Below are 57,671 nucleotides of genomic sequence, written 5' to 3' on the forward strand. Positions count from 1 at the left end.
GATCCGCGTCGCTGTCCTTGGTGTCGTCCCCTACGTTAGCCAGGGTGGCCGTGTAGCCCGCCGGGGCACTGAAGCCCACCACGTAGCTCAGGCTGCTGCCCGGCGTCAGGCCCGTGAAGCTGTAGAAGCCACTGGCGTTGGTCGTCGTGGTCAGCGAGGCTGCCCCGTTGACATACAGGGTGGCCACTACTCCGGCTAAGCCGGGTTCGCCACTGTCCTGAATGCCATTCTTGTTCAAGTCAATGAAGACGAAGTCACCCAAAGAAGCGCCTGGCACGTAGAAGCCGGCGTCCAGATTGGGATTGTTCTCTCCCGGAGCCAGGGTCACCGAGCGGGTCACGCCCGTGATCGGATCGGCATCGCTGTCTTTGGTGTCATCCCCGCCCTGCTGAGCCAGCGTGGCCGTGTAGCCCACCGGTGTGGTGAAGCTCAGCGAGTAAGGTACGCCCGGCGTCAAGCCCGTGAAGGAGTAGATGCCCGACCCATTGGTGGTCGTGGTAGCCACCACCGTGCCATTGCTGACCAGTGTCACCACCACACCCGGGATGCCCGGCTCACCTGCGTCCTGAACACCATTCTTGTTGGTGTCCACGAAAACAAAGTCACCCAACGAAGCGCTTGGCACATAGAAGCCAGCATCAACGGTTGGGTTATTGCGGGCTGTACTAGATTCAGGTTGACTCGTGTCAATTGTGTAAACGCCGGTAAATCCGTTTACCCCGGCATCACTATCTTTATCATCCGTAACGCCGGCGGCATTAGCTGTAGTCGATAGATAACCGGAAGGCGAAACAAATTTTACGACATAACTTCCATCAGTAAGGCTATCAAACGAGTATTTACCGCCACCAGATGTAACGGTTGAATCCAGCTTAGTTGTGCCAAGCTGATCGTACAGATAAACCTTTACCCCATCAATACCTGGTTCGCCCGGTGTTTGGGCACCATCTTTATTGATATCTGCAAATACGTAATCACCCAGGCTACCATAAGGGCCCTGGATTATTTGAATATCACAACAGTTCGTTGCCGGACACCCATTCCGGTAGGTGACAAATCGATATACACCAGGACTCTTTATGGTTAGCGAGAAATCACTGTTGACTTCGGCTAACGAGGTCGAGACTGCCGACGTACTGATTGGCATGTTATCCCGATACCAGACAATCTGGTCGTAGCCAGATGGGATCGACACTGTATACTCGTCGCCGGGGTACCAAAGGATAGGAACCGAAAAACAGACGGCGTCATAATCATCCTCTGTTAAATTCTGGTTGTTTGGAATTGAGTTACTATCGGTTTGGTCAGCCGAAATCACTTCAGCCGTATTGAACCAAACACCCCGTTGTAGAACGGTTGCTTTTAAAATCAATACCGCTGAGTCTCCCGGAGCAATTGGCGATGTTATGTTCCAGGTACCGGTAATTGCCGATGCAGACGTAACAGATGCAAAGGTCCCGTTTCCCCGCACGGTAGTAGCCGATCCGGGAACATAAGCAACTCCACCAAAGGGAAGCTCGTCCTTTATGGTTACGTTCGTAGCCGTCGTTGAACCAGGTGCATTGGCGACAACAACCGTATAGGTAACAATGTCGCCGATAACAGGAGCCTGGCTGTTGATCGTTTTGTGAAGGCTCAGGTTTATTGTTGGCGTTTGAGCCTTAGCAGGTAGAACTACCAGCCAAAGCAAAAACAAAGCTAACGCCGTACTGGCGTTCCTCAACAAAGGCGTGGCTGCACCCTGAACATAGCCTATAAACGGGGCTAGCAGTCTTTCAGACGTGCTTTCTCCCCAAGGCTTTGCTCTCCTAGGTACAGACCCCCCACCTGTGTCTACCAGCACCTGGCGAGACTTTCCGTGAAGTGATTCTTTTAGTACAATTCGCTCATTCATTGGATCTTGTGCAAAATAATTGGAGGCTCTTTGTGAATAGGAGGTTCGAAAACCAGGTGGACTCGAACCCTGTATATCAGGTGGCTCTCCATCAAATCTGGCGAATTCGCCAAAAGTGCCTTCTGCACTCACGGAAGATCTTATAGCTGTAGCTGGCAACGAATAGATCGGTTGCGAAACCATAGTTTTTTGAATTGTCATGAACCGTCCAGTAAGCAATTCAAAAAGGTAGGTTATTAACCGTCCGGCAAGATTGAATGCTTGCTTCTGTTGACCGATCGACTGTCGATTGCCTTCAATAGGCCTATCGTCGGTCATAGGTAAAATACTAGTGGTTCGTCGTGTAGACATGTCTTCCATCTGCAACTTAAATTAGGACGGTTTCCAGTTTGCAAATCGAAGCCTGTAGATTAATCAATAATTCAGACCAGTATACCTATAAGGGGTCACCGTTCTCCGTTATGAAGTCCAAAGGCTCTTTTGCTCCTCTAGAATTCAACTAAAACTATGCCAAACAACACATTCGGCTATCCACTTCCAGTTAATAAGCCATAACCATCTCTCAATTAGGACATTATCTCAACATATTGAGTACATACTATAGGTCTGAAAGCCTTATAAGCATCGACAATAGCCTCTTTCTTCATAATATGCAGGGTAGGGGCTAGTTAGCGAAAACTATGCCAACTGTATGTCGTTCTGCTATATTTTAGTTACTTGTTTAATTATTGTATCTACAAAATGATGTCTATCAATGATCCAATGTTCTTTCCCGTCATTGGAATAGATATAGATGGTACGGTCCAGCAAACCAGTCTCGAATATACTTAACTACTGAAAAAGATTATTTTTTTATCAATAAATAAAACATAATAGTATATCAGCTTTTTAATTATTCATCTGATTACCCACAAAAAAGGCCGCTCTTATAAAGCGGCCTTTTTTGTGGGTAATCAGATGAATAATTAAAAATCATAACCGAGAGTCAAATAAGGAATAGGTTTGCTAACCATTCTATCCTCAAGACCCCAACCGTAGTCAAACTTGATAAAATACCCAAAAATCATCGTTCGTATACCGGCCCCATAACCAATCAGGAAAGGGTTCTTAAAGTTGGTAACGGTAGCTCTAAACGGTATGTTTCCTCCACCTACGATCTCCGTGTTCAGGCTGTTCTGCTGGCTGAAGGGTCCACTGCCCGTCCAGGCAGTACCAATATCGGTGAAGGCAACCAATTGCAGATTTCGCAGGAAATTGGACGTTATATTTCCACGATAGAGGTAGCGAATGAGTGGCAAACGAAGTTCAGCATTAAACAGCATATAACTATTACCCGTTAGCTTTCCCTGGTTGAAGCCCCGTAAAGGTGCGGCAAAATCAAGGAAGAAAACATTCCGATAATCATATGGAATCTCATTCTGAGTCATGTTGGGAACCAGCAACGGATTAGACGGTATAGGTTCTTTCTGACCGCCGATCCAGTTTTCCATCCCTCCCAGCGTGCTCTTCTTCGGTGCAGCACCGCCCGATTGACTGAATGAAAAGCGAGTAGCCAGAATCAGGTCCCGGTGTATTCGCTGATAATGCCGTAAATCGAGTGACAACCGACGAAAACTTTCTGACGAAGACCGTAACCCTGCATATTCTTCATATCGGAGTTTAGCTTTCGTACCAACGGTCATATTCATTCCATTCACTTTCGTATTGTCGAACACAAACTCGCCCCTCAAACCGGCATAGTCAGATACGCGATCGGGTTCAGCAAACGAAGATAGATCGATCAGTCTGGTTATCGCATAAAAAGGTGATACCGTAAAGCGGCTGTTGACCGAAACAGGATACGAAGCAGATACAGCTACCCGATTATACCGGTACTTCTGGAGGATACCCGCCCCGTCGACAAACAGGGTCTGCCGGTCTACGCGGGCTCCGAAATCAATCAAGTGTGTCAGATTCGAATATTCAGCAAACAACTCACTGTTTCTTAGGGTATTTGTCAGACTCAAAAAGCCCCCGGCCCGTAACACATGATTTTCAAGTAAATCCGTCAAGGTAACCTCTTGTGAATAGCCAAAACCCTTGATTGGGTCAACACGCCAGTTGGAAGGCGCTTCATTGATCCCAAATGTGGCTTTATAATCAAATGGTCCACGAATGGTGATGTTCTCCCGTCGCCGATTCCGCGGCAATGTCGTCGTCAAACCCGGCGAAACACCCACAACCGACCGACGCTGGCGGTATTCAGCAGCCTTTACGACCTCAGGGTCAAACTGATAATTATCCGTGTCGACTTCGCCCGGCTCCAGAACCAGCCCTTTAGCCGGGGCAGGCTGGACACTGGCAGTGCGGGTTGCCGTATCGGTTGTGGTACGACTTTTCAACCCAGCAGTGTCCAGCTTTACCGGACTGATTCGCGTTGATGTGGGAGGATTTAACCGATTGAGAGCGGTGGTTCGCTGAGTGGGTGGCGCCTGAACAGATTGCGTCAGGTTCAACTGCGACCGGAAACCAATGTATTCATCGCCATTTTTTAGGCTGCTATACACGAACCCGCCGTTGGCTGGTGTCAGGTCATACAACCTGATACTTTCAGGGAAAGCCGTCAGTTGACTAACCGATTTGGTTTCTGTTTCGAGCCGGTAAAGATTGCGAATACCATTAACGTCGTTCAAAAAGTAAAGGGTTGTCTCATTCGCGGGGATAGGCTGCGTTGCCTGCGACAGTGAATCGGTCAGACGAACTAGCGACAGATCCCGGGCGCTGCCCTCATGCGAAAACAAGCTCAGTCTATCTTTGATGGTTCGGTAGGTACCTTTATCGACACCAAGGGTATCGTCTTTTCGGTTTGAGCTAAATACGACCTGCCGGGCTGTGCGACCAACAAAGGCAGGGTATAGATCGTCATAAAGATCATTGGTCAGCTGCTGATAGGAACCCCGGTTTATGCTGTACAAAAACAGATCATTCTGTCCTTTCCGGTCAGCGCTCATAATCAGACTACCCCCATCTTCGGAGGCATCCATCCAGACCACCTGCGATAGTCCATTTACCTGACGCTTAAATTCCCGTTTGGGCCTTTTTTCAAAACCGCTGTACTGATACAGATTTGTTTTTCCCAGCTCATCCGTCACGATTAGCAGATTATTGTCGCGCTGCCAGGCCAGTAAAGGCGTACTGGTTCGCGTGATCTGTCCATCTAGCCGGTAACCACCGGATATGACAGTTGTCTTTTTCCGGTTCGCTGTATTTACGACCTCAACACTGAATTTTCCATCGTGCAGCACCGAATAGGCGATAAACTGTTTATCGGGGCTCAGCTTCAGATTGATCAACAAGTTCTTATCATCTGCCGAACCAACTTTCACCTGAAAATCATCAGTACCAGCTCGATACGATTGGGCTACCGAATTAGCCATACCGGCGTAATACTCACGCCACTCCCGCAGGAAACGGCTATATGGCACACCCAATGTGCTGGCAATACTGCTTTGCTCATTCCGGATAATACGGGTCAGGTTCAGAATATTCGAGACATTATCCCGACCGTAGCGCTGCACAATATAATTCCAAATGGAATGCCCAACTCGTTCGGCATCTACACCTGATAATAACGATGGTTTTTTGATGGGACGGTTCAACGAAACATCGCGCATGTAATCGTCCAGTTCCAGACTGTTTCCCTGGGCGATATACGAGGCAATACCGGGCATGAACCAGTCTGGCAGTGTTAATAACAGCGAACTTTGAAGCGCATCTTTAAGGCTACCGCCATACAACATGTCGTACACGAAAAGCATGGCTATATCGCGGACGATTTGCTGCCGAAAGCTGATCTGATCGCCCGTAAAGGCCAGTTCAACACGGGATTTTGACAGATTCTGTTCCCGACTGCTCAATCCCTGGGCTGTTAGCCCTATGTTGTTCTGAGCCAGTTCTTCAGGTGAGTTGAACAGGAAAATCTTGGCACGATTATAGGGTGTATACCCCAGCAGTTCAGTAACACGGTCAAATTCGGATTCGGCATACTGCGCTGTCAGGTTAGCAATTTGACTGCCATCCTGATAATAGTAAATTTCGAAGTTCGCCGTTCGGATGATTTTCCATTCGAAGTTGCGGTACTGAATCCGGTTTTTACCGAATCGCTCCAGCGACGGATAGTTCTGTGCCGTGGCTATGCTCAATCCACCCAGCCACAGGCCCAACATCAATATGTATTGATTTCGCATACGGGTATAAAAGACACTGATTAAGACATCCCTGTATCAATATCTACGACAAAACCATAGCCTTGGTTGCGCCTTATTGACTTACGTAAACACCTCAATCGGAAAACTAATCAACTGCCATGATATAACGAAATGCAACGGCTAATATTCGCTTCCGGCTCTAAATCTTCACCATCTAAAAGGTAACGGGCAAACTGCTCGGCCAGGTAAGGTGCCAGCGAGACGCCTTTCGTACCCAACCCACCAAAGATGCCCACAGCGGGTTTTGAGGGATGCAAACCGATTATCGGTCGTCGGTCTTTTGTCGACGGCCGGATACCCGCCTGCTGGTCAACAATCTGGTAAGGAACCTTCAGTATATCCGCTACTTTATTTTCTAGAAACGCGCGACCATCCTCTGTTGTTTTCCAGTCCAGATCGTGCCAGCTATACGTAGCGCCAATGCGAACCAGTCCTTTTCGTACAGGAAGAACAAAAACGCCTTGATTAACTATATTTTTAATAGAGTAATTGTCGACAAGGGCCGTCAGAATCTGTCCTTTCACGGGATTGTAAGGAAGCCAGTCAAATAACGAATTCTCGCGCGACTGAACGCCATCACAAAATATAACTTTATCAATATCAACCCCTTTCCAGACAACGGCTCTCTCTTTGATTGTCAGATCACTATCACTTATCCTTCCTTCGAAGTATTGATTTTTTCTCATAAAATATCCTTTTATGATTCTGACAAACTCCGTTAAATCAACCCACCCTGCCTGCGTTACTTCCAACCCACCTAAAGGGTTATTAATAAACGAACTATAAGCCTGATCATCAACCGATTGGGCTACATATGGACTTGTTTCCGGATCCGCAATCAACGCCAAATAGGCTGCCTTTTCACTTTCTGAGCGAAACGGACGATAAATGTTTTTGGGATGGAAAAATGAAACGCCCAGTTGCTGCTCAACATCACTATAAAACCGATGGAGAAAAGGGAACAATTCATCGGCTTTCCAGGTACGAACCAGCTTACGGCCCGTCAGCGGATTCACCAGACCAGCGGCTACCCCAGAAGCCGACGGCAGTGCAGGGTCATCGACCAGCAACACCGTACAGCCGCGCTGGTCGAGTGTCCAGGCCAGTACCGAACCCGCCACCCCCTGGCCTACTATCAGGTAATCTACAGTCATAGGAATTAGTCAGGTAAGTCGGCAAGTCAGTAAGTCAATAAGCGGCTTCGCCTAAGTCGGTAAGTCGGTAAGTTGGTAAGTTGGTAAGTCGGTAAGTTGGTAAGTCAGTAAGTGGCTGACCGGCGAGAGCAACAATTACGCGTCAGCCACTTACCGACTTATCGACTTACTAACTTAGGCGAAGCCGCTTATTGACTTACTGACTTACTCATCTCTTATTACGGTGAAGTTCGGCCAGACGGCGGTCGGCGCGCTCGATCACCCAGTCGACCTGCTCTTCGATGGTCATGTGCGATGTATCCAGCAGCTCTGCGTCGGGTGCCTGCACAAGCGGACTCTCAGAGCGGGTGGTGTCGATAAGGTCGCGCTTTTCAAGGTTTTTAATAATATCATCCAGATTCACCAGTTCCCCCTTGGCCAGCAACTCCTGCTGTCGACGCTGGGCACGGGTTTGGGTATCGGCCGTCATAAACACTTTCACTTCAGCATCCGGAAATACTTTCGTTCCAATATCACGGCCATCCATCACCACGCCCCGTCGACGCCCCATCTTCTGCTGTTGGGCGACCATGGCCCAACGCACTTCAGGAATGGCGCTTACTTCGCTGACGATGTTGGAAATGTACATTTTCCGAATCTCATTCTCTACATTCAATCCATTCAGACAGGTTTCGTTCTTCCCCGTCCGGTTGTTATGGTTGAAGGTGATGTGGATCTTTTCCAGGGCGGCCGTCACCTCTTTTGTATTTGATAAAGAAATGCGCTCCTCGGTAAAAAAAAGACTAACGGCGCGGTACATTGCCCCCGTATCAATGTAGCCATAACCCATCCGGGCAGCTACCTCTTTAGCGGTTGTACTCTTTCCACAACTGGAATACCCGTCAATGGCAATTACTATCTTCGGCATGTATATCGGCCCGCCGAAGCGGTACTGTTTTGGACAAACGAATCACAAAGATGACGGTTTGACACGTAAGTTTCTACAGGATCGATCGTCGCACGGCACTTTAGCTCACCAGCCTATCCCTAACGACTCGTCATTCAAGCCTTTAGCTCTTTATGCTCCGAACGAAGCATGGAAAAAATGTGCTCATCCAGGTACTGGTTGTTCTTAACGGCGGCCTTCCGGTGAATGGCTTCGTGTGTATATCCGGCCGATTCGAGTACCCGCATAGAGCCAATGTTCCCTTCCAGTACGCAGGCAAAAATGCGATTAACCTGGAAATACTGAAAAATATAGGTCGTCATGATGGGCAGGGCTTCGGTCATAATGCCCCGGCCCCAGTAACTCTCACTGAGCCAGTAGCCCACTTCGGCATTATACCGGTAGATATCATCTTTAACCGTGAAACCAATGTTTCCTACCGCCTGCCCGTCGACGTCAACCGCAAAATTGTTGGGCTGCTGATAAGATTTGTTCGACCGTACCCACGAGTGGGCATCCCTGGGCGTATAGGGATAGGGAAAAAAATCGCGGACGTTGTTCCAGATACGCCGGTTACTGGCATGGTAAACCAACGAATCCTCATCGCCCTCACGCCAGGGGCGCAATTGGCCAACAGAAAGCGGAAACGTAATCAACGTGGTAGTCAAGGTCAATGGAAGCAGATAGGTAATTACGTCACTAACAACGTATGATTCCAAATGTTAACCCAAATTTATCCCGCTCCGCTCCTATTTCATACCCTTCTTACGGGCATTCGTCGGAAAAAGCAGGCATTCAACAGAAAGACATTGTAGTTTTGATCTGCTCAATCAGACAGACCATAATGAAACTCATCGACTTTGGCACTACCTGTATATGCATACGACATGAAGTATTGCCAAGCCCGAACCGTACGCTAAAAAATTAGGGGAGCCAACGCCCTGATCAGTATAATTCTACCCAGCCGACTTACCAACTTACTGCCTAAAAAGACTTATCAAAACTCCCCTATGACCCGCGAGCAACTTATCGGTACGATCGGCAAAAACGGCAAACGAATCCAGTTGCGAGGAACCGATCTGGCTAAGTTCGACTTTAGCGGTCTTGACCTGACAGACGCCGACTTAAGTTTTTCGAATCTCGGGAAGGCGAATTTCAGGGGAGCTATCTTGAGAAAAGCGAATTTGAGCTTTGCCAATCTAAACGGGGCCGACTTTACCGACGCCGACCTTTACGAAGCTAACTTCAACTTCAGTTCACTGGAGAACGTGAATTTAAGTGGGGCCAATGTAGAAGGAGCTTCGTTCAATTTCTCCGGCCGCAGTAAATACCAGTCCGACGATACCAGCTTTCGGCCCGAGCCCATTACCCTGACAACCATTCTGCAAAAACCCGGCTGGGGTACCCTTATCGGTGCCTTTCTGGGCGCCTTGCTGGTGTATGGCTGCAACGCCATCATTTACTTCTCAAACCTGATTCTGACCGCTAAGGATCCACTCATGGCGGGTCTGTATCAGTTTCTCATTGTGCAGAATATAACGGATGGTGTTACTTGTTTTTTATTGACCTGGGCACTCTCCGGCTGGCTTACCCGCCAATTTCAACGTACATGGCAGCGACACGTTATTGTCAGCGTTGCAGTTATGTGTAGCTTCTTCCTGATCAACGCAGTCTTATACCAAACCGTAGGCCAGCCTTATCTGACCACGTTGGCTAACCGGCCCGGTGGCCTTGAGCAAACAGCCCCCTGGTATGTCTACATGGCCGGCGACCTGCTGATTGCCAACATATTTCTGTACGTTTTGCAACAGGGGCGGCAGCTAACCCGCAAGCTCTCTGAGCAGGAATTTCAGCTTCTCAACATGGAGAAGCTGAAAACCCGCGCCGAGCTAGATGCCCTGCAAGCTAAAATCAATCCGCATTTCCTGTATAATGCCCTCAACAGCATCGCCAGTCTTGTTCATGAAGACCCCGATAAAGCCGAAGAAATGACGCTCCTGCTTTCCAAACTGTTTCGCTACTCAACCGGACGCGATGGGGAGTTATTTGCCTCTCTGGCCGACGAGCTGGAGATGGTCCGTACGTATTTGCAAGTCGAACAGGTACGCTTTGGAAACCGGCTCACCTTCAGTGTAGAAATCAGCAATCCAGCATTGAATGAGTTGCAGCTGCCGCAGTTTTTGCTCCAGCCGATTGTTGAAAATGCGATCAAACACGGTATTGCCAAACGTGCAGAGCTGGGCCGAATTGACGTTCGCATTTATGAAAAAGCGGAGGAGGTACACCTCTGCGTGCACGACAATGGCCCGGCTTTTCTGGATGATATGAGCGGAGGGTATGGGCTGCGGAGTATTCAGGATAAGCTCAAACTACTATACGGCGACGATGCCCGCGTTGAACTTCAAAACTGGCCATTGAAACAGGTGCTGATTTCTATTTCGACGGCAAAAATCAAGTCTCCTCATACCGTTACGCTACCCAATCCTCATTGATTTCCCCGTTATGACTTTTCCTCTAAAAACCATATTGATTGACGACGAATCGCTGGCAGTGAGTCGTCTGCGTCGACTATTGGATAAACACCGAGACAGCATTGAGATCATCGGCGATGCCGGTAACGGAGCCGAGGGGCTAACGCTGATTGAAAGCCTTCAACCCGATTTGATTTTTCTGGACATCGAAATGCCGTTGCTGAATGGCTTCGAGATGTTATCGCGGCTAACAACCATGCCGATGGTCGTATTTGCCACCGCCTTCGACCAGTATGCGATTCGGGCTTTCGAAGAAAATTCCATTGATTACCTGCTGAAACCCATTGAAGCAGAGCGGCTAAACCGAACAGTTCACAAAATCAGAACCCTTTCGGAACGAACGGAGGGCGACCAGCGAGCCACGAATCCTATGTCGGAGCGGGTTATGCGGCTGTTAGCACAGATGCAGCCCCGGAAGGAAGTCTATTCCATTTCGGTGAAGACCGGTGAAAAAATCAAACTCATTCCCCTCTCCGACATTGCCTATTTTGAGGCCGAAGACAAATACGTCTTTCTATCCACCACCGACGGACAGAAATACCTGACGACCTACACACTAACAACCCTCGACGAAAAGTTACCCGATACGTTTGTCCGTATCAGCCGCTCGGTAATGGTGAACCGGCAAAAGATCGCGGAAGTCCATCGCCACTTCGACGGCAAATTCCTGCTGGCCATGAGCGATAAAAAAGGTACCAAACTCACCTCCGGCAGCACTTATACCGATACCGTCCGGCAATTGCTGGAACTGTAAGTGCCGCATCGTTTTGCCGTGCTCAATCAGGAACGGGCGTTACGTATAACGCATGGTGCCGCAATTCCTGAAAGGGGTTATTTTTGCCGACAAACAATACGCTTATGAGTAAGAAAAATAGAACCGGTATTCTGTACTCTACAGACCCGGATTTTCAATACCAGTCCGACGAGCAACCCGAAGCGGAAACCCTGCCCCCTGCTCAGCAGAATCTTAAGATCTGGCTCGTCAAGATGGGTGGTAATAAACTGGTAACGACTGTTCGCGAGTTCATCGGCTCCGAGGCCGACTTAGCCGATCTGGGCAAACAACTGAAAGCCGCCTGTGGCGCAGGCGGCTCAACAAAAGACAACGAAATCCTGATCCAGGGCGACCACCGCGATAAGGTGCTGGCGTGGCTGATTGGGAAGGGGTATAAAGCCAAAAAAGCAGGTGGCTGAATAGAGATGCAGGACACCCTGCTCATTAAATAGTAAGGACAAAAATTCACTTGAATGCCTTTAACCCCATGATACAGGGGTAAAGGTATGCCTACAAAAACCATGTATAGTCTGGAGACAGGCATCATTTTTTACCACACGCTGCATCAGGACTTTTAAAATCAGAAACAACAAAAACTATTTAAACAACAAAAACTATGGCACTTATTAATCCGCACATCAACTTCAACGGAAATGCCGAAGAAGCATTCACGTTTTACAAATCAGTATTTGGGGGAGAGTTCGCCCAAATTATGCGCATGAAAGATCTAGCGAGCCCTGACTTTCCGATGGCAGAAAATGATGCCAATAAGATCATGCACATTGCTTTGCCAATTGGAAAAAATATCCTGATGGGCAATGATATCCCTGAACATATGGGACGAGTGGATGAAAATGAGAACCGTTCTAAAATATCGATCAGTGCCGAAAGTCGCGAAGAAGCTGACAAATTATTTAGCGGGCTGTCAGCAGGCGGAACTGTCGAAATGCCGATTGACAACAGTCCCTGGGGTTCTTATTTTGGCATGTTCAGAGACAAATTCGGTATTGAATGGATGGTGGATTTTGACCCGAAATACAACGGAAAAGTATAAGCAAAGTACATCAAAACCTTAACCAGAGGGCAGAATTTGCTTTACGTTTATAAGCAAATTCTGCCTCAATCTACACCACCCATAAGATAGGATAGAAAATGAACCCTACGGTCGACTTTTATTTTGACAAAGCCTCAAAATGGCAGAAAGAATATGAAAAATTAAGAACGATTGTCCTCGATTGCGGACTGACTGAAGAATTGAAATGGGGGGTTCCCTGTTACACGCTTCATAAACATAACGTCGTTTTAATCCATGGCTTCAAAGACTACTGTGCGCTTCTGTTCCACAAAGGGGCTTTATTACAGGATGCCGATGGTATCTTGATTCAGCAAACGGAAAATGTACAGGCAACCCGGCAGATTCGTTTTACCAGTGTTCAGGAAATAATAAAGCTGGAACCCATCCTGAAAGCATATATCTATGAAGCTATCGAAGTAGAAAGAGCCGGGTTAAAAGTCGAATTAAAGAAAACAGCTTCGTTTCAAACTGTCGTAGAATTTCAAACGAAGCTAGACGAAGTTCCGACTCTAAAAGCCGCTTTTGAGTCTTTGACACCAGGACGCCAGCGCGCTTATCTGCTTTACTTTGCTGCACCCAAACAAGCCAAAACCCGTGAATCGAGGATTGAAAAATGCATGCCGAATATCCTCAATGGAAAGGGGTTGAACGACTGATAAGTCAAGACAGGCATTTTTCCGGCAAAGCGCATAAAAAAGTGTATGACATAGGGCCGAATGGCATTCTACATAATACACTCCATTTCACATACACATACCTTTCTATACCACGCCCCCCATCCACTTTTTCAGTGGTTTGGAGAACAGCATCAGCAACAGGCCAAAGGCTAAACTTGGGTAGGCCACACTTTGAAACAGTGCGGGCATGTTTTGTACGTTTTTCTCGTCGAAGCCCCCCGCAAACAGACCCGCGATCAGGTTACCGAGCGAGGTGCCGACAAACCAGATACCCATCAACTGGCTGGCATACCGCTTTGGTGATAGCTTCGAAAATGCACTCAATCCTACAGGGCTCAGGCAAAGCTCGCCAAGCGTATGAAACAGATAGGTAAAGGTCAGAAAAATAGGGGAGGTAAGCTCACCTGTCAAGGCAATGCGTGAAGCAAAAACCATGACCAGATAACCCAGCCCAAGCAATATCAGGCCAATGGCAAATTTTGCAGGCGTTGGCAAACTGATATTCCGGTTGGCTAGTAAGATCCATAAACTTGCCAGAATAGGCGAAAAAATCAGGATGAAAGCCGGGTTGAAATTCTGGAACCAGCTCGATGGCAAATGCCAGCCGAAGAAGTTAAGGTCGGTGTAACGGTCGGCGAATATTTGTAAGGACGATCCCTGCTGCTCGAATCCCGCCCAGAACAACGCTGCCGCCAGAAAGAAAACGAACAGCACAACCACTCGCTTTTTTTCAACGAGATCAAGTCCACCCGCCACCAGAATATAAATGAAGTAGCTGACGGCCACCAGGGAGATAATAGCGCCCATACCTTTTGCCAGACCCTGAGCCGTTGTCAGGTCAATGACATGGGTGAATTGGAGCGTTGCCAGAATTAATACCAGAAAGGCAAGAAAGCCCAGGATAGACTTGTTTCCGTTCGACGATTTCACCTCCGACGGATCGGCTTTTTTCGGCTCATTACCATACAGACTAAGGTATTTTTGGCCTAACAATCGAAACGTAACCATGCCCAGGCCCATACCAACGGCTGCGGCTCCAAATCCGTAATGCCAGCCCACTTTCTGCCCCAGGTAACCCACAATCGTGATGCCGAGAAACGAGCCCAGGTTGATACCCATGTAGAAGATTGAGAAAGCGGCATCCTTACGGGCTCCCCCCTCCGGATACAACTCGCCAACAATAGTGCTGATATTAGGCTTGAGTAAGCCGGTACCGAGAGCAACAATACACAGACCGGTATAGAACAGGCCGGTACCGGAGGGAATGGCCAGAATAATATGGCCAAGCATAATAATTAATCCGCCGTACCAGATGGATTTGCGCTGGCCCAGAATATTATCGGCGATCCAGCCGCCGGGTAGCGAAAGGAGGTAGACCGATGCGGTGTAAATGCCATAAATGGCGGCTCCTTCCGATTCGTTGAGGCCCATACCACCCCGAACGTTGTCGATCAGAAACAGCAGCAGGATAGCCCGCATGCCATAATAACTAAACCGCTCCCACATCTCGGTGAAAAATAGGACATAAAGACCGGTTGGGTGGCCTTTACGAGTTGTGGGGGTATCCAGAGTAACTTCCATAAAATTAGGTTAAGTAGTCAGTTTGCCGAAGAATATGATGACTCGCAATGGTAAAATTGCGGTTATTAAGTAAAAAAATAGTTGTAAATATATCTTCGATAGTCGAAACCGCCAAAGATAGGCCCCGAGGCCCTTTACCCTAAACGCTTCCGTCATACCGATCTGTATAGCCGCTATTTTATTCGATTTATGTCTGGTTTAGCGTAACTTGCTCGTGTTTATTGTTGGTTTCCCGCTGCCCGATTACTGATTCTACTTGCCCATGCTGCTTCCCTTCGACTTTCAGAAAGACCCCTATCTTGTTCTTGATTTTTCGGCAACCAACCCAGACCTCACCAATGACCTTGACCTGACGAACACGGCCGCTTTTTCTGACTACGTATTCGGCAAGATGCGAGCGGCTGGCGTTCAGATTGGGGTAGGCGGCTACAACGAACACCGGGTCATTTACCGCCGGAGTGATCACTTTTCCGCTACCGAAGAGCCCCGCGAAGTTCACCTGGGTATCGACTTCTGGGCCGAAGCCGGAACCCCCGTTTTTGCGCCAATGGACGGCATAGTTCACAGTTTTCAGGACAATAATAACTTCGGCGACTACGGCCCGACCATTATTCTGGAGCATGCTGGTAACGAGACTGGAAAGCAACGCTCTGATGGAGATCAGCTGTATTCTCTCTACGGCCACCTCACCCGCTCATCGCTACTTGGGCTTTATGAAGGAAAGGCGTTTAAAGCGGGTGAAAAACTGGGCGAGATTGGCCCCTACCCCGAAAACGGCGACTGGCCCCCGCACCTGCATTTTCAGCTTATGACCGATATGCTCGGCCTCAAAGGCGACTTCCCCGGCGTTTGCTCGCTCACCGACCGGGCAAAATTCCTGTCTCTCTGCCCAAACCCAAACCAACTGCTGAACATAGCGGGCTTACCTTGATCTGGATTTGATTGATGTGTTTGTCTAAACCGGAGGGGTTGCCCGGCCGGTGGTACACAAACATAACAGCCGCACGCAACTTTCAAAATAAACTTTCAATTTATTTTGAAACTACAAAAACATCTATTTACCTTTGAGGCATGACATTCGAGGAAGCCAAAGACAAGTTTATTCATACCTGGGGGACGTTGGCCACTCAGTGGGGAATTAATCGCTCGATGGCTCAACTGCATGCGGTACTGCTGATTTCGCCCGAAGCTATGTCGACGGAGGATGTGATGGAGCAACTTCAAATCTCGCGGGGTAATGCCAGCATGAATCTTCGTGACCTGATGGATTGGGGACTCATTTACAAACAACTCAAACCCGGTGAGCGTCGGGAGTTTTTCATCGCTGAAAAAGACATTTGGAAGGTAGCCCGCCAGGTAGCAAAAGAACGCCGTCGGCGGGAAATTACCCCCGTTGTGGAGGTATTGGCCGAACTGAAAGCCATTTCGACCGACACACCCGAAGCACAGGAATTTCAACGTGTGATGACTGGATTGAGCAGTGTTGTTGGCTTTGCCGATAATACACTCAACGCCGTTATTAAAGCCGAAGAAAACTGGCTCATGGGTCAGTTCCTGAAAGTTTTTCGTTAATATTTTTTAGCTCAAAGTTTCATTTATTTCTGAAAATTCAAAATATACGACCATGAAAAAGCTCATTGTTTATGATGAAAGCTGCCCGATGTGTAAGCTGTATACAAAAGGCATGGTAACGGGCAATGACAGCGGTTGCCTAACCCGAATGGGCAGCGGTCAACTGACACACGAACTGATCGGACGGCTAGACCCTCAGCGGGCGCGGCACGAAATACCGCTCGTCGATCTCGATGGAGGTGAAACCCTGTACGGAGTCGATACCTGGCTGTATGCCGTTGGTCAGCGGCATAAACAGTTGGAAGAAGTCTTGTCTACGAATTGGTTCAAGTCCGTTCTCCAAACGCTATACGCCTTTATTTCCTACAACCGTCGCATCATCATTACATCAGCACCTAGGCGCTGGAATCTGATGGACCTCCAGCCCGATTTTCATGCTGGCTTCCGACTGGCGTTCATCGCGGTACTTTCAGGCTTGATCAGCGGTCTTTTCCTGGCCGTCAACTTCCCAATCTGGCTGCCTGCGGTCCTGGCGTTGGTGCTGGGGCAGTTAACCATTACCGGTCTGTATCTGCTTCGCCAGCACCCTGATGACTTCAGCCAGACGATGCTGGATTACACCGGCCATTTCGGCATGAGCCTGCTGCTGGGTAGCGTAGTTAGTGCCATTGGGGTAAGCGTGGGCTGGACACCCCTAATCTATACGGGCTACGCGCTTATGATCGGTCAACACTACATCCGCACCTATCGGCTCGGCCTGAATCCGTGGTTAAGTGTCTGCTTTACGGCTTTGGTCTTTTTGTTGATTCTGCCTCACTAAAGGTACCTGCACACTTACTCAACAACAGAAACCTAAACCCGCTAATTGCCATGGAAAATACCTTCGATCCCCACCAGTGGCACAACAACCTGACCTTTCGTTGGATAGCTCTGCCTGTACTGGCCCATCTGCTTAGCTGGATGATGGGTATAATCGGTATTGCCCTCTTCCCTATTCTGGTAACGGTAGCCCAATATTTAATCTTCACCATTCACCCAGCCGTTTCCCGGCCTGGTGCCTGGTTTTTTACCTTGCCCATCACCTTTTACGTATGGACAAGGTGGGGGCCTGTTGTGACATACTTACAGCCCGGCGGCATACTGTATGGAGTAATTGGCTATTATGCGGGGCAGTTGATTAATACCCTGTTTATTCCGTTGATCAGTAAAGAAGGAAGACCGGAATTACTGTTAAACTGGCTCGGATGCAACATAGTGACCCTACTGGTATGGATAGTATTGCTGGGGGTCATGACTGGATCAACTGAAAGCAGTTCCCATGCGACAAATGCGCTTTACCAATATGTTCTGTTGCCAGCCATTGCGCTGGCGGCCAATTTCACGAGCAGTCTTTTTCTGTTGAAAGAATAAGCATAACCGCTTGAACAGGCATTACTTCGTTAAAAACGCCACCACCGCTTTAGCAAATTCAGGAGTACGCATGGCCCCACCATGATCGCCGGGAACCATGACCAGCCGGGAGCCGGGTATCGCATCGACAAGTGTTTGAGGGTCGCCGTTGTCGGTATCCTTATCGCCGTTGACAACCAGTACGGGTACTTTAATTTTCCCCAGTTCAGTGCGGCTCGTTACGGGCTGGAACTCCTGCATACGCGCCAGTGCGACCGTATCTGCACCCGATTTTTTGGCATAATCAACCGCAGCCTGCAACTCTGGATGGCTTCCGGGCTTGATCAGGGCTTCGTGAAAGTTTTTGCGTCGGTACCAGTTCGGATCTGAAAAATCGACGCTGATACCACCCATGACCGCTTTGTGCACCTGCTTATCCATTGTCAATAATTTAGCGGTCAAAATGGCCCCGCGCGAGTAGCCTACCACGTCGTAGTTCGTCAGATTGAGGTGTTTCATCAGAGCAATCACATCCTTCAATTCGGCATTGTCGCGATAAGCCTCGGCCGTATGCGGTTTGTCGGACAGGCCGTTCCCCCGCAAATCGAGCATAACGACTTTGAAACCGGCATCGGCCAGTGCCTGTCGTACTTCGGCCCGTTTCCAGCTTTCGCTGTTCGAGATAAAGCCGTGCAGCAGAACAACAGGTTTGCCGGTACCCAGCACATCATAATGAATTTTAGTACCATCGAACGACGTGAACAGGGGTTCCCGACTGGTCTGTGCCCGAACGAAACCGGAGAGCAACAGTCCCACAATGAAGAAAAAGGATTTCATAGGATACGTAAATCAATTGTAGCAGATTGGTGAATCAAATAAGTCTAACCTTTCTCTATTCTACCGGGTTATAAGCAACAACAACAAACCACTCAACGACTATGGCAACGCTGATCAACACCGATCTGGCCGAAGACAGGGAAGTAATTGGTTCCCGTATTGGCCGCATTGACCCCGACAACTTTCGAAGTCAACGTAACGATTCTGACGATGAGGGTGCGGATGAAGACGAAACCGACCTGTCCGACGAACCCGTTGATGCCGAAGGCGACCCAACCGGAGAGCACGACCATCACCAGGATGACAACTATGCGCTGGGCGGGCATGTTACGCGTTCAAGCAGTGTTTAAGCCTGCCAAAACCACATACAAGGGGCGCCAATCGGTTTGTCCCCGGCAGATCGAATCACCTATTTTTCACCAAGTATATGAACCGCAACGAAAACTCAGATTACACCCCAGCTGACGACGAGAATCAGGGTGTCATGACTAAACTCATGCAGGCCGAAGCTGCCAATGGCGGCATTGCAGAAGCCCCCTACATGGACCCCATCGTAAACCAGGGGCCAGAACCCGAAAAAGAGGAAGTGAACGACTCAGATGAAGATACGAGTGGTATCGACGAGAACAAATGGCTGAACCAAGAGATTGACGACGATCTGGACCCAAGCGATGACGAATAATCAACTGGCGCAACTGGTCATCCGCCTTGGTCTGGGCATCAATATGCTCATGCATGGTCTTGTTCGCATCCCTAAACTCAGCGCCTTTGTAGCAAAGACAGAGGCTGGATTTGCCAGTACCCTTTTACCAGCCCTACTGACCAGAGCTTTTTTATACACACTACCTTTTCTTGAGTTGGTTACCGGTATCCTCATTTTGCTGGGTGGTCAGTTTATCCGGTGGGGCTATTTTCTGGGCGGGCTTATCATCGCTGCACTTTTATTGGGCACAACATTAAAAGAAGATTGGGCCTCAGCCGGTACACAAATGATCTATGTGATAGCCTTTTATCTCGGATTAAGCGGACTGGACAGCGCTGGTCGCGGGCGTTTCCGTTAATTTTTTCAGGGCCGCTTTACAACGGTTAAGAATTTGATTGAGTCATTAAGGCAAACAAATCAAGTTTTTCAATGAAATCAACGTTGTTAGTAATGTCCGTTTTAACGGCTAGCGTCCTCTCCTTTTCAGCTTGCACGGATGATGTCGTGACGACCACACCGGGCCTCCCCTATCAGTCCTCGTTTCAACGCGATGCCGATGGCTGGGTAGCAGGACTCACCGACTATGGAACGGCTCAGGATAGTATCATGCAGTTCAAATCGGCCTGGAAAGGACTCCCGGCTCCACTGGACACCACCCGAAAGTCGATCATGATCGAGAGTATGAACCGCAGTGATGATGCGTTCATGTTTCTCAAAAAGAAGCTGACAGGTTTAACACCCAACACGGATTATTCGCTGGTATTCGACGTTGAATTAGCCTCACAATATCCCGCCAATTCCATTGGCATTGGCGGCTCGCCGGGAAGCAGCGTTTTCCTGAAAGTGGGCGCTTCAGCTGTTGAGCCGGTCAGGGTGTTAAAAGATGGCTTTTATACTATCAACATCGACAAAGGCGAGCAGAACAACGATGGCAAAGACGCGATCCGAATAGGCAACATCAGCACCGGCGATTCAGGCGAAGGCTACAGTCTGATCACACGAACGAATCAGGCAACCCCTTTAAAAACACGCACCAATGCCCAGGGTGAGCTTTGGCTGATTGTGGGTACCGACTCTGGTTTTGAGGGATTGACAACGCTGTATTACAGCAAAATCAATGTGACCACAAAAGCAACGATGTAATTTTACTGCTCCATTTTTCTGAAAGCCACTACTTCCCGGTAGTGGCTTTTTTGTGACTAGCCTACCCGTTCGATACCTCACTATTTGGGGTGTTGTAGTGTGACGTCAGGGCCTGTCAGGGAATTACTATTGACAGAAAGTAGCAGATAGACTATAGGTAGCTTTATACCGGAAATACCCGAAAGTTTCCGATATTTGTCCAACCTGCCCGGAACGTACCCACCCGGCAGATTGTTAAAAATATGTTGCCGTGGTGCAAAAGCCACGCCATTAACCGAGACTATGAGCAAGGACGCGGATATTTTAGAAAGTATAACTAACTCCGAATATAAGTACGGATTCGAGACGCTGATTGAGGCTGACGAGGCTCCTATGGGCCTCGATGAAAGCACGATCCGTTTCATTTCTGCCAAAAAGAACGAACCCGACTGGCTCCTGGAGAATCGGCTGAAGGCGTTCCGGATGTGGCAGGAAATGACCGAACCTAAATGGCCTAATGTTTTCTATCCTAAAATAGATTACCAGGCTATCAAGTACTACTCAGCCCCGAAACAGAAGAAGACCGTTAACTCGCTCGATGAAATCGATCCTGAACTGCTGGATACATTCAACCGGCTCGGCATTTCACTTAGTGAGCAAAAGCGGTTGGCGGGTGTGGTTGATTCGAACGGGCTGGAATCCGCTCCGGGTGACCGGCCACGCGTAGCCGTCGATGCTGTTATGGATTCGGTATCGGTGGCAACGACTTTTAAGAAAGACCTTGCCGAACGCGGTATTATTTTCTGCTCTATTTCGGAAGCCGTTCATGAGCATCCCGAACTGGTGAAGAAATACATGGGGTCTGTCGTGCCCGCCAAAGACAACTATTTTGCGGCTCTGAACGCAGCGGTCTTCACCGACGGTTCGTTCTGCTACATTCCGAAAGGCGTTCGCTGCCCTATGGAACTGTCGACCTACTTCCGCATCAATGCGGCTGGTACGGGCCAGTTCGAACGGACGCTGATCATTGCCGACGAAGGCTCATACGTGAGCTATCTAGAAGGCTGTACGGCCCCTATGCGGGATGAGAACCAGCTTCACGCGGCCGTTGTCGAACTGATTGCCAAAGGCGATGCCGAAATCAAGTACTCCACGGTTCAGAACTGGTATCCCGGCGATAAAGACGGCAAAGGCGGAATCTACAATTTCGTGACCAAACGCGGTATTTGCGACGGGCCGAACGCCAAGATTTCCTGGACACAGGTCGAAACCGGTTCGTCTATTACCTGGAAATACCCTTCGGTTATTCTGAAAGGCGATAATTCTATTGGTGAGTTCTATTCGGTGGCTGTCACGAACAACATGCAGCAGGCCGATACGGGTACCAAAATGATTCACATCGGCAAAAACACCAAGAGCCGGATCGTATCGAAAGGTATTTCGGCGGGCAAGAGTCAGAACTCCTACCGAGGTCTGGTGCAGGTGATGAAACGTGCCGAAAATGCCCGTAACTATTCGCAGTGTGATTCGCTGCTATTAGGCGATAAATGTGGGGCGCACACCTTCCCGTATCTGGAAGTGAGCAACCCATCGGCCACGGTCGAGCACGAAGCCACAACATCGAAGATTGGCGAAGATCAGTTGTTCTATTGCAACCAGCGCGGTATTCCAACCGAACAGGCCGTTGCCCTGATCATCAATGGTTACGCCAAGGAAGTATTAAATCAATTACCGATGGAGTTTGCCGTAGAAGCGCAGAAGCTTCTGGCCATCAGCCTCGAAGGCAGCGTAGGTTGATCCTATCCTCTTGACATACAAAAAAGCCCTTGTAGTGATGCAAGGGCTTTTTTTTGTAGTACTGACCGTCGAACCGTCCCGGTCGGATACTGATTAATGTGCGGTCGGGTTCTCAAACCCGACCGGTTAGGTTTCTCAAAACCTACCATACCCACACAGCAGGTTTTGACAAACCTGCCTCGTCGGGTTTGAGAACCCGACAGCACAGCAGGCGGCCCAGCCTGTGCAGACCAGACCGTTTGAGTGTTTACTTCTTATCGTGATACACCAGCACCGGCACATCCGATTTCTCGACCAGCGCTGTTGTATGATTCGGATGCAGCAGATTATCCAGAAAACCGGCTTTTGGTGATAGTTGCATCACGATCAAGTCAGCGTGTGCCTCCTCCAGTTTATCATCGGTCAGAACAACGAGCTTGGCTCCGAAAGCATCTACCAGCGAATCCGTCTGAAAGGTTACTTCGGCCTGGGTCGTTTGAGGCTGCATGGCATAGGCAATGGTATGCACCTGCGCCGGACGCATCGTGTGCCCATCGGCCGTTGGAATAATCAGCACCGGGCAAATAGAATCGTCGGCGACGTCGCTAACGGCACTACCGGCCAGCCGGTCGAAGAACGTAGTCACCTCACTGCGTCCCATCAGGATCAGATCAGCCGAACGCTCTTTGGCCACTTCCAGAATCGTATCATCAACCGAACCAATGCGCCATTCGACGTCGACCGATAACCCTTCGGCCTGTAGTGTAGCGGCTAACTCGTTTATTTGTTCGCGGCCAATGTTTTCAACTTCCTGCGAAGCCATCAGACCAATGCCAGGATCGCCAATGGTTGGCAATGTCGAATCCTGAATCATGGGCTGATACACGTGCAGCAGAATGACTGTTGCACCGGTTTTACGGGCAAAAAGTCGTACCCAATCTAAAGCAACTGTGTTATTGGCCGAAAAATCTGTTGGGAAAAGTAAGTTCGTCATGTGTGCGTGAAACAGGTTTGTTAGAATGAACAAACGAAACGCCCAACGTTCCCAATATTTTTCCGCATTTCCCGATCTTAGCGTCCGCCTTTGGTCGATGGGGGTGTAATCAGGGTACTCGCTTCAATGCCGCTATTGAGCTTTTCAACGGCCAACAGTTGCTTCATAGTTTTCTCCATCCCATCGGTTGAACCATCCAGGAAGATTACATTACCCTGCCCGTTTTCGGCAAAATGCTTGATTGCTTCGGTCCAGATCGAGAACAAAATCAGCGAAGCATCCAGCTTGGCTTCGGTCATCACTTTGGCTGACTCGGCCATACCTTTGGCAACTTCTTCCCGGAACAAAGCCACCCCCTGGCCACGCAACTGCGACGCCTTTTTCTCGGCCTCAGCCGAAATCTGAATGGCATTTCCTTCGGCTTCGGCGGCTTTGGTTTTCGTAATCAACAGCGCCTGTCCTTCGTTTTCGGCAGCCGCTTTCAGGTTCGACGAGGCCACCACCTGCGCCATTGAGCGCATAATAACCTCATCGAAAGCAATGTCATTCAGCTGTAAGTCGGTGAGGTGATACCCCCAGCTTTCGAGCAATGTATCGAGTTGGGATTTTACGTGTTCAATAATTTCGGAACGAAGGGCCAGAATTTCCGACTGCCGTTTGGTAGCCACGAAACTGCGGATGGAGCCTTCAATGGTTCGAATCAACGCCTGCATGAACGACGCTTCGTCGATAAACTTAAACGCTACGTTTTTGATGGTTTCTTCTTCCTGATTCAGGACCGAATACACCAGCATAGCTTTGAAGTTAACGTTGGCCTGATCGGCGGTGATGGCCTGAAACGCCAGTTCGGCGGAGCGGTTTTGAATGGAAATACGGCGGTAGATGACTTCGATAAATGGAATTTTAAAGTTGAGCCCCGGCCGAAGCACGCGGGCATACTTGCCAAAAACGGTGATGACGGCAACAGTACCCTGTTGCACAATGACAACAGAGAGAAAGATAACGACAAACGCTATCCCCAAAAGCAGCAGAAAAAAATTCATGTGATTAATTTGGTTAGAAACAAAAAACGGATTCTGTGTAAAGTACAGAATCCGTTGATAAGGAAAGCAATATTTTGTTAGAGTGGTCAGATTGTGAAATTAGTGAAGTGGTTGCTAGGGGAAGGAACGGAACTTAGCTCGCCCACTTCACTAATTCTACCCACTCCTATTAATGACCGGCCACCAGCTCGTAGCTGGATACATCTTCGGTCTCGTCTACGCCTTTTTCCTTCTGCCGGAAATAGACGACCATCGCCAGGATAAACCCGGCAAAGGCCAGCGCAGCACCCACCCACTCGGGCGAAGCATAGCCCAAACCGGCGGCAATGGGCAATCCACCCAAATAAGCACCCAGCGCGTTGCCCATGTTAAAACCCGCCTGACTAACCGACGAAGCCAGCATTTCGGAGCCATTGGCTGCCCGTATCATCAGGATCTGGATAGGTGCCCCTAACGAGAACGCAATGGCACCGGTAATAAATGTCATGATCAGCAGTGGTATTTGGTATTGAGCCACAAAATACACGCCGATCAGGCTACAGGTCATCAGCAGCAAAAACAAGGCAGTTGCCTTACTGGGAGAGATCAAATCGGCGGTACGGCCGGAAATCAGGTTGCCGGTTGCCATGCCCAGACCCGCCAGAATCAATATCCAGGTGATCTGGCTGCTGCCAAAATGAGCGACTTCGGTCAGCAGGGGGGCTATGTAGCTGAACCAGGCAAATAAACCGCCCGTACCGATGGCCGTAATGCCCAGAATCAGCCAAGGCTCTACCCGGGTGAAGAGTTTCAGGTCTTTACGCAGGCTGGACTCCCCTACTACAGGCATCACCGGCAGCAGTTTCTGAATACAGAACATAGTCGCCAGCCCCACAACGGCGATAATGATAAACGTTATGCGCCAGCTCATGGTGTGACCGATATAGGTGCCTAGTGGTACGCCGATAATGTTAGCCACGGTAAGCCCGGCAAACATCATCGAAATAGCCTGAGCTTCTTTCCCTTTTCCCGCTAATCGACTGGCTACTACGGCCCCAACGCCAAAGAACGCACCATGCGGCAAGCCCGACAACAAGCGGGTAATCATCATGATTTCGTAGTTTGGCGCAAACGATGACAGGGCATTACAAAACGTAAACAGAGCCATCAGGCCCAGCAGAATCTTCTTGGGCGGATAATTCCCGGCAATGCCCACCAGTAACGGAGCACCTAGCACGACGCCCAGTGCATACGACGAAATCAGGTGACCGGCAACGGGAATGGAGATTTGGAGGGAACTGGCCACATCGGGCAGGATACCCATGATGACGAACTCGGTCATACCGATACCGAAGCCCCCAATGGCAAGTGGTAACAGACTTTTTTTCATTTGCAGCGTACTATTTACTGACAGCTCGTGAATTCTTTCAACAGAGAAAGCTCACCGTAAGTCACTCGCTAGAGTAGCTCATCTTATCACGCAAATAAAAAAAGTGCAAAATTGTTCCCTATTCTACAAATGTTCTAATTTATTAGCCTGTCGGTACAATTACTGTATATATCTAAGGGAATAAGATGCGTCCATTGGTTGCACGCCTTGTTTAAACGTTTAAATTATTCAATCTAAAACTGAAGAGCCACCGGGTTAACGGAAGCAGTTTATTTATACTGGCCAACAAAAAATAACGGCGGGTAACACTCCTACTGAATGTCACCCGCCGTTACCTTAGAATTATTCAATTTGCCAAACAATTAGCGCAAACGCTTACCCGGCATATTCTGCCCATTCTGGTGCAGTGTCAACTGCTCTACTTCTCCTTTGTCATTGCTGGAAAAGGTTACCTGGGCGTCAACGACTTTCAGGTAAAATTTGGTTTTGGATTCGGGGAAGAGTTCAAACCGGTTTTGCCCGGTAGCCTGACCGTATAGCTTGTCGCCTTCACGCGTGATAACAATGGCGAAACCCGGTGCTAACTGGTAGTTGCCGACGTAAGATTCCAGCGTAGTTTTATCGACGACCACGCCTTCCTGCTTAGGCACCTCAACAGACTCACCCAACTCTTTCAACATCAAAAACCCATTGGTGTTACGCGGGTTGAGCGCTACCGACCGTTTATAATCCTGGATAGCGGCTGCTTTATTGGCCATTTTCATATAGAGCTCCCCGCGGCTGTCGTAAACATTATACGATTCCGGAAACGCATCGGCATTCAGGTCGAACACCCTTAAGGCTTCCTTATCCTTGCCTTCCCGCATCAATTCATACCCTAGCGCGTTGATCTCATTTTCGCTCACGGCGAACACTTTATTGGCCTTCCAGGCACTAAACTTTTGTTTCGTTGTTTCCAGCGGGTCACTCAGTACGGATTGGCGGAGCAGATCTGCAATGGGCTTTTTGGGTGCCTCCACCGGCTGATCGTATAGAATACGCAGGATGTTTTTGCGAATGTCGCCAAGGGGTGCCCCGCCGGTATTGTTCAGCAATACAACCAACTGTTTATCTTTTGGCAGGCGGCTGATTATGGTGTTGAAGCCGTTAATACCCCCGGAATGCTCAATCAGCAACAGACTGTCTTTTACCTGGCCAACCTTCGTTTTACCAACGCCCCAGCCGTAGGCATACCCATCTAAAAACGGGGTGTACATCGTCGCTTTTCCGCTCGCCGATAGCAGTTTATCGGTGTACAGAACCTGATCCCAACGGTACAAGTCCTCGACGGTCGAGTACATCGACCCGGCGGCATACGGAATCGACATGTCGAGGTAGGGCGAGTTTACGTAGGTATTGCCTTTCTTCTCATACCCCGTTGCCCGTTTGGGTATAATCGGGCCAAACAAATCGTAGCCGGTGTTGGCCATTTGCGCCGGAACAAGGATGTTTTCGTTCAGCACCTCGGCATACGGTTTCCCGGTTACTTTTTCGATGATAACACCCAGCAGGAAATAGCCCGAATTGCTGTAAGAGAATTTGGTGCCCGGTTCGAAATCCAGCGGCTTATCGGCGAACTGCTTTATGAAGCCTTCGGGCGTAACGGGCTCACGACTAAGCGTCTCGAAGAACTTCGGGAAGTTGGTATAGTTGGGAATACCCGAGGTATGAGTTAGCAACTGATGAATCGTGATCTTGTCGCCAGTAGCTTTCGGGTAGTTAGGCAGGTAATCCGTGATTTTACCGGCTGGCTTCAGCTTCCCTTTCTCGACCAGTTGCATCACGAGCATGGCCGTAAACTGCTTGGTAATGGACCCCAGGCGGAATTTGGTATCGGGTGCGTTCGGGATATTCCATTCCATATTGGCCATACCGTAGCCTTTTTTAAAGATGACCTGCCCTTTATCGGCTACCAGCACAGCACCGTTGAACTGCCGGTTGGCGACATACTGCTGAACGAGGGCATCAATTTTAGCGGACTTGGTTTGGGCAAAAGCGGCCCCTGCCATGAGCAGAAAAAGGACCGCCGACAGGCTGATCCGGTGGCGTACACCTACATGTTTCATAAGAGGAGATGGAAAGTTGATCGTTCACCAAGATTACCATTTTCTATTCCTCAGCCATATGAAAAGTGAGTTGTCGGTTGAAAGCCCGGATAAATGGCAAGAAAAACCCCATCCCGAAAAGTAGCCGGGATGGGGTTTTGGTATAGACGATGACGAGCGAGTGCTTGCCGGTATGTGACGGCACGGGCGAATACCCGCGCCAGCCTGCTCGCACGGATAATTCTTAATGCGCCAACAGCCAGTTCGCGCCCGTACCGATGCCGGTTTCCATCTTCACACCCATCGGGATGGCGTTTTTCATGATCTCATCGACGCGCACACGGAGCAGGTCGATTTCGTCGCGGTGGGCGTCGAAGACGAGTTCGTCGTGTACAGTCAGGATCATCTTGGACTTCAACCGTTCGGCCTGCATGAACTCGTGAATCTGGATCATGGCAATCTTGAGCATGTCAGCGGCACTGCCCTGAATGGGGGCGTTTACAGCGTTGCGCTCGGCAAACATCCGGTCGGTCTGGTTGCGGGAGTTGATGTCGCGCAGGTACCGCCGACGACCCAGAATGGTTTCGGCGTAGCCAAAGCCGCGCGCTTTTTCGATGCACTGGTCGATGTAATCTTTCACCGCCGGGAATCCTGCGAAATACTCTTCGATGATCTGCCCCGCTTCCTTCCGTGGAATCTTAAGCCGCTGCGCCAGACCAAACGACGAGATACCATAAATGATACCGAAGTTGATGGTTTTGGCCTTCCGGCGCATGTCGCTGGTCACCTCGTCCAAGCCCACGTGGAATACCTTGCTGGCCGTTTGGGTATGAATATCGACGCCATTATTGAAGGCCTCGAGCATGGTCTGATCACCACTGAAAGCCGCCATAATCCGCAATTCAATTTGCGAATAGTCGGCCGACATGATTACGAACTCCGGCCCGCGCGGCACAAACGCTTTCCGAATCTCCTGCCCGCGTGGTGTCCGAATCGGGATATTTTGCAGGTTCGGGTTTGTAGACGATAATCGACCGGTGGCCGCTACCGCCTGATTGAACGACGTATGAATCCGCCCGGTACGCTTGCTGATCAATAGCGGCAGCGCATCGACGTAGGTGTTCTTAAGTTTGATGAGCTCCCGGTAATCCAGAATTTTCCGGGCTATTTCGTGTTCGGCTTCGAGTTTCGACAGGATTTCCTCGCCGGTGGCGTACTGACCGGTTTTCGTCTTCTTGGCGTTCTTGTCGAGTTTGAGTTTATCGAACAGCACTTCGCCCAACTGCTTCGGCGAGCCGATGTTGAACGATTCACCCGCAATCTCGAAAATTTCCTGCTGCACCTGCCGCATATCGACCTCCAGCGTAGCCGAGAGTTCAGCCAGCGCGTTGGTGTCTATCTTGATACCTTCCAGTTCCAGATCCGTGAGCACTTGCACAAGCGGCATTTCGACCTGATCGAAGAGTTTGTGCAGGTTGTCCTTTTCAAGACGGGGGGCAAAAGCTTGTTTGAGTTGGAGGGTAATGTCGGCATCTTCACCCGCATAGTCCACAACTTTCTGAATGTCCACGTCGCGCATGGTCAGCTGGCCTTTCCCTTTCTTGCCGATCAACGCTTCGATCTCGACGGGGCTATAGTTCAGGTAGGTCATGGCCATCATGTCCATGTTGTGGCGCATTTCGGGCTCAATCAGGTAATGGGCAATCATAGTATCGAACAGCTTACCCTGCACTTCCACACCGTACTTTTTCAGCATCAGCAGGTCATATTTCAGGTTCTGTCCGATCTTCTCGATAGCCGGATTCTCAAAAACAGGTTTGAACTGATCGACAATCGCCTGGGCTTCGGCCCGGTCGGCGGGAACGGGTACATAAAACGCTTCGCCGGTGCGATAGGCAAAAGACAACCCAACCAGATCGGCCTCAACGGGGTCGATGGCGGTCGTTTCCGAATCGAAGCAAAGGCTTTCCTGCTGGCTTAAGTAATGCACCAGACTGGCTCGAAGCTCGGGGGTATCGACCAGCCGGTAGTCGTGCTTGACCGACAGTATCGTCTTGCGTCGTTCGGGCTGATTCTCGTCAATTTCGTAGTCGGGATACACGTCGAGGTAAGCAGGGGCGTCTGTTTCGCTCACCTCCGCTCCCGGCTTATCGTCCGTCGTGATGGTATCCGTCACGCCCGCTGGCGTTGCTTCGGCACCCGACGCCACCGGTACTTTCACGGCAGTACGCTTGCTTTTAGGCTTCTCGGCAGGTGCCGAAGCCGGTGTCGACTCAGCGCCAAAATCAAACGGCAGATCACCCGCCCCCGAGGGATTAGACGCTCCCATATTTGGGAAAGGCAGAAAGGCCGGAGCATCTCCACCGGGAGAATCAAACAGGTTCATCTGGGCGGAACCGGGGGTCTGGAAGGCCGTTGGCAGTGGTTTTTCGTCGTAATTACCACCCAGCAGGCGGGTCTTCATCTGCCGGAATTCGAGTTCGTCCAGCAAGGCGGCCAGCCGGGGCTTGTCGTACTCGGTATGGCGCAGGTGCTCTTCATCGAACGGCACCGGTACATCCAGATGAATAGTGGCCAGTTCTTTAGACATCAGGCCCTGCTGGGCGAAGTTGACAACGTTTTCTTTGAGTTTCCCTTTCAGTTCATCCGCGCGGGCAATGAGGTTTTCAACCGACCCGAAGTCGGCGATAAGTTTCTGTGCCGTTTTTTCGCCGATGCCCGGAATACCGGGAATGTTATCAACCGAATCGCCCATTAGCCCGAGCATATCCGTTACTTGCTCGATCCGCTCGATCTGCCAGCGCTCCAGCACTTCCGTTACGCCCAGTTTCTCGGCGGGTTTGCCCATGAACGCGGGCTTGTAAATATGAATATGCTCTTCGACCAACTGCCCGTAATCTTTATCGGGCGTCATCATATACACTTCAAAATCAGCCAGAGCGGCTTTTTTGGCGATAGTGCCAATGATGTCGTCGGCTTCGTACCCATCCAGAATCAGCATGGGGATGTGCATGGCCTCCACAATCTGCTTGATATACGGCATGGCCACGCTGATATCTTCGGGCTGCGACTGCCGATTGGCCTTATACATCGGGAACGATTCATGCCGGAATGTCTTTTTCGCCGAATCGAAAGCTACTCCAATATGAGTAGGTTTTTCTTTGGTCAGCACTTCGATCATAGCATTCATAAACCCGAATACTGCCGATGTATTGATGCCTCTCGATGAGATACGGGGCGACTTACTAAAAGCAAAATGAGCGCGGTAAATAAGCGCCAGCGCGTCTAACAGAAACAGTTTTTTAGTTGGTTTGGCCATTCGATAAAGGTAGCTGTCAATAGCTCAAAGGTCGAAAGTCTTACGGACAATCACGCGCTTTTGGCCCGACAAATTGAGAAGAAATGTAGTTGGAGTCCTGCTCAATAAGAACAGTTGTAGAGGTGGTTTGATTCCGGCAAATCGATTTAACCCGCGTTGGCTATGTATATTCATGAGCAAAGACAGCATATATTTTTCGGGCATTTATCACCCAAATTTTTACATCTTGCTCTCTACTTTCAAACCTTCACATCCCTCAATGGTACGGGCCTGCTTGAAAGGTCTAATTTTACATTCATACAACCTGTTCTACCATGAAACACTCACTACTTGTCTTCCTTGGCATTCTTTCGTCCGTTGCCACCGCTCAGGCACAAACGGGTACCTTAAAAGTCAACCAGCAACGCATTCAGAACCGGCTACTGGAGTTATCGAAATTTGGAGCCTTACCAAATGGCGGAGTAGATCGGGTGGGCTACAGCAAAGCCGATCTGGAAGGCAGGGCTTACTTCATTGGCCTGATGAAAAATGCGGGGCTCGACGTTTCGATTGACTATGCAGGGAATATCATTGGCCGTCGAAAAGGGAAAAATCCAGCCCTGAAACCCATTGCCTTTGGCTCGCACATCGACAGCGTACCCAAGGGGGGCAATTACGATGGCCCCGTCGGTTCCATTAGTGGGCTGGAACTTATTGAGACGCTCAACGAAAACAAGGTCGTAACGGAGCACCCGCTGGAGCTGATCATTTTCTCCAATGAAGAAGGGGGCACGGTTGGCAGTGGCGCTATGATTGGCAAGATCAAGCCGGTCGCCCTGAAGTCAGTTACCCAAAGCGGAATGACGATGGCCGATGGCATCCGGGCCATTGGCGGCAACCCCGATAGCCTGAGCAAAATGGTTCGCAAGAAAGGTGATTTGACCGCTTTCATCGAACTTCATATTGAACAGGGCGGTATCCTGATGACCGAGAATAAGCAGATCGGCGTGGTCGAAGGAATTGTCGGTATTGAACACTGGGACGCAACGATCGAAGGAGCCGCCAACCATGCGGGTACAACCCCCATGAACATCCGGCGCGATGCATTATTAGCCGCGTCAAAATTAATTGTTGCCCTCAATGAAGTCATTACGAGCCATGAAGGACGACAGGTTGGCACTGTTGGCAAAATAGCGGTAGAACCGGGCGCATACAATGTCATTCCGGGCAAGGTGGTGTTGGGTATCGAAATACGGGATTTGTCGTACGACAAAATCTGGAAGCTGTTTCACGAAGTGGAAGCCAAAGCCCAGACCATTGCTAAAGACTCCGAAACAACCATTACATTCAGTCAATCCGGGGTTGGGGTAACGCCCGCTCTGACAGCCAAATCGGTTCAGGATAAAATAATCAGTGTCGCCAAAAGCCTTGGTTTTTCGTACCGGTATATGCAAAGCGGAGCCGGGCACGACACGCAGGAGATCGCGCAGATTGCTCCCGTAGGCATGATTTTCATTCCCAGCGTGGGTGGCATCAGCCATTCGCCCAAAGAGTTCTCGAAAGGAGTCGATATCGGAAACGGGGCCAACGTGCTCCTGCAAACGCTGTTGGCCATTGACCGGAATTGATACAGGCGAAGAAGTTCTTAAATGTACAATATGCGCTACAGTCAAATGCCCTGCCTCAGTGGTTTTATAGAACCGTCGGGGCAGGGCATTTGACTGTAGAGAACATTGGCTGTAATGACAGCCCGCTTATTGAGGCAATAAGAGTCGGTCAATAATATGAACAACGCCGTTTGTCGCCGAAATATCAGGGCCGATAATGGCAGAAGCCTTGCCCCCGTTTCCTTTTCCCGTAACGGTCAGAGCCGTGGTGCTAACACCCGCCGTAATGGTTCCCCCCTGTAACGTTGACAGACTGGCTCCATTGGTGATCGTTGGCGAATAGGTGCGGCTGTTGAGCACATGATACGTAAGGATAGCCGTTAATGTCGCTACGGGTGTGTTGGCAATAGCCAGCGAGTCGATACCTACCGCTTTGAAAGCGGCATCGGTCGGGGCAAAGACCGTTAACGGACCCGGTCCCGTCAGCGCACCACCAATACCCGCCTTGGTGACAGCCGCCTGAAGCAGCTTAAACGACGCAGTAGGTAATAAGGTCGGGATACCCTGAATGGTGGCAGCAATGTTACCGAAAACGGGCGGTAACAATACCCGGTCAATGGCGTGAACCACCCCGTTACTGGCTGCGCCATCGGCTTGTAAAACACGGGCACCGTTTATTGAAACAGCCGTTGCCGTGCCGGTTCCCGATGCGACCTTAGAGACATAAACAGGCAACCCTGCCAGTGTCTGTTGTGCCGTGTTGACCGCCGTGGGAATATCTGCGGCAGCCACCCGGGTACCAAGTACGTGGTATTGCAGGACTACTTTCAGCAATTCGACCGGGGCAGCTTTAATAGCTGCGGCATCGACATAACCAAATGCTTTAAATGCATCGTCCGTTGGCGCAAATACGGTATACGTGCCGGGTTGAGCCAATGCCCCGTCCAGGCCAGCCCGAACCAGGGTTTCTTTGAGCAGTGTAAACTTACTTCCGGTATTGACGAGTTCGCCGATGGTCATGAGAGTTGGCGTCGTTTCTTCTGCTTTTTTACAAGCTGAAAAAGAAAATACCAGGGTGGTCAGGATGACCGCAAGTAACGTTAATTTCCGTCCTGCAAACGGATGTCGATTCGTTAACATGTGTGATTGGAGATAGGGATTTGAGAGGACCAGATTGTCCATCCTGCAAAAAACAACAATCTAACGGTATTGTTCACCAATAGTTACTGATCGTACCTACATTGATCCGGCCGGGTGGTTAAACTATTCACCAAACAGGCAGTTATTCTAAAAAAACTCTCACCAGTATTCATGTCTAACTATCTGATTTTCTCTACACTTGTGCTCATGGCAGCCTGCCAGAGCCGCAAGCCTGACCAGGCTGCCACCGAATCAACCCAAACACAGCCCACACAAGAAACCGCTCTAGCTACCACTGATACGCTTTGCTTTCAGCAGGTGATGAGTCGCGACACCACAACACTTCAACTGGTTATGAATGGCCAGCAGGTATCCGGGTATCTTGACAATAACCCGTACGAAAAAGATCGGGCAAGGGGCAACTTTCAGGGAACGGTTGACAATAACACGATTCGGGCCGACTGGGAGCGCTCGGGCGAGGGTACAACGCAGGTCTATCCAATCGACTTCAGCCTGCAGGGCGATACAATTTCCTGGTATGAAGGCGAACGCGTGGAGCAGCAGGGTAAATGGGTATTGAAAGACCCCAAAGCAGGTTACCGGTACGTACTTACGAAAACGAACTGCCAGTAATCAGCTACTTGTGTACTAATCAGGTAAATGGCGCGAATTCGTTGTACATAGAACTAGTGTATTGGAATCCGGTCAACCATTTATCTGATTACCAATCAACAGCTACTCAAACGTCTGTCAGCGTTTTTTCGGCTACAGGCCTCTTCTCCCCTACGGGCGGACGGTATTTCTGGAAAGGCATTTTCAGCAGGTTACCGATGCGCGAATGCTCATTGGGATCGGGATGGGTGTCGATGCCGTACTGAATGTCTTTACCGGCCATTTCGTGATACGTCCCGAAGAGTCGATCCCAGTACGGAAAGATATTACCGTAGTTGGTATTCGTAACAGGCAGCACGTAATGGTGGTGCACATGGTGCATGTTGGGGGTTACAATAAGCAGACCGAGCAGCCGGTCGGCCCAGCGGGGTAATTCGATATTAGCGTGATTGAACTGCGAGAGAATGACCGATAGGGCCTGATACAGAAAGACCAGCCACATGGGAGCGCCCGCAATGAGCACCGCCAGGGTGGTGAAGGCAAACCGAATGACGCTTTCGCCAGGGTGGTGCCGATTGGCGCTGGTCGTGTCCAGGTACACATCTGAGTGATGAATAAGGTGGAACCGCCAGAGCGTAGTTACCTTATGCTGTATCCAATGCGCAAACCAGGCTCCAATCAGATCCAGTATGAGCAACCCGGCAATGGCCTCCGCCCAGAGCGGTAGATGAACCCATTGCAAAAGTCCAGCCTGATGACTAACTGCCCAATCGCTGGTTTTTAGCAGGAGAAAGGCCAGCACGAAATTGACGATGATGGTCGTGCATGTAAAGAAGATATTGATCCCTGCGTGACGAACCTTCCGGTATGGGAAGTTCACTAAAGGCACGGCATTTTCAATGAGCCAAAAGATGGCAATGCCGCCAACCAGAAACATCGCTCGATGCGACGACGGAATATGTTCAAAGTACTCAGCGATGGACTCCATATACGTACCTTTCACTACTGGTAATTAACCAAATATATAACGAAATAAGCCTATAGATTGATTGTACAGGGCAACCTAAATTCACCAAACTTATTTCTGCATTTGTCAGTCTGCCTTTTCCGTAGTTGGTTTGCGAAACATACAGGGAGGGCCAGAACAACTTTACACCCTGCCCCGGTCACTCATTGACAACTTATCACCTTCCAATGCCCCAACCCAAACACGCCCGCGACTCCATAACGGTGATGACCGAAATGGTTCTCCCCAACGATACCAATACCCTTAACAACCTGATGGGAGGGCGGCTCTTACACTTCATGGATATTGCGGCTGCCATTGCGGCCCAGAAGCACTCGAACCGTATTGTTGTGACGGCCTCCGTCGACAATGTTTCTTTTTCCGAACCCATCCGCCTTGGCAATATCGTAACCATGAAAGCTCAGGTAACACGGGCGTTCAGCTCGTCGATGGAGGTGTTTATTGAAGTATGGGCCGAAGATATTCCGGCCGGGATTCGGGTAAGTACCAATAGTGCCTACTACACCTTTGTCGCCGTTGATCAAAGCGGCAGACCCATTGAGGTTCCCGCCGTTATTCCCGAGACCGACGCCGAAAAAGACCGCTACGCCAGTGCACTTCGTCGGCGCCAGCTACGCCTGGTATTAGCCGGACGCATGAACGCCCAGGACGCCACGGAGCTGAGGGAGTTTTTGAAGGTAGGGTGAAGTCAGTAAGCGGCTTTGCCTAAGTTAGTAAGTTGGTAAGTCGATAAGTTGGTAAGTCGGTAAGTTAGTAAGTCAGTAAGTCAGTAAGTAGCTGACGCACGAGTGTTGGTTTTGCGCCAGCCACTTACTGACTTACCGACTTACCAACTTACCGACTTACCAACTTACCAACTTACCAACTTACCAACTTACCGACTTACTGACTTACCAACTTACCGACTTACCAACTTACCAACTACTTCATCTGTAGAATAGACTGATACACCAGCACCTTGAATTTATCGGTCAGATCGCCGAAGCTGTTGGGCGTTTTCTGGGTGTAGATCTGCGCAACAATTCCTTCTTTGGGATCGACCCAATAAGTTGTTCCAAAATAGCCGCCCCAGTCGAATGACCCTTCGGAAACCGGCAGCAGGGCAGCACTTCGCTCTGAGGTGATGGAGAAGCCCAGGCCAAACTTATTATTACCCACGTTTAAGTCACCAATCTGATTTCTTGTAATCAGCCGAACCGTTGTTGGGCTCAGAAGACGCTTGCCGCCATACTCCCCGCCATTCAGCATCATTTGCAGGAAGATGGCATAATCGTACATCGTCGACGATAAACCCGCTCCTCCCGAGAAATACGTGCCGGCCTGTTTGGGATAATCGCCCGATAGGCCGTTCAGGGATGATATCATCTTTACAGTTTTCTCCGCATCCTCGGTGTACACCGTCGCCAGGCGGTTCTTTTTAGCTTCTGGCAGATAAAAATACGTGTCGTTCATACCCAGTGGATCAAACAGCCGTGTACGCAGAAACTGGTCGAGCGACTGGCCTGATAAAACCTCAATCAGGTAACCCACCACATCGACGCTTAGACCATACGTCCATTTTTCGCCGGGCTGGTGCAACAGCGGCAGCGTACCAAGCCGGGTCATGGCATCGGCCAGTGTACCACCGGGCGTACCAATGCCGCTGGGTATCTTGTTCTTGGCGTATATGGCCACCGCTTCTTTCGAACCAATAATCGGATAGCCGATACCTGACGTATGCGTCAGCAACTGACGAATCGTAATTTCGCGTTTGGCCGGAACGGTGGTATAAGAGGAATCTTTTTCGTTGAATTTATCCAGCACCTTCGGGCTTTTGAAGGCCGGAATATATTTGGAGATTGGGTCATCGAGCAGGAATTTGCCTTCTTCGAACAACAGCATCAGCCCTACACTGGCAATGGCTTTTGTTTGCGAAGCAATGCGAAATATAGCGTCGCGCTTCAGCGGGGCTTTCGTTTGTGTGTTGTCGAACCCATACGCTTTGTGGTAGACAATTTGACCATTTCGGGCAATTAATACGCCAACGCCCGCCTGTCGACCCTTGGCAATATAGTCGTTGATAACCGCATCCATTCGCTGAAGTCGGGCAGTACTCATGCCAACAGTTTCGGCAGCCGCTTCTTTCAGGACGGAGCCTGCCGCGGCTGTTTGGGCAAGGGATGTCGGCACGCGTGCCGACACAAAAAAACCGGCCATGAGGCCGGTTAGAATGAAATTTTTCATGAAACCGGAAGTTTTAGGAACCGGTGCGAATATAGTTATTTCCTCACCCCCGTAATATCCCCCCGTTTGGTCAGCGTTACGCCTTGCTGGAGGGTTTCGGCTGTTGTATTGAGGGTGATGGTCTTACTCTTGGCCAGAAATTGCCCCCGGGCCGTATAAGCGGCTTCATAGGTTTTTCCACCAAAAGCAAGGGGTTCTGTCCGTTTGTCGATAACCGAATAGGTGGAGTCAGTAAGTTCAGCCGTCATCGTTTGCTTGGCGGTGCTGTTAAACAGCAGTTCCATATAGACTTGATTGGCTGTCTGTGCCTTCGTGACTGTAATCTGGACCTTACCCGCTTCGGGCCCACTGGCTGGCAGGGTACTGTTGATGTACAGCGTAGACGTATAACTTCCGTCATATACACCGATATATTGATCCCGGGGGTCAACATCATCGACACCTCCCGATTTTTTGCAGGCTGTAGTAAGCGAACCGATAACGCATAAGGCAAGCAGCGTACTGCGGAACGATCGAACGGCACTGTGAATAGCCATAATAATACTGTATAAAGTGGGTTATGTTCAAACGCTTTCTATCAAACGCCGTGCCGGGTTTGTGAAGTATAATTCTTTACAAAAAGAACAAATTTACGTGTGGTTCTGAATATCTACAGCACTTTGGCCGCAGCAGCACGCGCCACGATTGAGAAAAGCTAACAGCAGTAAGCACACCAGGCAGAACAGTAGGGTGAAACAGACAAGAAAATAACGCTTTAAAAGGTCGCGGGTACATTAATACCGGCTGGCTAGCATACGGGCAAACGTTGTAAACGTCTTTCTGTTGACACTCCAGTCAGGCGCGGGAATATTGCCCCACACTTTAGGGTTATCGGCCAGATTAAAATAACAGACACCCGATATTTCCGGATGTCTGTTTATACAGTAAGCCGCTTCGTTTAACCACTTCATCTGAAAATCTTCATCCCCTTTTACGCCAAACTCCGTAATAAAGATGGGTTTATTGGCGAATCGCATGCGATAACTCTTCCGCTTATAAATAGTACTGAACGACTCCTGCTGGTTGGGATCTGTAATATTTTTGTCGGGTAATCCATAAATAGCAATACTGATATAATCGACAACATCACCACCAGGCCACCATTCCATCGACCCCCGATCACCAGCCGGGCCCCATACTTTTTTTATGTTTTTTGATTGCGATCCCTCAAAGCTCATAAAATAGCGAAACGCCTTTATATAAAGTACAGGGTCCTGACTTTGCCAGGGGTAACGATGAATCGGTATTTCCATTTCATGCGCAAATCGTAAATAAACCGTTTGGGGCACATGCGCAATAATACTATATAACTTAGAAAACTCTTTATCATAATCACCCCGGAGTGTTTTTATTAAAACGGTAGAATCCTGCCCTTTAAAGGGCTCTATTGATAGTATAGCATCATGACGACGACTCATGACCGCGTTGAATTCTTTTTCGAAATAACCATTTTCAATATCTTTTACATCCACAAATAAATGTTCAACATTGATTGGCTTTAACGTAAGAAGTAAATTTTTAGGATCATAGACGCCAATCCTTGGCTTTACATTTTTTTTATCCGTTAAAGAATCAGAAAGGTCGAAGGGTGAAGCCGTATCGTAAATTATTGATCTATCAGCGTTGATCTCATTAACTGCTGATGTTATATCCTTCCTAATACGTTCATTGGTTTCTATCTCCTTTGCATTTAAAAAAAGAATGGGCTTATCCATAAATCGCATCCGATGTATCTTCCGTTTAATCAGCTTAACCGAATTATCCGTTTTTGGATAGGCTGTTGCTATTAATTCAGACATACTATTTATCGAAATACTAATCACATCGACAACATCATTACCTGGCCAGTATTCTTCTACACCAGGATAGCCATCCGTTCCCCAAACAACCTGAATCTTCGGGTTTGTTTTTTTACACAAACTGGCGAAGCGCCGAAAAGCGCTTATAAAAACAGTTGGCGATTGATACTGCCAGGGATAACTATGTACAGGTACCTCAATAGATGGGTTCAGGCGAAGATAAACAGTCTGATTGTGTTGAGTAGTAAAGCGGCACAGTCCCTTTATTTTTTCGTCATATGCGCCGTCACGAATCTCTTGCAGACAATTCTTACCTGAGGTACCCGGAATCTCAACTGTAATGAAAGCGGACTCCGTTTTTCTTAAAGATGAGAACACTCTTTTAATCGACTCCTCATTACCAGACTGATCGATCACCACATCCTTGTGCTGGAATGAGCGAATCTCTACACGCATACCGTTCATTGTCCGATTACATAGGCCAACAACTGACTCGTCAAAGTCCTTTCTCGTTATATCAGGACCTGGCTTTTCAGCTTTCTCTTTTTGCAAATGGCGACTAGCCAACAATACACAAAATATGGCTGGTATGACAAGACTACTATAGACTAACCTTGTATTTTTCATTATGAGATATACAGTAAACTATTAATTCTACCTATCAATATGGCTACTAGGGCGAATGGATCAAACAAAAGTATTATATTTACTTATGTTTATTTTATTTAACTTATAGTTTATTGATTATTTTTGTTTAATCGTGGATTGCCTTAGGCAGAAAAGACTCAAAAAAGACTCATAAAAGATATATAGACCCACTATAGCTATGTGTTACAAGGCATAATAAACCCCTATATAATAGTTACTTATAGTTGTACTTACCAAAAAACTATAGATTTTCAACTTACTTCCAGGAAGGAAAACAGTGACTATGACTACCAGCTTAAACCCGACTCAGTGAACTATATATATGGATCAAGTACATAAATACACAACTAACTACAAATAATTTATACAGCTACCCCAAGGCCATTACTATAAAAATATTCATTTATGGATACATACATTACACAGTCTGTACGTTCGCTTAGTTACATACTTTGCAGTCTGGGAATCCTGTTTTTGTCAATTACATGCACTAGTAAGAACGGTAGTAAGAAGAAAGGGAAAGTATACATAAAAGAGGATTCAGGATACTACAGATTATATAATAATGGCAGAGTTTTTAGTATAAAAGGAGCCGCCGGATATACTAATCTACACACATTAAAAGAAATAGGGGGCAACACAATTAGAGTATGGGATACAACTAACCTTGCCCTGATATTAGACAGCGCCAGAGCCAACCACTTAATGGTCATTGCTGGTTTACCAGTCTTTAACACAAATGATGATCATTCATTTTATGAATCACCCGATAAAGTGAATAAACAATATAAATTATTTGAAGCTATTGTCAGAAGATATAAAGAGGATCCTGCCATCCTGATGTGGTGCGTGGGTAATGAATTACCCTTCCCGAATGGACTATCTTATCATAACTTTTACAAGGCATTTAATCATTTAACTGACATGATCCGGCAGGAAGATCCGGATCATCCTATTACTACAACCATATCTAAATTTAATAATAAGTACATTTTTAATATTGTAACCCGCTGTGATGTAGACCTTATATCCTTTAACATATTTGGCGGCATAAAATCAATCCGAGAAGATATTAAAAAAATTGAATGGTTTTGGAAAGGCCCTTATCTATTATTGGAATGGGGAATAGACGGCGCCTGGTCAGGAACAGGAATAAAGCAAACTGCATGGGGTTCGTACATAGAACCAACGAGTCAGAAAAAATCTAATTTTTATTATGATTATTACACTAACTACATTCCTTTAGAAGACCCAAGATTTATTGGCTCTTTTATATTTTTCTGGGGGTCAAAACAAGAAACAACCCATACATGGTTTAGCCTTTTTGATTACTTCGGCAACAAGACTGAGACAATACATACGGCAAAAAAGTTATGGAACCCAAAATATCCCATCAATGACATACCGGAAATAAACTTTATGCTTGTCGATGGCAAAGGGGCCACAGACAACATACTTGTAAACGCAAATGACTCAGTAACCGCAGCGCTAAATGTCAACAAGAATAAAACTATTATAAAAAAAGCAAAATGGGAAATTTACCATGAGGATTGGTATCTGATTAATAAAAAAGCAAACCCCAATAAGACATACCCCATTACAACTTTTACTAGTAACGTTAAGGATTTCAAGGTAAAATTTGCTGCGCCCGCAATCGAAGGTCCTTATCGATTATTTGCTACTATTTACGACGGCAGGGGAAATATATCAACGTGTAATGTCCCCTTCTACGTGGTAAGTGATAAATAAAATGCAAATAAAGCCGCCATCCCGAAAGGAACTTTTCACATTACGCCTGATGATCCTGTTGGGTCTGACCGCCATGTGCTTTTTCCTTTATAGTATACTGTCAACCGCCATGGAAGAGTACAACATTCTCTATTGGCTCTTGCTAGCAAGCTTCCTTTTTACCTGTCTCAAAATTCTACACGAGTGGTCTCATTATTTATTTATAACCGTTCCCGATACGCCCCCGCTTGATAAGCAATTTACGGTCGATATTTTTACTACGTTTTGTGCAGGCGAACCTTATGAAATGATCACCGAGACGCTGACGGCCATCCAAGCCATCACCTATCCGCACAAAACGTACCTCTGCGATGAAGCGGATGACCCTTATTTACGGGCGTTTTGTGAACGATTGGGCGTAAACCACATCACCCGCACGGACAAGAAGGATGCTAAAGCCGGGAACATCAATAATGCCCTGCAGTATTCATCTGGTGAGTTATGTGTTGTCCTGGACCCGGACCACGTTCCTCAGCCAGACTTTCTGGACCCGATCGTCTCTCACTTCAATAACCCTAAAGTTGGCTTTGTCCAGATTGTTCAGGCCTACAAGAACAACTACGAAGGCTTGATCGCGAAAGGTGCTGCTCAGCAGACCTACCAGTTTTACGGCCCAATGATGATGACCATGAACCATTACGGAACGGTGCTGGCCATTGGGGCAAATTGTACCTTTCGTCGGGCTGCTCTCGACTCGATTGGGGGGCATGCTGCCGGGCTGGCAGAAGACATGCACACATCCATGCAACTGCATGCCGAAGGCTGGAAATCAGTTTACGTACCCGCCGTGTTGGCTCGTGGACTCGTTCCTTCCACGCTGTCTGCTTATTATAAGCAACAACTGAAATGGTCGCGTGGCGTATTTGAATTGCTGGTTACGGCCTATCCGAAGCTGTTTACACAGTTCACCTGGCAGCAGAAATTACATTATGGTGTCATTCCCCTGCATTATTTCTCAGGAGTAATCTTTCTGATCAACTTTATTATACCAATCCTTTCCCTGCTTTTTGATGTAAGTCCAATCCACATGAACCTATCCCACTTTGGGCTGGTCATCTTCCCTTTTATTGTCGCCACGAACCTGATCCGGCATTTTGTACAATGGTGGGTTATGGAAGACAAAGAGCGTGGGTTTCACGTTGTCGGCGGCTTTCTGATGATTGGCACCTGGTGGATATTCATATTAGGCCTGGTATACACGATCTTAAGACGAAAAGTACCGTATGTACCCACCCCAAAAGATGGAAATGAAGCGAATAACTGGCCACTGAATATTCCAAACCTCATCGTAATTGGTCTTTCCCTGATCGCTATCATTTATGGCTTGTGGATAGACTGGAGCCCCTATAATTTATTTATGGCGGGTTTTGCCAGCATCAATTGCCTGTTCATGACATTCACCATTATGGCCAGCAGGCAGCAGCAGCTTGCCCTCTTCTTAAAGCGTCATGAGCGGCTTGGTGCGTTCATGTATTCATTAAAAAAATATAAGATCAACTTATGGCATTTCAGGCGTAGAATATATACAGGAGTACGAAGCACGGCCCTCATGATTACCATCCTGTTAACCTGTATCGTTATTTATTTTACAAATTTTAAATCCAATCCACATGAGCTGTTGAGCGCCAAACAGCATAAAAATGATTTCTTTCTACTTGGTGTTTCAATACCTCAAAATTCAAGCAAAATTCTGGCGGCTTTGGGCAAGCACATCCGCCACTCAGGCATTGATATTGTTTCGTTATCCGTCCCGCTCGAAAACAGGCCTGATTGTTATTTGCCCATTAAAAAAATAATGGCTGTTTATACGAATGGGGCACTTCCTTTAATTAATTGGGAAGTCTGCCAAACACCATACAAGGCAACAAAAAGTACTGCCTTAACCAAAAAAGACGGGAGATTTCTTCAGCACATTATTCATGGCAATTATGACGGATACCTCCATTTTTTCGCCCGGCAGATCGAGTCGCTTCATCGTCCTGTTTTTATCTGTTTCGCCCCGGAACCCGATAACCTGCCTGATCCATGGCCAGGATCCGGAAAGAATAAGGGAGATGATTACAAGGCAGCCTGGAAACACGTACAAAGCCTTTTTCTGAAAAATGGTGCCTATAATGCGATATGGGTATGGAATCCGGGAAAGGCGGCTACCGCTAACCGTTACTTCCCCGGAAAACAATACGTTGACTGGATTTCGGTAAGTGATGCTCCCTCCGATTCGTTACTGACAAGGGCAAATGTATCGTCACTGGAAACCTCCTATCAGCCATTTCATCAAACGGAGGTCTTTAATGCTGGCCTTCCGGTTATGCTAACTCATGTGAGTCGCCCATCCGTTGGTGACAAAACGGAAGGTTGGCTGCAACCATCGTTCGAATTGGCTAAGCGCTTATATCCGGAGATCAGAGGCTTCATTTTATCGACAGCAGAAAAAGACATTCCTGAGCTCAATGGTACACTCCTGCCCGTTAATTATAGCCCACAACCAGCTTCAGCCAGATATGCGCTTAGCAGCAAAGGGCAAATGGACAGTCATGCAACACCCGTTTTACCATTACTTTCTCAAAAAAATACTGCCTTAGCCCCCTCAGCAGCCAAAAACCATTTTGCTTTTGCAGGAACAGTTGGCATGAATTATACGAAAGCAATTAACTGGAAAAGGAGCTATCAGGCATTTACCAAAAAAGAGTTAATTACGGATGTAAAAGAAATGCAGCGGTTAGGAATTAATACGATCAAGCACATTGGACCGAATGTGTATGACCACAACATGTTCATGGTTAGCCAGCAACTTGGCATAAAACTTCATTACACGTATTGGATACCCGATGCAATTGATTATTTGTCTGAGAAAGACAAATTGGAGAAGCTGAGAAAGAAGATAGTATCGTCTGTCAATGACCTCAAACAAAACAAAACTATAACTGCCTGGAATATTGGAAATACGGCATTACAAAAGCTTGACTTTTACTACTACAAGCCCGATCTGATCTACCAGCAGGATGCCTATTTGCAATGGCTTAAAAAACTGGTTCAAGACATAAAAAAGATTGACCCTGACAGGCCCGTTACTATAGACATCAATGTATCGGTTGATATGCCCGAACTAGTCGATAGGGTTCACACATTCATACCTGAAATTGATGCGTACGGCTTACTGCTAACGAGCCATTCGACCGGTATTGAGCGCATAAAAGAGTTAACGGCTCCTTACTTCTATAGCCAGATAGACGTCCCCAATTACACACGAATAACCTCGCAGAAAGCAGGTGTGTTTATTGCCAACTGGCAGGATGAAAAGTACCCGGATCAGGTAACTTTCGATGGAGTTAAAGATTATTGGGGTCGTACTAAATTTTCATTCGTACAGCTCCAGTCGATGCATCGGGGTAAGCTACTGACTGACTCCATACCAAAAATCAAGATTCTGAAGCCAGCTATGGGCACCTTCCCTAATGCGCGCCTTACCTATCATATACTCCTCCGGGAAAGGCAGAAATGGCTCTTTCCGAACGCTGTGGCCAGTAATTTACAGTTTGAATGGAAGCTGGTGAAAACAGATTTTCTGGGCAATACGGTTGATATGAAAGACCTGGGGCGTGGGCCAAGCATGACCGTCACGATGCCGGATAGCCCACTGGATTACAGGCTCTATGTGTATGTTTTAAGAGACAACTGCGTACTCAATATCATTAACTCCACGCTCAACACCCCCCTACCTGCGGCAAATATCAACCAATAAAGCCACTGGAGCAGACTGGTTGACTCGGCTAAAAGTCGACCATTGAACGGTGCGCTTATACGTAAAAACCGGGCCATTCGCCCCGTTGGCTACATCGAATTGTTCGTCAGCTAATTATCGAATTCTTTTTAAAAATCAGGCCATAGATTGCCTGTTGACCGCCGGTTTAGGTTAAATTTACCCAAGTATCGACATCCTGGTCATCAGGAGAATCCGACGAATCCCGGTTCTAACTATGCAATTTTCTCACCTACACTGCCATACCCAATACTCGCTGCTCGACGGTCAGGCTGACATTAAGAAGCTGATCAAGAAAGCTAAAGCCGATAACATGCCTGCCGTTGCAATTACCGACCACGGCAATATGTTTGGCGTATTCGAGTTTGTGGCCGAAGCCAGCAAGCAGGGTATCAAGCCAATTGTTGGCTGCGAGTTTTATGTGGTGGAAGACCATACCAAGAAGCAGTTCACAAAAGAGCAGAAAGATGTTCGATACCACCAGCTCCTGCTGGCCAAGAACGCAACCGGATATAAAAACCTGGCTAAACTCTGCTCACTGGGCTATATAGAGGGCTTGTACGGCAAATACCCCCGCGTTACCAAAGAGCTGATCGATAAGTATAAAGAAGGACTGATTGCCTCCACCTGCTGCATTGGTGCTTCGGTACCCAAAACCATTCTTAAGAAAGGAGAAGCCGCCGGCGAAATTGAATTCAAATGGTGGCTCGACCGCTTTGGTGAAGATTATTACGTCGAGCTGCAACGCCATGAAATTCCGGATCAGATCAAAGCCAACGAGATTCTGATCAAATTTGCCCGGAAGTATAATGTCAAGATCATTGCGTCCAACGATTCGCACTATGTCGATCAGGACGATTGGGTTGCGCACGACATTCTCCTGTGCGTAAACACCAACGAAAAACAAAGCACGCCGTCGATGAAGGACTTCAGCGACGATGAGGTGATGCCAAAGAACACCCGCTTCGCGTTCTTCAGCGACCAGTTCTATTTCAAGAACACGCAGGAGATGACGACGCTCTTTAAAGACCTGCCCGAAGCCATCGACAACACCAACGAAATTGTGGGTAAAGTCGATACGCTGAAGCTGAAGCGGGATATTATGCTGCCCAACTTCCCCATTCCGCAGGAGTTTCAGCAGCATAGCGACGATGTGCTCAACCAGTGGGAATATTTGCGCCACCTTACCTATGAGGGGGCCAAAGAACGCTATGTCGACATTCTGCCGCACATTCAGGAGCGTCTTGACTTCGAGTTATTCACGATCAAGACAATGGGATTCGCCGGGTACTTCCTCATCGTAGCCGACTTTATTAAAGCCGGGCGCGACCTGGGCGTTATGATTGGCCCTGGTCGTGGTTCGGCAGCGGGTAGCGCCGTGGCCTATTGCACGGGCATCACCAACATCGACCCTATTAAATACGACTTGCTGTTTGAGCGGTTCCTGAACCCCGACCGGAAGTCGATGCCCGATATTGACACGGACTTCGACGACGAAGGCCGCCAGAAAGTAATTGATTACGTTGTTCAGAAGTACGGAAAGCAGCAGGTAGCCCAGATCGTCACATACGGTACGATGGCGTCGAAATCGTCGATTAAAGACGTAGCGCGGGTGATGGACCTACCCCTGCAGGATGCCAACGCGGTAGTGAAGCTGGTGCCCGACAAGCCGACTTACAACATGACCCTCAAGCGAATTTTCGAAGACCCGCTTGAGGGGCCGGGTGGTTTATCGAACGTTATCCAGCCCGAAGAACTGGATAATGTAAAGCGCATGCGGGCCCTGGAATCGGGCGATCGGAGCGCAGCGCAGGCCATGCGGATTGTCGATTACGAAAAAGTGTCGGCCGTACTCAAGCAGGCGCGCAAACTGGAGGGCACCGTTCGCAATACGGGTCTTCACGCAGCCGGTATCATCATCGCCCCCAGCGACCTGTCGGATATTGTACCGGTGTCGACCTCGAAAGATACGACCCTGATTATTACCCAATATGAGGGCAAGGTTATTGAGGATGCCGGAGTAATCAAGATGGACTTTCTGGGGTTGCGAAACCTGACCATCATTAAGGAATGCCTGCGGCTGATCAAGCAGAATCATGACATTTCCATTGCCATAGACGATATTCCGCTGGACGACGAAGAGACGTACAAACTCTTCCAGCGGGGCGAAACCAACGCCGTTTTCCAGTTTGAATCCGACGGCATGAAGAAGCACATGAAAGATCTGAAGCCCGACCGCTTCGGTGACCTCATTGCCATGAACGCCCTCTACCGTCCGGGGCCGATTGCCTACATCCCGAACTACATTAACCGGAAGCACGGCCGTGAAGAGGTTAAGTACGATATGCCGGAAATGGAGGAATACCTGGCTGATACGTACGGCATTACGGTTTATCAGGAGCAGTTGATGCTGCTGTCGCAGAAGCTCGGCAACTTTACCAAGGGCGACGCCGACGTGCTTCGGAAGGCGATGGGTAAGAAGGATAAAGCTACGCTCGACAAGATGAAGGGGAAATTTATGGATGGTTGCGCGTCGAACAACCTCCCCCTGAAGGTCTGCGAGAAAGTCTGGACCGACTGGGAAGCCTTTGCCTCCTACGCCTTCAACAAATCGCACTCAACCTGTTACGCTTTCGTAGCCTATCAAACCGCCTACCTCAAAGCGCATTACCGCTCGGAGTATATGGCAGCCGTTTTAACAAGCTGCCTGGGCACGATTGATAAAATTACATTCTTCATGGAAGAGTGTAAAAATATAAACATCCCCGTACTGGGTCCCGATGTTAACGAATCGGAACGGTTCTTTGGTGTCAACAAGAAAGGCGAAATCCGTTTCGGCTTGGGCGGCATCAAGGGGGCGGGCGACGCAGCCGTTGAAGCTATTATTGAGGAGCGGAAAGCTGGCGGGCCCTTCAAAGACATTTTCGATTTTGCCATCCGGGTCAACCTCCGAACCGTAAACAAAAAAACCTGGGAATCGCTGGCTTATGCAGGTGCGTTCGATAGCATCGACGAGTACCACCGGGCACAGTATTTCGAGTTGGGCGAGGGCGACACGTCGCCGTTTCTGGACAAGATTATCCGCTACGCCAACAACTACCACGCCGAGAAAGCAGCCGCCCAGCAATCGCTGTTTGGTGCCATGATGAATGGCGAACCCATGCTGGCCCGCCCCAAGGCTCCAAACGTAGAAGAATGGAACCAAATCCAGAAACTGAAATTCGAGAAAGACGTGGTTGGTTTTTACATAACCGGCCATCCGCTCGATGAATTCAAACTCGAAATGGATGGGTTCTGTAACTGTACGCTGGCGAATCTTTTTGAGACAAAACAGGCCGAAATTAAGGTTGGCGGGATTGTTTCGGCGGTGCAGATGCGCGTTACCAAGAGCGGCAATCCGTTTTGCATCTTTAAGTTTGAAGATTACAACTCCTCGCTGGAGATGGCCCTTTTCGGTGATGACTATGTCCGGCTGGTGCAATACATTGAAGTGGGCCGGTTCCTGCACATCACCGGAAAAACCCAGAACAAATGGGGCTCCGAGCAACTGGAGTTCAAGCCTACCAGCATCCGCCTGCTGAACGATATGCGGGAGAAATTCTGCAAAGAGTTACGCGTTTCGCTGACGCTCGATTCGCTGAACGCTCAACTTGTGGCCAGGATCAACGAGCTTGTCAATGCCCACCCCGGCACCTGTACGCTGTCGCTCAACGTGGTGGACCCTGTCGAGCGCATTGAAGTCAGTTTACAGGCCAGAACGCTGAAAGTTTCACCCGCAAATTCGCTGCTTCGGTCATTGGAAGCCATGGAAGGCGTGACGTGTAAAGTAGCGTAATTATTGTTTACACGTGATTTAAATGACAAGAAAAGCCCGCCCTGTTCGACAGGGCGGGCTTTTCTTGTTAAGTAGATAGTAATTGATGAGTAGACAGGCAATCGGCTGATGGGTATTCAATAGACAAAGAATTGACTATCGAATACCAATTAACCAATTACCTGATTACTACTGCACAAGTACTTAATAACCTGGGTTCTGCTTAAACACCCCTTGTTGAAGGTCGATCTGGACCTGCGGAATTGGCAGATATTCGTCTTTACCAGCCGTGAATTTAGCACCACCGTATCCAAGCGTAAGCCGCTGGCTTTCGTATGCCAGGAATGAATTCAAGACAGGAGCAGCAACGCCCCAACGAACGAGATCATAAAAGCGGTGTCCTTCGCCCGAGAGTTCCAGTTTGCGCTCAAAGCGAACGGCATCCTGTGCAGCGGTCTTGCTGGCAAATGGAGTTGTATAGTTGCTGATAACATAGTTAGCCGCATTCTTTCCATCGGCAGTCTTCACCCAGAAAGACGCATTAGCCGCCCGGGTTCTAACCTGATTGATGTACGTACGTGCCGTTTCCAGACTACCTACTTCAATTTCGGCTTCAGCGGCCATCAATAAGACGTCAGCAAAACGAATGATGTTGTAGTTGATGGCCGAATACCCATCCGTCCAGGAGCTACCATCGGTTAATGTTTTATCCTGCGACCGGTAATAAACAAACTTCTTAGGTGAAAACGGTCCGGCGTAACTCTGATCGCGAATCCAGTCGAGACCTGGGTGAACCTGCCAGTCAAGATAAGGAATACCCCGACGACCGATCGACCAATCCAGACGAGGATCCAGTGGGCCGGCATCTGGTGTAAACGGAGCACTGGACGATATACCCTGATCGTTGGCTAACTGATTGGCACCCGTATTATACGAGCCATCCAGCAGAGGCAGACCATTGGCATTTACCCGGAATGAGTTTGCCAATTCGAAACTAGGCGCAAAGAAGCCGCAGCAACCAGCAGGACCGTTCGAACCCGTGTTGTACGGAAAGTTCAAATCCAGTTCCTGAGCGGAGTTCGCAACATCGCCCGTATTAACAGCCGCCTGGATTGCAAACACAGACTCTTCGCTATTATCCTTCGTAGCATTGAAGTTATCGGTATAGTTGGCGACCAGCGCGTATTTTTTACCGTTCGTTGTTTTTCCGTTTGCGATCACCTGATCGAATAATGCTTTAGCCTCGGCGTACTTTTTTTCGTACAAGTACGTCTTGGCCAGATACGTCATAGCAGCCCATTTGTTGGCCCGACCAGCTGCCGACTGGGTTTCCGGCAGGTTATCTTGAGCAAATTTGAAATCAGCTTCGATCTTTGGCCAGATGTCTACATCGTTCTTAACCTGTTCGATGCCGGAGCCGTAATCAACGGTCTCATCCACATAAGGTACCATGTTGAACGAGCGCTTCAACTCAAAATAATAGTGAGCGCGTAAAAAACGGGCTTCACCACTAAGTCTTAGTTTGTCAGCTGCCGAAACATCAGCACTCGCCGAAGGAAGCGCACGCAAAACAGCGTTAGCCCGGCTGATACCTTCGTACATACCCCGCCATTTGTCGTTCGCATCCCCGTTGCTGGGCAGAATTTCATAACGCTGGAAAGTGTTGAAGTTGGTCACACCGCCACCATCGCCCGAGTTAGACCCTTTGTTGGCATCGCCCCCCGAAATGCTGCCCCGCACCCAGTTGAATGAACTGGCCGCTCTGGAATACCCGCGTCCGTTCAACTGCGCGTAGGAAGACAGGAGCAACCCTTCAAACCCAGCCTTGCTGGTTATCTGGTTGAGCGCCAGCTGACCCGTAGCCGGCACGTCCAGAAATTTATCCTTACAGGCGAACGTAACCAGCGAAATCATGCCTGTTAGCATTACCCCTTTTAAAATGGTATTTTTCATAATATGATTTACCTGAAAATTAGATAAGTAGTGTTTGTGGCGTCGAGCTTATAAGGCTATAAACCCGACGCCAGGAAATCATCAATTAGAAGCCAAAGCTCAAGCCAACGTTGTAGCCGCGCGTAACGGGGTAGTTACCAATGTCAATACCAAAGTTCTGGTCAGCCGATCCGCCAACAGCTGGGTCCAGCCCGCTGTATTTGGTGATGGTGAACAGGTTGGTAGCCGACAGAGACAACCGCAACCGGCTTAGGTTCGCCTTATCCAGCAGTCGAGCCGGGAAGGTGTAGCCCAAAGTCAGGTATTGCATCCGGCCGTAAGAGCCATTTTCTACGTAGTAGGAGTTGGCCTGTGTATTCGTGCTGAAGTTCGACGTGTTTTCGAAGATGGGCACAGTCGTGTTCATGTTCGTTGGCAACCAGGAATCTTTCACCCGAGCGCTGACAGCGGCTCCCGGAAAAGAGGGATAGAAGTCAGTATACCATTTCGAGTTGTTAAAGATTTTGTTACCCAAAGACGCATACAACTGTGTGTTCAGATCAAAGCCTTTATACTTCAGCGTCAGGGTTACGCTACCGGTGAATTTAGGAATTGGGCTACCCAGGAAGGTACGGTCGCTATCATCGATCTTACCATCGCCATTCAGATCCTGAAAACGGAATCGGCCTGGGGCAGCACCTGGTTGTGCTGGAGCAGCAGCAACTTCTTCTTTCGTGTTGAACAAACCCAATACCCGATAGCCATAGAATGATGACAGATCATGACCCGGCTGGTTCCGAATAACCGGCGTACTTAAACGCTGACCATTGGCCTGGAAATACGGAACTGATGGAGCAATTGCCGTGATTTTGTTATCCAGAATGCTACCCACTGCGGTAACTTCATAGCCTAAATCACTGACAATGTTACCACGCGTTGTGACCAACAGGTCGATCCCTTTATTACGCATACTGGCTACGTTGATGTAGGGAGGGTTTGCCCGGTCACCAACGACGCCAGGCAGTGCCAGCGGATAGAGCAAATCTTTGGTATCTTTCTGCCAGAAATCAAGTACTACTTCTACTTTGTTGTTGAAGAAAGCACCGTCAATACCTATGTTCGAGGTGATACTCGTTTCCCATTTCGCATTTGGGTTGCCCAACTGACCACGGAAATAACCCGACTGTACCGATGTGTTGGCACCCGTAATGTCATAGCTGTTAGCCGCGCCCGATGCATAAAGCGTAAACTGGTTGGTAGCAGTCAGGTAGTTGGAGTTACCCATCAAACCGTAACCACCCCGAACTTTCAGATCCGATACCCAGGGAAGGTTCTTCATGAACTCTTCACCTGACAGACGCCACGCGGCCGAAACAGCGGGGAATACACCATACCGGTTTTCAGCACCAAACTGCGACGAACCATCACGACGAACCACACCCGTTAAAATGTATTTGTCGTTGTAGATGTACCGGGCCTGACCAAACAAGGAGTAGAAATTATTTCCCTTGCCATAGTAACTGTTAACGCTGCGGGTTGCGCCCGGCGTTGTTGTGCCAATGGTTACGTAGTTAGGATCGGTCGTGAATGGGTTCTGTCCTGAACCGTTAACACCCCGACCGCTGCCCGTGTTGAGGGCTTCGATACCTGCCAGAACGCTCAGATCGTGCAGGCCAAATTTCTGCTTGTACTGAGCCGTGTTGGTAAACGTCCAGGCCAGGCCAACGTTTGATCCTTCATTGTAAACGTAGTTCGTATTGTTTTCCGAGTTTTCGTACTGCGACCGGTTATACGAATTATTGTAGTTGCTGAAGTAAGTACCTCCAATACTACTACGCAGTGTCAGAGCTGGGATAACGTCATATTCCAGGTAGGCATTACCAAACGCAATAACGTTATAGTTGATATTGTCTTTAGCGCCAATTCGGTTAGCTACCGGGTTACGGGCGTTGTTGAAACCGGAAGCCGCTGTACCAGCATAGCCACCAAACGCGTTGTATACCGGAATAATGGGCGCCTGCCGGAAAGCCAGCAGAATATCGTTCTCATCGGCCGCAACGCTGGAGTTGTTGTTGGTGCCATTGCCTAATGCACTACCCGTACTTCCCTGTAAACCCGTGGTTGATACATAAGCCAATTGAATATTCTCACCGAATCTCAATTTTTTCGTGATGTCAAACTCCGTGTTCACGCGTAATGTATAACGGGAGAAATCGTTGTAGGTAATGATACCAGCCTGCTTCTGCATACCCAAACTGAGGTAATACCGGCTCGATTCAGTACCACCCGAGAATCCCAGTGTGTGGCGCATCAGCGGAGCAACGCGTGTGATGGCTTTGTACCAATCCGTACCTGTCTTGTTAGCGGCAATAACGTTGTAGATGGCTCCATTGGCTGGATTAACGTTATAGCGGGCAGCTTCTGCTGTCAAATCCACCTGCGATGCCGACAAACCTGTGCGGCTGCCAACCAGCAGGTAATCCGGTAGAACAGGTGTTTGACCTGAACCATACTGACCATTGGCAATACCGGTAAAGCTGTCCGGACCAACGGCAATGCCTGCCTGAAACAGATCATTCTTGCGTGCCTGCCACGTCCAGTCGGCTTGCTCCTGTGGATTCAGGATTTTCTGGCCATGACCAGGATCGGTAACTCCATACAGACCGTCGTACGTAATACTCAGTTTCTGAGCACGCCGTTGTCCTTTCTTCGTGGTGATAACAATAACCCCGGAGGCAGCCCGCGCACCATAAACGGATGCCGAAGCGGCATCTTTCAGAACGGTTGTCGTTTCAATATCATCGGGTGCGATGTATTGGATCGATTGCGTAGGTACACCATCGACCACGTATAAAGGCTGGTTACCCCCGAAGGAACCAAAGCCCCGTACCCGGACCTGGCTGGTTGTTCCTGGCTGACCATTTGTGATAACCGTTACACCGGCAACACGGCCCTGCAACTGCTGTTCAACGTTAGTAGAAGGTACTACTTTCAACTGAGCCGGTTTAACCGTAGAAACGGCTCCGGTAACATCCCGGCGATTCTCTGTCGAATAGCCTGTTACAACGACTTCACTTAAGGCAGTGGCGTCATCTTCGACCCGGATATCGAGGTTGGTTTGGTTGCCAACAGTCACTTCCTGGGTTTTGAAGCCAATGACCGAAATAACAAGCACCGGGTTAGTACCACGTACGTTGATCTTAAAGTTGCCGTCAGCATCAGAAGATGTTCCGGTTTGTGTACCTTTCAGTACAATGTTTGCCCCTGGAACAGGGCCATCAGCACCAGTAACTTTCCCCGTAACCTGGCGGTCTTGGGCAGAAGCATATAAGCTTCCCAGCAGGAGGACTGCAACCAGAAAAGTGGTTTGCAGAAACCTGTATAAAAATAATTTCATAAAGTATAGATTGGTTTATAAAAATGGGTAATCGGCCCAATATTATACGACAGAAATTATATTTCAAAAAGATATATGAATAGTACTAAGCGTTAAATTTTATTAAAATATTTTATTATTATTAAAGTTAAACACTTCTAAATTATCACTGCTGTCTTTCAGCAAGTTGGCTTATATATTATGTCAGATAAATTATCTTTTTGCTCAAAATTAAATTTTATTTTGAAGTACTAGTTTTATCCTATTTATTAACAAAATATCCAGCAATAATTAACTTTCTGTTTCGTACGACAAAGTTAACTATTACTGGATATTTTATTAGTATAAAAAGAAATTACTTAGAAATTTTCTTTCTATACTCAAACTGTTTACTCAACGAGTTTAAATATAATAACTAAGTAATTTAACTAAGTACAGGATGGATGAATTTAGAAATTCAGTATTGTACATCACCGAAAGAATAAAGTTGTTGATAATCGATTGGGTCTTGAAGGGAATAAAATGCCTAAATCTCAACGGCTCTTTATGATTTTATCCAGCAGGATTAAATGCCGGAAACCCAGCGTACGGTTCAGGAAAATCCTGTAAACCATATGCTGGGTTTCTGGAGGCAACGACTTCCAGCCCGACCAAAATGTGGGCTGAAGAGTGCTGTGGCTAATCTAACGGCTTATCCGGTGCCAGGCAACGCAAGCAATAAACGGGCTCTACACCCAACCCCTGACTGATTCCGTGAGCTGCTTCCAGAGCTAGTTCAAACGTTGAATAGCCTCCTTTCCAGCGACCCGTCAGATAGCCAAGTTTTTTAGACTGCATCCCTTTTCCATTGTTACAAAACCGGCAATTTCCTCTATGAAGTGTAACTTTTGGATTACGGTAATACGCATAAAAATAATAATTCATAACGTCTGTTTTTTTTACCATTTCACTGAGAAATTTTGGTGACAAGTGTAAGCGTGGCTACGATCAGTTAAACGTATCTTATGGCTTATCCGCTAAACTTTCGCAAAGCATGATCAAGTTTCATAAGATGACCCTGAAGACGAAAAAAGTGAATAAATGACGATTCTGTCCACTTGATGGAAAATTCAACAAATTACCTCATCAAACAGATGACGTAAAAACGCCTTTATCGAACCGCCATTGGTCTTCCAATCTTTAAATTACATATAAAGCTGATAAATAATTTTTGTCTTTGTTTCTCATTAACTCTTTTTTAACTTGATCACGCCAATATTAAATAGATTTTACACCGTTTTATTATATGAATTAATGAACAATTAATTTAAAAATACCTGGTTAAAGTCCGCAAATTGTCTGAATAGAATAAGTCTATTATTCATTTTATTTAGCAGATTTTAATAGCGGATAACTACTCATTTTTCTATAAAAAAATAAAAGTTGTCAATTACTGTGCAAATAGAATTACACAATAGACCAATATTTTGACTACCAACACCTTATTCAATTAGCAACCTTTAAGGCGGTATCTATTCAATTGAAATAAGCCGCCAAAAAAAATCTTTTTTACTAAGTATATTCCTTACATGGTAGCCTACACATTACTTATTCGACACGGCAAATAGGCGTAATGGAAGCTAGTCTTGTTGGGGTAATCGGCGTTCGGGCTTGAATAATTTTTTACGCTAAAGTAGTCAGCCTACCCGTCATGCCTTTTTAAAGACGATGTATCTTCCATCTGTATACGTCACACTATTTACCTGCTTATTTTTCTTCCTTCTATGCTTCAGCGGTTACGCATCTATAGTATTAAAATACTCTCTTGTAGCGCGTTATCACTCGCTTTATTGGCACCGGGTATCAGTTACGCTCAACCCAAACCGGTAGACATTAAGGTCGATTTAACGAAAACAAGAGAACCGCTGAAACCTATCTGGGCGTGGTTTGGCTACGATGAACCAAACTATACGTACATGAAGGATGGCAAAAAGCTACTTTCCGAAATCGCCAGCCTGAGCCAGGTACCGGTATTTGTGCGGGCGCACAGTTTGCTGGTTACCGGCGATGGGAAAGCCGCACTCAAGTGGGGTTCGACCAATGCATACACGGAAGATAAAAACGGCAAGCCGGTTTACGACTGGACAATTGTCGATAAGATATTTGATACCTATGTCGAACGGGGGATGAAACCCATTGCCCAGATCAGCTTCATGCCCGAAGCTATGTCGACAAAGCCCGAGCCGTATAAACACAACTGGGGGCCGGGAAATCAGTACAACGATATCTATACGGGCTGGGCTTATCCCCCCAAAGACTATAAGAAATGGAGTGAACTGGTCTACCAATGGGTGAAACACTCGGTAGCCCGTTACGGCCAGAAGGAAGTGGAAAGTTGGTACTGGGAGTTGTGGAATGAACCAAACATCGGCTACTGGAAAGGCACCGTAGAGGAATATATCAAGTTATATGACTACACCGCCGACGCGGTTAAACGAGCGCTGCCAACGGCCAAAATGGGTGGCCCCGAAGTGACCGGTCCGGGCAGCGAAGGTTCCGCCAGGTTTTTTCGGGCGTTCATGGATCATATTGTGAGCGGTACCAATGCCGTCACAGGCAAAGTTGGCGCGCCTATCGACTTTATTACATTCCATGCCAAAGGGGCCCCGAAACTGGTCAATGGCGTGGTGCAGATGAACATGGGAACCCAGTTTCGCGATATTGACAAGGGGTTCGAGATTGTAGCCTCCTACCCTACCCTTAAAAACTTACCGATCATCATTGGCGAGTCGGACCCCGAAGGATGCGCGGCCTGTTCGGAGGATCTGCACCCGCAAAACGCCTACCGAAACGGCACCATGTATTCCAGCTATACGGCTGC

At 48.3% G+C, this 57,671-nt stretch carries 41 protein-coding genes (1 of these 41 running past the window's edge); 21 read left to right on the forward strand and 20 right to left on the reverse strand.

Annotation, left to right across the window (positions count from 1 at the left end; genetic code table 11):
- The 5 genes from ACYVK4_RS00005 to ACYVK4_RS00025 all read right to left on the reverse strand — a co-directional run.
- A partial coding sequence (locus ACYVK4_RS00005; RefSeq protein WP_461125424.1) for an SdrD B-like domain-containing protein occupies window positions 1-1,690 on the reverse strand: 1,690 nt, incomplete at its 3' end.
- A gap of 1,169 nt (window positions 1,691-2,859) precedes the next feature.
- Window positions 2,860-6,120, reverse strand: coding sequence for a hypothetical protein (locus tag ACYVK4_RS00010; protein WP_461125425.1), 3,261 nt, complete (start codon window positions 6,118-6,120; stop codon window positions 2,860-2,862).
- A 110-nt stretch (window positions 6,121-6,230) separates the two neighbouring features.
- Window positions 6,231-7,295, reverse strand: coding sequence for an NAD(P)/FAD-dependent oxidoreductase (locus ACYVK4_RS00015; protein WP_461125426.1), 1,065 nt, complete (start codon window positions 7,293-7,295; stop codon window positions 6,231-6,233).
- A gap of 208 nt (window positions 7,296-7,503) precedes the next feature.
- A complete protein-coding gene (gene cmk / locus ACYVK4_RS00020) occupies window positions 7,504-8,202 on the reverse strand; it encodes a (d)CMP kinase (protein ID WP_461125427.1) in 699 nt (232 codons plus the stop codon).
- A 134-nt stretch (window positions 8,203-8,336) separates the two neighbouring features.
- Complete coding sequence (locus ACYVK4_RS00025) at window positions 8,337-8,888, reverse strand: GNAT family N-acetyltransferase (RefSeq protein WP_461125428.1); 552 nt, start codon at window positions 8,886-8,888, stop codon at window positions 8,337-8,339.
- Window positions 8,889-9,230: 342 nt separating this feature from the next.
- Here ACYVK4_RS00025 and ACYVK4_RS00030 point away from each other — a divergent pair, with 342 nt between their 5' ends.
- The 5 genes from ACYVK4_RS00030 to ACYVK4_RS00050 all read left to right on the forward strand — a co-directional run bounded on the left by ACYVK4_RS00030 (window position 9,231) and on the right by ACYVK4_RS00050 (window position 13,257).
- Window positions 9,231-10,712 (forward strand): pentapeptide repeat-containing protein, encoded by a 1,482-nt coding sequence (locus tag ACYVK4_RS00030; protein WP_461125429.1) that lies wholly within the window; start codon window positions 9,231-9,233, stop codon window positions 10,710-10,712.
- Between the two features lie 10 nt (window positions 10,713-10,722).
- Window positions 10,723-11,505: a LytR/AlgR family response regulator transcription factor gene (locus ACYVK4_RS00035; protein ID WP_461125430.1), complete on the forward strand. Its 783-nt coding sequence runs from the start codon at window positions 10,723-10,725 to the stop codon at window positions 11,503-11,505.
- Between the two features lie 104 nt (window positions 11,506-11,609).
- On the forward strand, window positions 11,610-11,945 hold the full coding sequence (locus tag ACYVK4_RS00040) for a translation initiation factor (RefSeq protein WP_461125431.1): 336 nt from the start codon (window positions 11,610-11,612) through the stop codon (window positions 11,943-11,945).
- 197 nt (window positions 11,946-12,142) lie between these two features.
- Window positions 12,143-12,580, forward strand: a complete 438-nt coding sequence (locus ACYVK4_RS00045) for a VOC family protein (protein ID WP_461125432.1) — start codon at window positions 12,143-12,145, stop codon at window positions 12,578-12,580.
- A 98-nt stretch (window positions 12,581-12,678) separates the two neighbouring features.
- Window positions 12,679-13,257 carry a YdeI/OmpD-associated family protein gene (locus tag ACYVK4_RS00050; RefSeq protein ID WP_461125433.1) on the forward strand — a complete coding sequence of 193 codons (579 nt, stop codon included), beginning with the start codon at window positions 12,679-12,681 and terminating at the stop codon, window positions 13,255-13,257.
- A gap of 105 nt (window positions 13,258-13,362) precedes the next feature.
- Here ACYVK4_RS00050 and ACYVK4_RS00055 read toward each other — a convergent pair whose 3' ends face one another.
- Window positions 13,363-14,859: a peptide MFS transporter gene (locus tag ACYVK4_RS00055; protein WP_461125434.1), complete on the reverse strand. Its 1,497-nt coding sequence runs from the start codon at window positions 14,857-14,859 to the stop codon at window positions 13,363-13,365.
- 262 nt (window positions 14,860-15,121) lie between these two features.
- Here ACYVK4_RS00055 and ACYVK4_RS00060 point away from each other — a divergent pair, with 262 nt between their 5' ends.
- The 4 genes from ACYVK4_RS00060 (at window position 15,122) to ACYVK4_RS00075 (ending at window position 17,841) form a co-directional block, all read left to right on the forward strand.
- Entirely contained in the window at window positions 15,122-15,790 is a 669-nt protein-coding gene (locus tag ACYVK4_RS00060) for a peptidoglycan DD-metalloendopeptidase family protein (protein ID WP_461125435.1), read from the forward strand.
- 140 nt (window positions 15,791-15,930) lie between these two features.
- The gene (locus ACYVK4_RS00065) at window positions 15,931-16,431 is read left to right on the forward strand and encodes a GbsR/MarR family transcriptional regulator (RefSeq protein WP_461125436.1); all 501 of its coding nucleotides are present in this window, start codon (window positions 15,931-15,933) and stop codon (window positions 16,429-16,431) included.
- A 52-nt stretch (window positions 16,432-16,483) separates the two neighbouring features.
- A complete protein-coding gene (locus tag ACYVK4_RS00070) occupies window positions 16,484-17,251 on the forward strand; it encodes a hypothetical protein (RefSeq protein ID WP_461125437.1) in 768 nt (255 codons plus the stop codon).
- Between the two features lie 50 nt (window positions 17,252-17,301).
- On the forward strand, window positions 17,302-17,841 hold the full coding sequence (locus ACYVK4_RS00075; RefSeq protein WP_461125438.1) for a hypothetical protein: 540 nt from the start codon (window positions 17,302-17,304) through the stop codon (window positions 17,839-17,841).
- Window positions 17,842-17,862: 21 nt separating this feature from the next.
- On the opposite strand, the gene ACYVK4_RS00080 is transcribed toward ACYVK4_RS00075, so the two are convergent.
- Complete coding sequence (locus ACYVK4_RS00080; protein ID WP_461125439.1) at window positions 17,863-18,657, reverse strand: alpha/beta fold hydrolase; 795 nt, start codon at window positions 18,655-18,657, stop codon at window positions 17,863-17,865.
- A 101-nt stretch (window positions 18,658-18,758) separates the two neighbouring features.
- On the opposite strand from ACYVK4_RS00080, the gene ACYVK4_RS00085 reads away from it, so the two are divergent.
- The 5 genes from ACYVK4_RS00085 (at window position 18,759) to sufB (ending at window position 22,279) form a co-directional block, all read left to right on the forward strand.
- Window positions 18,759-19,007 carry a hypothetical protein gene (locus ACYVK4_RS00085; RefSeq protein ID WP_461125440.1) on the forward strand — a complete coding sequence of 83 codons (249 nt, stop codon included), beginning with the start codon at window positions 18,759-18,761 and terminating at the stop codon, window positions 19,005-19,007.
- A gap of 77 nt (window positions 19,008-19,084) precedes the next feature.
- On the forward strand, window positions 19,085-19,339 hold the full coding sequence (locus tag ACYVK4_RS00090) for a hypothetical protein (protein WP_461125441.1): 255 nt from the start codon (window positions 19,085-19,087) through the stop codon (window positions 19,337-19,339).
- Window positions 19,329-19,718, forward strand: a complete 390-nt coding sequence (locus tag ACYVK4_RS00095) for a DoxX family protein (protein WP_461125442.1) — start codon at window positions 19,329-19,331, stop codon at window positions 19,716-19,718. Before ACYVK4_RS00090 ends, ACYVK4_RS00095 begins: the two co-directional genes overlap by 11 nt.
- Window positions 19,719-19,810: 92 nt before the next feature.
- On the forward strand, window positions 19,811-20,503 hold the full coding sequence (locus ACYVK4_RS00100; RefSeq protein ID WP_461125443.1) for a hypothetical protein: 693 nt from the start codon (window positions 19,811-19,813) through the stop codon (window positions 20,501-20,503).
- Window positions 20,504-20,785: 282 nt separating this feature from the next.
- The gene (gene sufB / locus ACYVK4_RS00105) at window positions 20,786-22,279 is read left to right on the forward strand and encodes a Fe-S cluster assembly protein SufB (protein WP_461125444.1); all 1,494 of its coding nucleotides are present in this window, start codon (window positions 20,786-20,788) and stop codon (window positions 22,277-22,279) included.
- A gap of 247 nt (window positions 22,280-22,526) precedes the next feature.
- Here sufB and ACYVK4_RS00110 read toward each other — a convergent pair whose 3' ends face one another.
- The 5 genes from ACYVK4_RS00110 to polA all read right to left on the reverse strand — a co-directional run bounded on the left by ACYVK4_RS00110 (window position 22,527) and on the right by polA (window position 31,067).
- A complete protein-coding gene (locus ACYVK4_RS00110) occupies window positions 22,527-23,252 on the reverse strand; it encodes a universal stress protein (protein WP_461125445.1) in 726 nt (241 codons plus the stop codon).
- Between the two features lie 77 nt (window positions 23,253-23,329).
- Window positions 23,330-24,295, reverse strand: a complete 966-nt coding sequence (locus tag ACYVK4_RS00115) for an SPFH domain-containing protein (protein ID WP_461125446.1) — start codon at window positions 24,293-24,295, stop codon at window positions 23,330-23,332.
- A 169-nt stretch (window positions 24,296-24,464) separates the two neighbouring features.
- On the reverse strand, window positions 24,465-25,664 hold the full coding sequence (locus ACYVK4_RS00120) for an MFS transporter (protein ID WP_461125447.1): 1,200 nt from the start codon (window positions 25,662-25,664) through the stop codon (window positions 24,465-24,467).
- 362 nt (window positions 25,665-26,026) lie between these two features.
- Entirely contained in the window at window positions 26,027-27,769 is a 1,743-nt protein-coding gene (locus ACYVK4_RS00125) for a serine hydrolase (protein ID WP_461125448.1), read from the reverse strand.
- A 223-nt stretch (window positions 27,770-27,992) separates the two neighbouring features.
- Window positions 27,993-31,067, reverse strand: coding sequence for a DNA polymerase I (polA, locus tag ACYVK4_RS00130; protein ID WP_461125449.1), 3,075 nt, complete (start codon window positions 31,065-31,067; stop codon window positions 27,993-27,995).
- A 314-nt stretch (window positions 31,068-31,381) separates the two neighbouring features.
- On the opposite strand from polA, the gene ACYVK4_RS00135 reads away from it, so the two are divergent.
- On the forward strand, window positions 31,382-32,674 hold the full coding sequence (locus ACYVK4_RS00135) for an allantoate amidohydrolase (RefSeq protein ID WP_461125450.1): 1,293 nt from the start codon (window positions 31,382-31,384) through the stop codon (window positions 32,672-32,674).
- Between the two features lie 126 nt (window positions 32,675-32,800).
- Here the strand turns inward: ACYVK4_RS00135 and ACYVK4_RS00140 are convergent, their stop codons facing one another.
- Window positions 32,801-33,793 carry a fasciclin domain-containing protein gene (locus tag ACYVK4_RS00140; RefSeq protein ID WP_461125451.1) on the reverse strand — a complete coding sequence of 331 codons (993 nt, stop codon included), beginning with the start codon at window positions 33,791-33,793 and terminating at the stop codon, window positions 32,801-32,803.
- A gap of 171 nt (window positions 33,794-33,964) precedes the next feature.
- On the opposite strand from ACYVK4_RS00140, the gene ACYVK4_RS00145 reads away from it, so the two are divergent.
- The gene (locus ACYVK4_RS00145) at window positions 33,965-34,426 is read left to right on the forward strand and encodes a hypothetical protein (RefSeq protein WP_461125452.1); all 462 of its coding nucleotides are present in this window, start codon (window positions 33,965-33,967) and stop codon (window positions 34,424-34,426) included.
- Window positions 34,427-34,532: 106 nt separating this feature from the next.
- On the opposite strand, the gene ACYVK4_RS00150 is transcribed toward ACYVK4_RS00145, so the two are convergent.
- Complete coding sequence (locus tag ACYVK4_RS00150) at window positions 34,533-35,393, reverse strand: sterol desaturase family protein (protein WP_461125453.1); 861 nt, start codon at window positions 35,391-35,393, stop codon at window positions 34,533-34,535.
- 206 nt (window positions 35,394-35,599) lie between these two features.
- On the opposite strand from ACYVK4_RS00150, the gene ACYVK4_RS00155 reads away from it, so the two are divergent.
- Entirely contained in the window at window positions 35,600-36,118 is a 519-nt protein-coding gene (locus ACYVK4_RS00155; RefSeq protein WP_461125454.1) for an acyl-CoA thioesterase, read from the forward strand.
- A 235-nt stretch (window positions 36,119-36,353) separates the two neighbouring features.
- Here the strand turns inward: ACYVK4_RS00155 and ACYVK4_RS00160 are convergent, their stop codons facing one another.
- From ACYVK4_RS00160 to ACYVK4_RS00170, 3 genes are all read right to left on the reverse strand, one after another.
- Window positions 36,354-37,655, reverse strand: a complete 1,302-nt coding sequence (locus ACYVK4_RS00160; protein ID WP_461125455.1) for a serine hydrolase domain-containing protein — start codon at window positions 37,653-37,655, stop codon at window positions 36,354-36,356.
- A gap of 35 nt (window positions 37,656-37,690) precedes the next feature.
- Entirely contained in the window at window positions 37,691-38,191 is a 501-nt protein-coding gene (locus tag ACYVK4_RS00165) for a hypothetical protein (protein ID WP_461125456.1), read from the reverse strand.
- 237 nt (window positions 38,192-38,428) lie between these two features.
- A complete protein-coding gene (locus tag ACYVK4_RS00170; RefSeq protein ID WP_461125457.1) occupies window positions 38,429-40,120 on the reverse strand; it encodes a hypothetical protein in 1,692 nt (563 codons plus the stop codon).
- A 426-nt stretch (window positions 40,121-40,546) separates the two neighbouring features.
- On the opposite strand from ACYVK4_RS00170, the gene ACYVK4_RS00175 reads away from it, so the two are divergent.
- The 3 genes from ACYVK4_RS00175 to dnaE all read left to right on the forward strand — a co-directional run bounded on the left by ACYVK4_RS00175 (window position 40,547) and on the right by dnaE (window position 49,524).
- Window positions 40,547-41,890, forward strand: a complete 1,344-nt coding sequence (locus tag ACYVK4_RS00175; RefSeq protein ID WP_461125458.1) for a glycoside hydrolase family 2 TIM barrel-domain containing protein — start codon at window positions 40,547-40,549, stop codon at window positions 41,888-41,890.
- A 1-nt stretch (window position 41,891) separates the two neighbouring features.
- Window positions 41,892-45,671, forward strand: coding sequence for a glycosyltransferase (locus ACYVK4_RS00180; protein ID WP_461125459.1), 3,780 nt, complete (start codon window positions 41,892-41,894; stop codon window positions 45,669-45,671).
- A 235-nt stretch (window positions 45,672-45,906) separates the two neighbouring features.
- Window positions 45,907-49,524: a DNA polymerase III subunit alpha gene (gene dnaE / locus ACYVK4_RS00185; protein ID WP_461125460.1), complete on the forward strand. Its 3,618-nt coding sequence runs from the start codon at window positions 45,907-45,909 to the stop codon at window positions 49,522-49,524.
- A gap of 183 nt (window positions 49,525-49,707) precedes the next feature.
- Here dnaE and ACYVK4_RS00190 read toward each other — a convergent pair whose 3' ends face one another.
- From ACYVK4_RS00190 to ACYVK4_RS00200, 3 genes are all read right to left on the reverse strand, one after another.
- The gene (locus ACYVK4_RS00190; protein WP_461125461.1) at window positions 49,708-51,456 is read right to left on the reverse strand and encodes a RagB/SusD family nutrient uptake outer membrane protein; all 1,749 of its coding nucleotides are present in this window, start codon (window positions 51,454-51,456) and stop codon (window positions 49,708-49,710) included.
- An 85-nt stretch (window positions 51,457-51,541) separates the two neighbouring features.
- A complete protein-coding gene (locus tag ACYVK4_RS00195) occupies window positions 51,542-54,832 on the reverse strand; it encodes a SusC/RagA family TonB-linked outer membrane protein (RefSeq protein WP_461125462.1) in 3,291 nt (1,096 codons plus the stop codon).
- A 657-nt stretch (window positions 54,833-55,489) separates the two neighbouring features.
- Complete coding sequence (locus ACYVK4_RS00200; RefSeq protein WP_461125463.1) at window positions 55,490-55,735, reverse strand: hypothetical protein; 246 nt, start codon at window positions 55,733-55,735, stop codon at window positions 55,490-55,492.
- An 839-nt stretch (window positions 55,736-56,574) separates the two neighbouring features.
- Here ACYVK4_RS00200 and ACYVK4_RS00205 point away from each other — a divergent pair.
- Window positions 56,575-57,671, forward strand: the 5' portion of a protein-coding gene (locus ACYVK4_RS00205; protein ID WP_461125464.1) for a GH39 family glycosyl hydrolase. Its footprint extends 613 nt past the window's final position; the window shows 1,097 of its 1,710 coding nt (coding positions 1-1,097); it begins with the start codon at window positions 56,575-56,577; its stop codon lies beyond the right edge, outside the window.

The organism is Spirosoma aerophilum (assembly GCF_054782495.1).

Coding starts and splice junctions, on each gene's coding strand:
- ACYVK4_RS00010 (WP_461125425.1), bottom strand. CDS start 6,120: ATGCGAAATCAATACATATTGATGTTGGGCCTGTGGCTGGGTGGATTG.
- ACYVK4_RS00015 (WP_461125426.1), bottom strand. CDS start 7,295: ATGACTGTAGATTACCTGATAGTAGGCCAGGGGGTGGCGGGTTCGGTA.
- cmk (WP_461125427.1), bottom strand. CDS start 8,202: ATGCCGAAGATAGTAATTGCCATTGACGGGTATTCCAGTTGTGGAAAG.
- ACYVK4_RS00030 (WP_461125429.1), top strand. CDS start 9,231: ATGACCCGCGAGCAACTTATCGGTACGATCGGCAAAAACGGCAAACGA.
- ACYVK4_RS00035 (WP_461125430.1), top strand. CDS start 10,723: ATGACTTTTCCTCTAAAAACCATATTGATTGACGACGAATCGCTGGCA.
- ACYVK4_RS00040 (WP_461125431.1), top strand. CDS start 11,610: ATGAGTAAGAAAAATAGAACCGGTATTCTGTACTCTACAGACCCGGAT.
- ACYVK4_RS00045 (WP_461125432.1), top strand. CDS start 12,143: ATGGCACTTATTAATCCGCACATCAACTTCAACGGAAATGCCGAAGAA.
- ACYVK4_RS00050 (WP_461125433.1), top strand. CDS start 12,679: ATGAACCCTACGGTCGACTTTTATTTTGACAAAGCCTCAAAATGGCAG.
- ACYVK4_RS00055 (WP_461125434.1), bottom strand. CDS start 14,859: ATGGAAGTTACTCTGGATACCCCCACAACTCGTAAAGGCCACCCAACC.
- ACYVK4_RS00060 (WP_461125435.1), top strand. CDS start 15,122: ATGCTGCTTCCCTTCGACTTTCAGAAAGACCCCTATCTTGTTCTTGAT.
- ACYVK4_RS00065 (WP_461125436.1), top strand. CDS start 15,931: ATGACATTCGAGGAAGCCAAAGACAAGTTTATTCATACCTGGGGGACG.
- ACYVK4_RS00070 (WP_461125437.1), top strand. CDS start 16,484: ATGAAAAAGCTCATTGTTTATGATGAAAGCTGCCCGATGTGTAAGCTG.
- ACYVK4_RS00075 (WP_461125438.1), top strand. CDS start 17,302: ATGGAAAATACCTTCGATCCCCACCAGTGGCACAACAACCTGACCTTT.
- ACYVK4_RS00080 (WP_461125439.1), bottom strand. CDS start 18,657: ATGAAATCCTTTTTCTTCATTGTGGGACTGTTGCTCTCCGGTTTCGTT.
- ACYVK4_RS00085 (WP_461125440.1), top strand. CDS start 18,759: ATGGCAACGCTGATCAACACCGATCTGGCCGAAGACAGGGAAGTAATT.
- ACYVK4_RS00090 (WP_461125441.1), top strand. CDS start 19,085: ATGAACCGCAACGAAAACTCAGATTACACCCCAGCTGACGACGAGAAT.
- ACYVK4_RS00095 (WP_461125442.1), top strand. CDS start 19,329: ATGACGAATAATCAACTGGCGCAACTGGTCATCCGCCTTGGTCTGGGC.
- ACYVK4_RS00100 (WP_461125443.1), top strand. CDS start 19,811: ATGTCCGTTTTAACGGCTAGCGTCCTCTCCTTTTCAGCTTGCACGGAT.
- sufB (WP_461125444.1), top strand. CDS start 20,786: ATGAGCAAGGACGCGGATATTTTAGAAAGTATAACTAACTCCGAATAT.
- ACYVK4_RS00110 (WP_461125445.1), bottom strand. CDS start 23,252: ATGACGAACTTACTTTTCCCAACAGATTTTTCGGCCAATAACACAGTT.
- ACYVK4_RS00115 (WP_461125446.1), bottom strand. CDS start 24,295: ATGAATTTTTTTCTGCTGCTTTTGGGGATAGCGTTTGTCGTTATCTTT.
- ACYVK4_RS00120 (WP_461125447.1), bottom strand. CDS start 25,664: ATGAAAAAAAGTCTGTTACCACTTGCCATTGGGGGCTTCGGTATCGGT.
- ACYVK4_RS00125 (WP_461125448.1), bottom strand. CDS start 27,769: ATGAAACATGTAGGTGTACGCCACCGGATCAGCCTGTCGGCGGTCCTT.
- polA (WP_461125449.1), bottom strand. CDS start 31,067: ATGGCCAAACCAACTAAAAAACTGTTTCTGTTAGACGCGCTGGCGCTT.
- ACYVK4_RS00135 (WP_461125450.1), top strand. CDS start 31,382: ATGAAACACTCACTACTTGTCTTCCTTGGCATTCTTTCGTCCGTTGCC.
- ACYVK4_RS00140 (WP_461125451.1), bottom strand. CDS start 33,793: ATGTTAACGAATCGACATCCGTTTGCAGGACGGAAATTAACGTTACTT.
- ACYVK4_RS00145 (WP_461125452.1), top strand. CDS start 33,965: ATGTCTAACTATCTGATTTTCTCTACACTTGTGCTCATGGCAGCCTGC.
- ACYVK4_RS00150 (WP_461125453.1), bottom strand. CDS start 35,393: ATGGAGTCCATCGCTGAGTACTTTGAACATATTCCGTCGTCGCATCGA.
- ACYVK4_RS00155 (WP_461125454.1), top strand. CDS start 35,600: ATGCCCCAACCCAAACACGCCCGCGACTCCATAACGGTGATGACCGAA.
- ACYVK4_RS00160 (WP_461125455.1), bottom strand. CDS start 37,655: ATGAAAAATTTCATTCTAACCGGCCTCATGGCCGGTTTTTTTGTGTCG.
- ACYVK4_RS00165 (WP_461125456.1), bottom strand. CDS start 38,191: ATGGCTATTCACAGTGCCGTTCGATCGTTCCGCAGTACGCTGCTTGCC.
- ACYVK4_RS00170 (WP_461125457.1), bottom strand. CDS start 40,120: ATGAAAAATACAAGGTTAGTCTATAGTAGTCTTGTCATACCAGCCATA.
- ACYVK4_RS00175 (WP_461125458.1), top strand. CDS start 40,547: ATGGATACATACATTACACAGTCTGTACGTTCGCTTAGTTACATACTT.
- ACYVK4_RS00180 (WP_461125459.1), top strand. CDS start 41,892: ATGCAAATAAAGCCGCCATCCCGAAAGGAACTTTTCACATTACGCCTG.
- dnaE (WP_461125460.1), top strand. CDS start 45,907: ATGCAATTTTCTCACCTACACTGCCATACCCAATACTCGCTGCTCGAC.
- ACYVK4_RS00190 (WP_461125461.1), bottom strand. CDS start 51,456: ATGAAAAATACCATTTTAAAAGGGGTAATGCTAACAGGCATGATTTCG.
- ACYVK4_RS00195 (WP_461125462.1), bottom strand. CDS start 54,832: ATGAAATTATTTTTATACAGGTTTCTGCAAACCACTTTTCTGGTTGCA.
- ACYVK4_RS00200 (WP_461125463.1), bottom strand. CDS start 55,735: ATGAATTATTATTTTTATGCGTATTACCGTAATCCAAAAGTTACACTT.